Raw genomic sequence first — 55,691 nt, forward strand, 5'->3', positions numbered from 1 at the left:
GAATGGGCGAATCATATCGCCCTTAAGAGGTGTCCGGGATCATTAGGCCAGTTCAGCTTGCCGGCGATGAGGCCCTAGAGAACAACAAAAAGGGCGATGCCTCCCCGGCATCGCCCTTTTTTATTGCAGCTGTCCCTCAACCGTGCCAGACACCGACCAGAGCATCGAGCTCCGCTTCGGTGATCAGGCCCACTGGGTAACGTTCCGCCAGCAGTCGCCGTGGATCGGTCTTCCTGACCCGGGTTGGTCCGTTGTGTTTCAACCATTGCGCCAATACCTGAAGCGCTTCATGGCTCATGACTGTCGGGTGCGAAGCCAACTCACGTGCAGTATTCATTTCACACGTACTCCCCCAGAGGCGTGAGTTGAGCAAATTACTCAAGATTTGTGACAAATCCGTGGGAAACCACCGACCGCCCATCTCTTGTTACAACCTTTTAACCTTTGTAATTAATACAAAAGCTATGCCACGCGGGGGAGCCGCCCGTCGCCCGGGCATGAAAAAGCCCGTCCTGGGACGGGCTTTTTTTTGACGTCAAATCAACGCTTTAGCGGTGCGGGCTGCTGCTGGGTCAGGCAGTGGATATTGCCCCCGCCCAACAACAGTTCACGACCGGGCACCATGACCACTTCGTGATCCGGGAAGAGGCGCGCGAGAATCGCTCTAGCCTCGGCATCGGCCGGGTCATTGAAGCTTGGCGCGATGATCCCGCCGTTGACGATGAGGAAGTTCACATAGGACCCGGCAAGGCGCGAAGACGGGCTGCGCTCCTGGCTGCCAGCGACCATGTCAACGCCGTCGCACTCTTCCTGGGTGGCGTACATCGGCCCCGGAATCGGCATCTTGTGCACCACGAAGGTTCGCCCCTTGGCATCGCGCTGGCTTTCCAGCACCGCCATGGCCGCGCGGCAACGGGCGTAGTTGGGGTCGTTGGAATCATCGGTCCAGGCCAGTAACACTTCGCCCGGGCTGACGTAACAGCAGAAGTTGTCGACGTGGCCATCGGTTTCGTCGTTGTACAGGCCGTCCGGCAGCCAGACGATGGTCTCGACGGCGAGGTTTTCGCGGAGGATTTCCTCGATCTGCTCGCGGTTCAGGTGCGGGTTGCGGTTGGCGTTGAGCAGGCATTCCTCAGTGGTGATCAGGGTGCCTTCGCCGTCGACATGGATCGAGCCGCCTTCGAGCACGAAGCCCTCGGTGACATAGCGCGCGGTGCGCTCCAGGCCCATGATCTTGCCGGCCACCTGCTCGTCGCGGTTCCACGGTGCGTACAGGCCGCCGTTGAAGCCGCCCCAGGCGTTGAAGCCCCAATCGACGCCACGCACATCGCCGCTGTCATTGATGACGAAGGTCGGGCCGGTGTCACGCACCCAGGCGTCGTCGTTGCTCAGCTCGACCACACGGATGTTCGGTTGGTCGGCCAGGCGCGACACGGCGTTCTCGTACTGACCGGCAGAAACGCCGACCGTCACCGGCTGGAAGCGGGCGATGGCCTTGGCCACTGCGGTGTGTGCGGCCTGGGCCGGCTTGCCACCAAGGCGCCAGTTGTCCGGACGCTCCGGCCAGATCATCCAGACCTGGGTTTGCGGCGCCCATTCGGCGGGCATGTGGAAACCATCGGCGCGGGGAGTAGAGCTCAGAGTCTTCATGAGTCGAACCTTGGTGGATGTTCAAGTGAACGGATTTATATCCGATAAATATCGACAATGAAAGCCATGAAACAAAATCGTAACGCATAAAAAAGCCGGTTAAATCGATAAGAATCGAGTTAACCGGCTTCGATTCACGAGTTAGAGCTCTTCTGACAACACCTGGGCAATGCTGTCCACGAAGAAATCGACGCTTGCCCGCGTGGTGCACATCGGCGGCTTGATCTTGAGGATGTTCAGGTAGTCGCCGGTAGGCTGCATGAAGATCCCCAGGTCGCGCAGGCGATCGCAGAGGATCATGGTTTCCTCGGTGGCCGGCTCAAGGGTGTCCGGGTTGCGCACCAGCTCCAGGCCCAGGTAGAAGCCGGACCCGTGCACCGCCCCCGCCAGCGGATATTCATCGACCAATCGCTGCAGCCGCTCCTTGAAATAGCCACCCACCTCGCGGGCGTTCTCCCATAGCCCTTCCTCGGCCATCACATCGAGCACCGCCATGCCGATCCGGCAGCTCACCGGGCTGCCGCCTGCGGAGGAGAAGAAATAGCCCTCGGCTTCCAGCGCCTCGGCGATTGCCCGGGTGGTGATCACCGCACCCAGCGGATGACCGTTGCCCATGCCCTTGGCCATGGTGATGATGTCCGGCACCACGCCCTGCTCTTCGAAGCCCCAGAAGAAATCACCCATCCGCCCGTAGCCGACCTGCACCTCGTCGGCGATGCACACGCCGCCGCGCTCGCGCACCCTGGCGTAGACCTGTTGCAGGTAACCCGGCGGCAGCGGGATACCGCCAGCATTGCCATACACCGGCTCGCAGATAAAGCCCGCCAGCTGGCGCCCGGTAGCGTCCACCTCGGCCAGGGTGGCATCGACATCGCGGACATAGTCGGCGGTGCTGTCGACTCCGCGGTACTTGCCGCGATAGGTGTTCGGCGCAGTCACCGGATGCACCCACTGCGGCCGGCTGGTCAGGGCCTGAGGGTTGTCGGCGATCGAGGTGGACACCGCGTCGGCCGCCACCGACCAGCCGTGATAGGCCTCCAGCACGCTGAGCATGTCGCGCCCGCCGCTGGCGGCCCAGGCCAGGCGGATCGCCAGGTCGTTGGCCTCGGTGCCGCTGTTGACCAGGAACACCCGGTCCATGCCCTTGGGCGCCAGGGCCAGCAGGCGCTCGGAGAACTCGGCGATGGCCGCGTAGTGGAAGCGCGAGTTGGTATTGAGCAGCGACCATTGCCGCGCCGCCTCGCTGACCATGCGCGGATGGCCATGGCCCAGCACCGCGACGTTGTTGAGCATGTCCAGGTACGACCGCCCTTGCAGGTCGATCAGGTAGTTGCGCCAGCCGCGCTCGATCTGCGGCGGCTGCTGGTAATAGTGCTTCTGCGAGCGGGCGAAGCTGGCGTCGCGGCGCTCCAGCAGGGCCTGGGCATCGCCCAGTGGCGCTGCATCGCAGTCGAAGCCAAGCAGTGCGGCCGGCGAGGGGCAAACCACCTGCCAGGCCCTGGCCCGCGACGGCACGACGAACGCCGGCGGGCGCAAACCCGCTACCCGGCACAGTTGCACGGTAATGCTGCTGCCGCTGTGTCCCAGGGACTGGCCGGCCTCGACCACCTGTCCGTCGGCCAGTGCATCACCGCAGCCCCACAACCAGAGGCCGAGCGATGCGCCTTGCAGGCAACCGCTATTCGGCCCGGCCACCTGCCAGGTCCCGGCGAAGGGGGCCACCAGCGCGGTGCCGGGTTCGAGGTGCAACTCCACCTGCAAGGCGAAGGTGTCCGGCTCGCGGGGATTGTCGATATGGGTGCGGGACAGCCGGTACTGGCCATACAGCGAGGTCGCCGGTGCCGCCTGCTGCGCCAGCAATTGCTGGTCGATACCCGGCGCCTCCCAGTTGCCAGCGCTGAAGTGCTCGCTGAGCACGCCGAGATCGACCCGGTGCACCGCCTGCCCCTTCAGGCCTGGCAGCAGCGGCAGGCATTCACCCGCCTCGGCAATCGGCGGCTCCAGGCCCACCGCCTGGAAAATCGCCGCCTCCATCAGTTCGAAGGGCACGCTGTCGGCGACGTCGAAGATTTCCCACTCGTGGTCCAGGTTAGCGCGGCTGTACTCATTGCCCGGATCGACACTCAGTTGCTGCTCGCTGCTCAGCACCAGCACCGCAGCACGGGCGACGATCAGCGGCCAGAGCGCCTTGAGTTCGGCATCGGTCAGCGGGTTGATGGCGTGGTACGCGGCGACCGCCGGCAGGATGCGCAGCGGATCGCCCTCGGCGTGATGCAGCAGCGCCGCGCAGGTCACCGACAGGTCGGCAATCCGCCAGGTATGCAGCAGGTCGCCGAAATCGATCACCCCCTGCAACTGCCACTGGCGCTCGTCATCGCGTTGCCACACAGCGTTGTCGTCGGTGATATCCAGGTGCACCGCCTGCTTCGGCAGCTCGGCTTGCACCGCGGCCAGCGCCTGCTCCGCCCGGGCGGCAGCGGCCTGCACACGCTGCTTGCGCGGCCCCTCGGCGAGTACCGGAAGCAGATGGGCGATCAGCGGCTGGGCGTGCTGCGGGTCCCATTGCAGGGTGCGGGTCAGGCCAGGGTGGCTGAAATCGGCCAGGGCCTGGTCGACCCGCGCGCACAAGGCACCCAGCTCGGCGACCAGGCGCGCCGGCATGTGCTTGAGGCGGGTCAGGGTCTGCCCTTCTATATAGTCGAGCAGCCGGGCGCGTACACCCTGGCCATCGAAGTCCAGCGCCAGCAACTGCTCACCGTCCAGCGCCGCACGCACCGCCGGCACCGGCACCCCGCGCTCGCGCAGATGGCCCAGGGCGGCGTGCTGCGCCTCCAGTTCCACCGCCGAGTAATCACCATGGCAGACCTTCAGCACATAACGGCCCTGCTCGCTGTCGACGCGGAAGTTCAGGTCCTGCTGGCTACCCAGCGCCTGCAAGCCACCGTCCAGCCCATAGTGCTGATTGAGCAGGGCACGGGCCTGACGTTCGCTGAGGGTGGGGCAAGGCTGGCTTGCACGGTGGAGCAAAGTGCTGAGGGGCATGGCGGGGACCTCGGTTTTTTTGCGCTATATCGCCATCAGCACTGCCATTAAGCAAGTGCAGTGGTTAAAATTCCGCACATTTCGTCCAGTCTTTGTTGAATAAACCGTGACGAAACGGTTATCCAGCGCAATCTGCTTGCACCCGCACTCACCTGCACACAAGCTATGCGCCCTTTGCTCAATGTCAGTTATGGAAGAAAGGCAGCTCGACATGCGAATCCTCATCACCGGCGGAGCCGGGTTCATTGGCTCGGCGCTGGTTCGCCACCTGATCGACAACACCGAACACGAGGTGCTCAACCTCGACAAGCTGACTTACGCCGGCAACCTGGAGTCGTTGAACAGCATCGCGACCAACACCCGCTACGAGTTCGTCCAGGCCGACATCGTCGACCAGGCAACCGTCAGTGCTGTCCTTGAGCGCTTCAAGCCCCATGCGATCATGCACCTGGCTGCGGAATCCCACGTCGACCGTTCCATCGATGGTCCGTCGGACTTCATCCAGACCAATATCGTCGGCACCTACAGCCTGCTGGAAGCCGCCCGTGGCTACTGGTCGACACTGCCGGCCGGCGAGCGTGAAGCCTTCCGCTTCCACCATATTTCCACCGACGAAGTGTACGGCGACCTGCATGGCGTCGATGATCTGTTCACCGAAACCACCCCGTACGCGCCAAGCTCGCCCTACTCGGCAAGCAAGGCCGCGTCCGACCACCTGGTCCGCGCCTGGAACCGCACCTACGGCCTGCCGGTGCTGCTGACCAACTGCTCGAACAACTACGGGCCGTTCCACTTCCCGGAAAAACTCATCCCGCTGGTGATCCTCAACGCCCTGGCGGGCAAGCCGCTGCCGGTGTACGGCAACGGCCTGCAAGTGCGCGACTGGCTGTTCGTCGAAGACCACGCCCGCGCCCTGTTCAAGGTGGTGACCGAAGGTGTGGTAGGCGAGACCTACAACATCGGTGGCCACAACGAGCAGAAGAACATCGACGTAGTGCGCGGCATCTGCGCGCTGCTCGAAGAGCTGGCGCCACAGCGTCCGGAAGGCGTGGCCAACTACGCCGACCTGATCACCTACGTCAAGGACCGCCCTGGCCACGACCAGCGCTACGCCATCGACGCCAGCAAGATCGAACGTGAACTGGGCTGGGTGCCGGAGGAAACCTTCGAAACCGGTCTGCGCAAGACTGTCCAGTGGTATCTGGATAACCTGGAATGGTGCCGCCACGTGCAGGACGGTAGCTACCAAGGGCAACGCCTGGGCACCTCCGACTTCAAGGACCTGATTGCATGACCAAAGGCATTATCCTGGCGGGCGGCTCCGGCACCCGCCTGCACCCGATCACCCTCGGCGTTTCCAAGCAGCTGCTGCCGATCTACGACAAGCCGATGATCTACTACCCGGTCTCGGTGCTGATGCTCGCCGGCATCCGCGAGATCCTGCTGATCTCCACCCCGCAGGACCTGCCGCAGTACCGCCAGCTGCTGGGTGACGGCAGCCAGTTCGGCATCGAGATCAGCTACGCCGAGCAGCCTTCCCCGGACGGCCTGGCCCAGGCCTTCCTGATCGGCGAAGAGTTCATCGGCAACGACCCGGTGTGCCTGATCCTCGGCGACAACATCTTCCACGGCCAGGGCTTCAGCGAGCAGCTCAAGCGCGCGATCAAGCAGCCGTCGGGTGCCACCGTGTTCGGCTACTGGGTCAAGGACCCGGAGCGCTTCGGCGTGGTGGAATTCGACAAGGAAGGCCGCGCCCTGTCCATCGAAGAGAAACCGACCGAACCGAAGTCGCACTACGCCGTTACCGGCCTGTACTTCTACGATAACGACGTGGTCGAGATCGCCAAGAACGTCAAGCCATCGCCACGCGGCGAGCTGGAAATCACCGACGTCAACAACGCCTACCTCACCCGCGGCGACCTGCGCGTGGAGCGTTTCGGCCGCGGCTTCGCCTGGCTCGACACCGGTACCCACGACAGCCTGCTGGAAGCCTCGCAGTACGTGCAGACCATCGAGCACCGCCAGGGCCTGAAAGTCGCCTGCCTCGAAGAGATCGCCTACGACCACGGCTGGATCGACCGCGACCAGTTGCTGGCCCGCGCCAAGGCCTTCGGCAAGACCGGCTACGGCCAGTACCTGTTCACCCTGGCCGGTGAGCGTCAATGACCGGCAAGGCGCTGAAGATCCTCATCAGCGGCCAGCAGGGCCAGGTCTCCCGGGAACTGCAGGCACGTCTGGGTGACCTCGGTCACCTGCACGTCCTCGGCCGCGACCAGCTCGACCTCGCGCACCCCGAGCGCATCGCCGAGCAGGTCCGCGCCATCGCCCCCGACCTGATCATCAACGCCGCCGCACACACGGCGGTGGACCAGGCCGAAAGCGAGCCGGAGCTGGCCTTCGCGATCAATGCCAAGGCGCCAGGCATCTTCGCCGAAGAAGCCAAGCGCCTGGGCATCCCGCTGATCCACTACTCCACCGACTACGTCTTCGACGGCAGCAAGCAAGGCCGCTACACCGAGGACGACGCGACCAATCCCCTGGGTGTCTACGGCCAGAGCAAGCTGGCTGGCGAACAGGCGATCGCCGCGGTCGGCGGGCAGCACCTGATCCTGCGGACCAGCTGGGTGTACTCGACCCACGGGCGCAACTTCCTGCTGACCATGCAGCGCCTGCTGCAAGAGAAGCCGGAACTGCGCGTGGTCGCCGACCAGATCGGCGCGCCGACCTGGGCCGGTACCATCGCCGACAGCACCCGCCAGCTCATCGAGCGCTGGCAGGCTGGCCAGGCCGGCGCCTGGGGCGTCTACCACCTGACCGCGCAAGGTGAAACCTCGTGGTTCGGCTTCGCCCAGGCCATCGGCGAGCAGCTCAAGGCCCAGGGCAAGCCCTGCGCCAACCTGGTGCCGATCCCGTCCAGCGACTACCCGACGCCCGCCCAGCGGCCGTTGAACTCGCGCCTGGATTGCAGCCGCCTGCAACGCGAGTGGAACGTCAGCCAGCCCGACTGGCATCAGGCGCTGATCGACTGCCTGAAGTAGCGCATAATGCGCCAGATCTTTCTGGCGCATTTTCGCGATGACCATGACCCCCAGCCTTCCCCGTCGCCCCCGCTGGCGAAGCCTCGCCCTGCTGGCCCTGTGCCTGGCGCCGCTGCTCTGGCCGCTCAACCGCCTCGCCGAGCATTACTACCAGGACGAACTGGCCAGCCAGAACCGCCAGACCCTCGACCTCTACGTCGCCAACCTGCTCGGTACCCTGCACCGCTACGAAGCCCTGCCGCAGATCCTCGGCGACCTGCCGACCATCCGCGACGTGCTGGCCGATCCGCTGCGCCTGGAATACCTGACCAACGCCAACCGCCGGCTCAAGGAAATCAGCAGCCAGACCGGCGCCGAGGTCATCTACCTGATGGACGCCAAGGGCAACACCCTGGCCGCCTCCAACTGGGACAAGAAAGACAGCTTCATCGGCCGCAACTTCGCCTTCCGCCCGTATTTCAGCGACGCCACCGCCGGGCGCCTGGGGCGCTTCTTCGGCCAGGGCACCACCTCGGCCAAGCGCGGCTACTTCTTCGGCGCGCCGGTGTGGAACAACGGCCAGGTGATCGGCGTGCTAGTGGTCAAGGTCGACCTCGACCACACCGAAACCCTCTGGGGCAAAAGCCCGGAGCAACTGCTGCTGACCGACAGCAACGGCGTGGTGGTGCTGACCTCGCGCCCGGAATGGCGCTTCCGCGCGACCCGCCCGCTTAGCGATGAAGAGCGCCAGTCGATCACCGCGATCCAGCCCTACCCGACCCAGGAACCCAAGCCGCTCAACCTCAACCGCCAGGCCTGGCTGGTACAGACCCGCTCGATCCCGGAAACCGGCTGGGAAGTGAACATCCTCGCCCCGCGGGTGCTGGTGGATCGCTCGGTGAGCACGGTCATGGCCGTGGGCGGCGCCACCCTGCTGGTGGTGATGCTGCTGGTCGGCCTGGTGATGCAGCGCCGCCGCCACTACATGGACCGCATCGACTTCGAGGCCCGTGCCCGCCACGACCTGGAAAAGCGCGTGGCCGAGCGTACCGCCGACCTCGAAGGCCTCAACCGCCGCCTGAAGAGCGAAGTGCTGGAGCGCGAACAGGCCCAGCAGGAAGCCGCCCGCGCCCAGGACGAACTGGTCCAGGCCGGCAAGCTGTCGGTGCTCGGGACCATGTCGGCGAGCATCAGCCACGAGCTCAACCAGCCGCTGGCGGCGATCCGCAGCTACGCGGAAAACGCCGAGATCCTCCTCGACCACCAGCGCCTCGACGATGCCCGCGGCAACCTCAAGCTGATCAACGAACTGACCGGGCGCATGGCCTCGATCATCGCCCACCTGCGCGCCTTCGCCCGCCGTGACCGCCACGCCCCGGAAAGCGTGGCCCTGCAACCGGCGCTGGACGACGCCCTGGCCCTGCTGGCCAAGCGCCGGCGGGCGATGGCGGTGGAGCTGGTGCGCGACCTGCCGGAAGCCACGCTGTGGGTCCAGGCCGGGGAAACCCGCCTGCGCCAGGTGCTCGGCAACCTGCTGGCCAACGCCCTCGACGCCCTCACCGAAAAGGCCAACCCGCGCAAGCTCTGGCTGAGTGCCGAACGCCGCGATGACTACGTCTTCCTGACCATTCGCGACAACGGCCCCGGCTTTACCAGCCAGGCCATGGCCCACGCCCGCGAGCCGTTCTTCACCACCAAGACCCGCACCCAGGGCCTCGGCCTCGGCCTGGCCATCTGCGACACGCTGATGCGCGCCCTGGGCGGCGAACTGCTGCTGGCCAACCACCCGGAGGGCGGCGCCTTGCTGACCCTGCAACTGCGCGTGGCCAAGCCCGGTGCCAATCTTCAGACCTCGGAGGACTCCTCGGCATGACCGAGCCCCTGATCGACAGCCGCACCCAGGTGATCCTGGTCGACGACGACCCGCACCTGCGCCAGGCCCTCAGCCAGACCCTCGACCTCGCCGGCCTGCGCGTCCTGCCGCTGAGCGATGCCCAGGGCCTGGCCCAGCGCATCGAGGCCGACTGGCCGGGCGTGGTGGTCAGCGATATCCGCATGCCCGGCATCGACGGCCTGCAACTGCTGGAGCAACTGCACGGCCAGGACCCGGAGCTGCCGGTGCTGCTGATCACTGGCCACGGCGACGTGCCACTGGCCGTACAGGCCATGCGTGCCGGCGCCTATGACTTCCTGGAAAAACCCTTCGCCAGCGATGCCCTGCTCGACAGCGTGCGCCGCGCCCTGGCCCTGCGCCGCCTGGTGCTGGACAACCGCAGCCTGCGCCTGGCCCTGAGCGACCGCCAGGAATTGAGCGGGCGCCTGGTCGGCCACTCGCCGTCTATCCAGCGTCTGCGAGAACAGATCGGTGCCCTCGCCGGCACCCGTGCCGACGTGCTGATCCTCGGTGAGACCGGCGCCGGCAAGGAGGTGGTGGCCCGCGCCCTGCACGACCTGTCCAGCCGTCGCGACGGCCCGTTCGTGGCGATCAACGCCGGGGCCCTGGCCGAGTCGGTGGTGGAAAGCGAGCTGTTCGGCCATGAGCCCGGCGCCTTTACCGGCGCGCAGAAGCGCCGCATCGGCAAGTTCGAATTCGCCAATGGCGGCACGCTGTTCCTCGACGAGATCGAGAGCATGAGCCTGGATGTGCAGGTCAAGCTGCTGCGCATGCTCCAGGAGCGGGTGCTGGAACGCCTTGGCGGCAACCAGCAGATCCCCCTGGATATCCGCGTCATCGCCGCAACCAAGGAAGACCTGCGCCAGGCCGCCGACCAGGGCCGCTTCCGCGCCGACCTTTACTACCGCCTCAACGTCGCGCCGCTGCGCATCCCGCCGCTGCGCGACCGCGGTGACGACATCCTCGTGCTGTTCCAGCACTTCGCCGATGCCGCCAGTCAGCGCCACGGCCTGCCCGCCCACCAGCTGCAACCGGCACAGCGGGCGATGCTGCTGCGCCACGACTGGCCGGGCAACGTGCGCGAGTTGCAGAACGCCGCCGAGCGTTTCGCCCTCGGCCTGGAACTGGCCCTCGACGGCCACGGGCAAAACAGCGCCGCACCGCAGGACCTGCCGCCGGCCGACGGCAACCTCAGCGAACAGGTCGAGCATTTCGAGCGCTCGCTGATCGCCGCCGAGCTGGCCCGCCCGCATAGCTCCATGCGCAGCCTCGCCGAAGCCCTCGGCATCCCGCGCAAGACCCTGCACGACAAGCTGCGCAAGCACGGCCTGAGCTTCGCCGACAGCCATGCCGCCGATGATCCGGAGGAATCCCGCTGATGAGCAGCGACAGCCAATACCTGGAAAGCATCCTGCACCACGACATCCCGCTGACCCGCGACATGGACATGCGCGTGCTCGACTGGCAGCAGCAACGCCTGCGCCTGCGCCTGCCGCTGGAACCCAACGTCAACCACAAGAGCACCATGTTCGGCGGCAGCCTGTACTGCGGCGCGGTGCTGGCGGGTTGGGGCTGGCTGCACCTGGCGCTGCGCGAGGCGGGGATCGATGACGGACATATCGTCATCCAGGAAGGGGCGATCAGCTATCCGCTGCCGGTGACCGGCGCGGCCATCGCGGTATGCGCAGCGCCGGAGGAGAAGGTCTGGCAGCGCTTCATCAAGACCTACCAGCGCCATGGCCGGGCGCGACTGACGCTGCATACCGAGGTGTTCAATGAAGGTGCCGAAGCGCCCGCCGTGGCCTTCGACGGGCAGTACGTGCTACATCGCTGAGGCGAGATCCAGCAGCTTGCCGCGCCATGGCGCAGCGGCCGGCAGGGCGAGGAAGAACGGATTGAGCAGCGACTCGCGGGCGGGATAGACGAACGGCTGGCCATCCAGGCCCAGCACCTCGCCGCCCGCGCCTTCCAGCACACCTTGGGCAGCGGCGGTGTCCCACTGCGAGGTCGGCGCCAGGCGTGGATAGCAATCAGCGGCACCTTCAGCCAGCAGGCAGAACTTCAGGGAACTGCCGATATTGGCCAGTTCCAGTTCCCCCAGCGCTTCACCCAGGCCGGCCAGCAGGCGCTCCTGCTGCGGGCTGGAATGGCGGCGGCTGGCAACCACGGTAAACGACTCACCCGCCGGTGGTGCCAGACGCACCTGGATCGGCTGCTCGACGCCATCGGCTTCCGCACGCCACGCACCAACGCCCTGGCCGCCGTAATAGACCCGACCATTGACCGGCATCGCCACCACGCCGAACAGCACCTGGCCGTGCTCGATCAGGGCGATATTCACAGTGAATTCCTCGGTACCGGCGATGAATTCCTTGGTCCCGTCCAGCGGGTCCACCAGCCACCAGCGCTGCCAGGCCTGACGTTGTTCCAATGGAATATCGCAGTCTTCCTCCGACAGCACCGGGATCTCCGGCGCCAGCGCCTGCAAGCCCTCGGCGATGACCTTGTGCGCAGCCAGGTCGGCGGCAGTTACCGGGGAGTCGTCGGCCTTGGCGCTCACCGCCACGTTGGCGCGCCAGAACGGCAGGATGGCCTCGCCGGCACGACGCGCCAGCTCGACGACATGGGGCATCAGCTCGATGACGCTCATACCGTGAACACCCCGCGCTGGGTCAGCAGGTCGCGCACCAGGTACAGCGCCGCCAGCGCCCGGCCTTCGGAAAACTGCGGATGCTGGGCCAGCGCCGACAGCTCGCGCAGGTTGATGCTGTCGACGCGCATCGGCTCCGGCTCATCGCCCGGCAGGCTTTCTTCGTAGAGGTCGGTGGCCAGCACCACCTGGATCTTCTGGCTCATGTAGCCGGGGGACAGCGACAGCTCGGTGATGTGCTCCAGCTGACGGGCGCCGTAGCCGGCCTCTTCCTTCAACTCCCGGTTGGCGGCGGCCAGGACGTCCTCGCCCGGCTCGATCAGGCCCTTGGGCAGGGACAGCTCGTATTCGTCGGTACCGCCGCAGTATTCCTCCACCAGCACCGCGTGCTCGCTGTCGAGCATCGCCACGATCATCACCGCGCCATAACCGTTGCCCCGGCCGACCAGGCGTTCGTAGGTGCGCTCGGTGCCGTTGGAGAAGCGCAACTGCACGGCTTCGACACGGAACAGGCGGCTGCTGGCGACGATTTCGCTGGAAAGGACGGTGGGTTTCTGGCGCATGGGGGAGCGGCTCCTTGGCGGTAACGGAGTACTATAGCGCCCACCACGGCCCGACCGAACGAGAATCTTGCACATGCTTCCTCTCGCCTGGCGCGATATCGACACCGTCCTGCTGGACATGGACGGCACTCTCCTCGACCTGCACTACGACAACCACTTCTGGCTGGAGCTGCTGCCCCAGCGCTACGCTGAGCACCACGGCATCAGCCGGGCCATGGCGGAGCTTGAGATCCAGCCGCTGTTCGAGCGCCATGCCGGCTCGTTGAACTGGTACTGCCTGGATTTCTGGAGCGCCGAGCTAAAGCTGCCGATCCGCGAACTGAAGCGGCAAAGCGCCGAGCTGATCGCCCTGCGACCGGATGCCGACACCTTTCTCGCCGCGCTGCAACGGGCCGGCAAGCGGGTGATCCTGATCACCAATGCGCACCGTGATTCGCTGTCGCTGAAGCTGGAGCGGGTGGCGCTGGCGGCGTATTTCGAGCGGATGATCAGCTCGCACGACTACGGCTTCCCCAAGGAGAACCCGCAGTTCTGGAGCGCCCTGCAGGCCGACACCGGTTTCGACCCGGCGCGCAGCCTGTTCATCGACGACACCCTGGCGATCCTGCGCAGCGCCCGCGACTTTGGCGTCGCCCATCTGCTCGCCGTGCGCCAGCCGGACAGCCGCCAGCCTGCGCGCGATACCGAGGAATTCGCGGCGCAGGAGGACTACCGGGCGTTACTGGAAGGACTGTGACCCTGCGGTTGTGGCTACTGGCCCTATCGCTGGCAAGCCAGCTCCCACAGGTCCGGCACATGCAGTACCTGTGGGAGCTGGCTTGCCAGCGATGAGGCCGGGCCATGCAACACAAGGGCTGCGGTTCAGTCCGGAATCCGCAGCGACTGCCCCGGATAGATCTTGTCCGGATGGCTCAGCATCGGTTTGTTGGCCTCGAAGATCTTGTTGTACTGGTTGGCATTACCATAGACCGCCAGCGAGATGGCGCTGAGCGTGTCCCCCTTCTTCACCACCACGAACCGCGCTGCGGCGACGACCGGCCCGGTCACCGTGATCTGGTCATCCACCGACGCCACCCCGGCGATATTGCCCAGCGCGAGAAGAATCTTCTCTTTCTCCTCCTGACTGCCCACCTCGCCGGTGACCGTAACCTTGTCGCCCTCCACCGTGGCCTGCACATTGGGGTTGCCGAGCCCCACCTTGGCCACGTGCTCCTTGAGCTGCTCCGCGGCATTGGCATTGCCGGGCGTCAGCAGATCGATGAGTTTTTCCCCCGCTTCTTTCACGAAACTGAACAGACTCATAGCGCTCTCCCTGATTAAGGAATCTCGGAGCCCACAGTCTAGGTCAGGTTAGAATGCCCCGCCCGCCAGCCCCCGAGACGACGATGGACATCAAACAGCTGAAATTCCTCATCGCCCTGGACGAAACCCGCCACTTCGGCCAGGCCGCCGCACTGTGCCACGTGACCCAGCCGACCCTGTCGATGCGCCTGCGCAACCTGGAGCGTGAGCTGGGCCTGGAGCTGGTCAATCGCGGTCAGCGCTTCGAAGGCTTTACTGCCCAGGGCGAGCGGGTGCTGGCCTGGGCGCGCTCGGTACTGGCCGCCTACGACGGCCTGCAGGCCGAGGCCGCCGCCTGCCGCGGGCATCTGGCCGGGACCCTGCGCCTGGGCATGGTGCCGCTGTCCAGCTTCGACCCGCTGCCACTGCTGCAACGCCTGCACCGCCAGCACCCGGAGCTGGCCTTCGAACTCAGCGCCCTGAGTTCCGAGCAAATCCTCGAACAGCTCACCAGCAATCGCCTCGACCTCGGCCTGTCATACCTGGAGCGCCTCGACCAGGAGCGCTTCGAAGCCCTGCCGCTGGGCGAGTCGCCCATGGGCCTGCTGTACGACCCGGCGCACTTCCACTTCGACGACGCCCCGCTGCACTGGGAAGCCCTGGCCGAACTGCCGCTGGGCCTGCTCACCGCCGGCATGCACTTCCGCCAGTCGGTGGACCACAACTTCCACAGCCGCGGCATCACCCCGCGCCTGTTGTTGCAGACCGATGCCGTCCATCAGTTGGTCCAGGCCGTGCACGGCGGCCTGTGCTGCGCGGTGATGCCGCTAGGCAGCGGCCTTGAGGCGGTGACCGGCGGCCTGCGCCTGCACCCCATCGAACAGGCCAGCACCCTCGCCCCGCTGGGCCTGATCATGCGCCGCACGGCACCGCGCTCGGCGCTGGCCGAAGCCTGCATCGCCGAATACCGGAAATTGCTCGACGAACAGTGATCGACGGCCTCTATCAAGGCATCGGCACAAGCGATTAGACGATACCCGAGCACAGGCCTAGGCTTAGAAGTCGAATTAGCCTTGCCGGTATTCCAATAAATGAGCAGCAAGCCTCCGGTTTGCGCGGCCTCCACAAGCCTGGAAGCCCCTGCCGCCAGCGTGCGTTACGAGTACAGCGAACTCGAAGACCAGTCCCCCGCCAGCGCCGACCTCGCCGAGGAAGTGGCCCTGGCCATCGCCTACAACGGCATCAGCCAGGCGGTGATGCTGGTCAGTCCCACCGATCTCGACGATTTCGTGGTGGGGTTCAGCATCGGTAGCGGCATCGTCGACAGCGACGACGACATCTACGACATCAAGCTTTCCGGTAGCGGTTCGGCCCTGCACGCCCAGGTGGAAATCGCCAGCCGGGCGTTCTGGAACCTCAAGACCCAGCGCCGCCAACTGGCCGGCACCAGCGGCTGCGGCCTGTGCGGCGTGGAAGCCGTGGAACAGGCCCTGCCCGACCTCAAGGTGCTGCCCGGCGCGCCGCTGCCGCCCGCTGAATGGCTGGTCGGCCTGCGCCAGCGCATCGGCGAGTTCCAGCCCCTTGGCCAGCACTGCGGCGCGGTCCACGCGGCGGCGTTCATGGACGCCAGCGGCAAGCTGCTGCTGGGCCGCGAGGATATCGGCCGGCACAACGCCCTCGACAAGCTGATCGGTGCCCTGGTCCGCCAGCGCATCGACACTCAAGGCGGCCTGGCCGTGGTCACCAGCCGCTGCAGCCTGGAGCTGATCCAGAAAGTCCTGCGCGCCGGCATCCAGACCCTGGTCAGCCTGTCGTCACCTACCGGCCTGGCCCTGCAATGGGCCCGGCGCCACAACCTGAACCTCATCCACCTGCCGCAGCACAGTGCACCAAGGGTCTACAGCCCTGCACGGGAGAATCGATCGTGAGCCTGCATCATCAAGCCGACCAGAAACCCGTTCCGCGCTACAAACCGTACAACGGCGCCGCCGGCGGCTGGGGTGCGCTGCGCAGCGTGGTCCAGGCGTGGGTCGGCAGCGACAACGCCCTGAAGAACATCCGCGCCCTGCTCAAGACCAACCAGAACGGCGGTTTCGACTGTCCTGGTTGCGCCTGGGGCGACTCGCCGGAACACGGCATGGTCAAGTTCTGCGAGAACGGCGCCAAGGCGGTGAACTGGGAAGCGACCAAGCGCCGTGTCGACCCGACCTTCTTCGCCCGCCACAGCGTCACCTCGCTGCTCGGCCAGAGCGACTACTGGCTGGAATACCAGGGCCGGCTGACCGACCCGATGGTCTATGACCCGGTCGGCGACCGCTACCGGCCGATCGCCTGGGACGATGCCTTCGCCCTGATCGCCCGTCACCTGAACGCGCTGGAAAGTCCGGACCAGGCCGAGTTCTACACCTCGGGCCGGGCCAGCAACGAAGCCGCCTACCTCTATCAGCTGTTCGTCCGCGCCTTTGGCACCAACAACTTCCCGGACTGCTCGAACATGTGCCACGAGGCCAGCGGCGTGGCCTTGAGCCAGAGCGTCGGGGTCGGCAAGGGCACGGTCACCTTCGATGACTTCGAGCACGCCGACGCCATCTTCGTCTGGGGCCAGAACCCCGGCACCAACCACCCGCGCATGCTCGAACCGCTGCGCGAGGCGGTGGAGCGCGGCGCCCAGGTGGTGTGCATCAACCCGCTCAAGGAGCGCGGCCTGGAGCGTTTCCAGCACCCGCAGCACCCGATCGAGATGCTCACCAACGGCGACAAGCCGACCAACACCGCATTCTTCCGCCCGGCCCTGGGCGGCGACATGGCGATGATGCGCGGCATGGCCAAGTTCCTCCTGCAGTGGGAACGCGAGGCGCTGGCCAAGGGTGAGGAGCCGATCTTCGACCACGCCTTCATCGCCGAGCACACCGCCACCGTCGACGACTACCTGGCGGTGGTCGACGCCACCACCTGGGAGCAGATCGAAAACCAATCCGGCCTGACCCTGGGCGAGATCGAACTGGCTGCGCGGATGTACGTGAAGGCGAAGAACGTCATCATGTGCTGGGCCATGGGCATCACCCAGCACCGCCACTCGGTGCCGACCATCCAGGAAATCGCCAACCTCATGCTGCTGCGCGGCAACCTCGGCGTGCCGGGTTCCGGCCTGTGCCCGGTGCGCGGCCACAGCAACGTGCAGGGCGACCGCACCATGGGCATCAACGAGCGTCCGCCGGTAGCACTGCTGGATTCCCTGGAGCGCCGTTTCGGCTTCCCGGTGCCACGGCACAACGGCCACAACACCGTCGAGGCGATCCACGCCATGCTCGAAGGCCGGGCCAAGGTGTTCATCGGTCTGGGCGGCAACTTCGCCCAGGCCACCCCGGACACCGACCGCACCGCCCAGGCCATGCGCAACTGCGACCTGACCGTGCACATCAGCACCAAGCTCAACCGCAGCCACCTGATCCACGGCAAGGAAGCGCTGATCCTGCCGTGCTTCGGCCGCACCGATATCGACCAGCAGGGCGAAGGCCCGCAGGCGGTCACGGTGGAAGACTCGTTCAGCATGGTCCACGCCTCCAACGGCCAGCTCAAACCGCTGTCGCAGCAAATGCGTTCGGAGCCGGCGATCATTGCCGGTATCGCTGCGGCGACCGTCGGCAACCGGCCGGTGGACTGGAACTGGCTGATCGCCGACTACGACCGCATCCGCGACCTGATCGCCGACACCATTCCCGGTTTCGACCAGTTCAACGAGCGCCTGAAACACCCAGGCGGCTTCTACCTGGGCAACAACGCGGCGCAGCGGGTGTGGAAAACCGCCAGCGGCAAGGCCAACTTCAAGGCCAACCGCCTGCCGGACGACCTGATCCACGAAGGCGTGCGCGCCACTGGCAAGCTGCCGGACCTGATCATGCAATCGATGCGTTCCCATGATCAGTACAACACCACCATCTACGGCCTCGACGACCGTTATCGCGGGGTTCGCGGGCAGCGCAACGTACTGTTCGCCAACGAAGCCGACATCATCCGCCTGGGCTTCAACCCGGGGGACAAGGCCGACATCGTATCGCTGTGGGGTGATGGGCTGGAGCGGCGGGTGACCGGGTTTACCTTGCTGGCGTTCGATATCCCGGCGGGGCAGGCGGCGGCCTATTATCCGGAAGTGAACCCGTTGGTGCCGCTGGAGAGTGTCGGCGATGGCAGCCATACGCCGACGTCGAAGTTCGTCGCGATCCAGTTGAAGCCGGCCAGTTTCGAGGCCCGGATCATCTAGGTTGTTGCTTAGGGCCTCATCGCCGGCAACGCCGGCTCCCACAGGTATCGCGAACACCGCTGAACCTTGTGGGAGCCGGCGTTGCCGGCGATGAGGCCATCAAATCCACCACACAACCCTCAGAACGGCACATCCCCAAGGATCGTCGCCCGATGCATCACCCGCCGTTGCGGCCGGTAATCATCCACCGCGTAATGCTGGGTTACCCGGTTATCCCAGAACGCCACATCCCCCGCCTGCCAGCGCCAGCGAATGGTGAACTCCGGCCGCGTGGCATGGGCGAATAGCAGCTTCAAGATCGCCTCGCTTTCCTGCTCACTCAGCTCATTGATCCGCGTGGTGAAACCATCGCTGACGAACAGCGCCTTGCGCCCGCTCACCGGGTGCGTCCGTATCACCGGGTGCGAGATCGGTGGATTGGCCTTGCGCGTGGCTTCCCAGCGCGCCAGGTCTTCGGCGGTGCTGCCAAAGCGTTCCAGCGGGAATGACTTGGTGAAGTCATGGGTCGCAGTCAGCCCGTCGAGCAGGCGCTTCAGCGGCTCGGACAGGGCCTCGTAAGCCGCGATGCCACTGGCCCACAAGGTATCCCCACCAAACTCAGGCACCTGCTTGGCCGCCAGCACCGCGCCCAGCGCCGGGGTCGGCAGGAAGGTCACGTCGGTGTGCCAGATGGCGTTGTCGCGCACGTCGGTGACGGCGGTGTCGAGTATCAACACCTGTGGGGTGTCCGGTACGTTGGGGTAGATCGGGTGGATATGCAGGTCACCGAAGCGCGCGGCGAAATCCGCCTGCTGGCGCGGGGTGATCGACTGCTCGCGGAAGAACAGCACCTGGTGCGCGAGCAGGGCCTGCTCGATGGCATCGCGGGTGGTGGCGTCGATCTCGCGGCTGAGATCCACGCCAGTGATTTGCGCGCCGAGCGCCGGGCTCAGCGGGGTAATGATCAGGCTCATGTCTGTCTCACTAGAAAGTCGTTCAGTGGCTCTGGCCGTGCCACGGCACCAGCTTGCGTTGCAGGGCGCGCAGGCCCATTTCCAGGGCGAAGGCGATCAGGGCGATGACCAGGATGCCCAGCACCACCACATCGGTGACCAGGAACTGCGCCGCCGACTGGACCATGAAGCCCAGACCGCTGGTGGCCGCGATCAGCTCGGCGGCGACCAGGGTCGACCAGCCCACGCCCAGGCCGATGCGCACGCCGGTGAGGATGTCCGGCAAGGCGCTGGGCAGGATCACATGGCGGATCAGCTGCGCCTTGCTCGCTCCCAGCGACTGCGCCGCGCGCAGCTTGGCCGGGTCGACGGTGCGCACACCGGTGGCGGTGGCAATGGCGATCGGGGCGAAGATCGCCAGGTAGATCAGCAACACCTTGGACAGCTCGCCAATACCGCACCAGATCACGATCAGCGGCAGGTAGGCCAGCGGCGGGATCGGCCGGTAGAACTCGATCAGCGGGTCGAGAATGCCGCGGGCAATGCGGTTGTGGCCGATGGCAATGCCGATCGGGATCGCGGTGAGGATCGCCGCGCCCAAGGCCAGGCCGATACGGCTCAGGCTGGCACCCAGGTGCTGCCACAGCGTGGAATCCATATAGCCTTGGGTCAGCAGTACCCAGGCCTTGCTCAGCACGGCTTCCGGCGACGGCAGGAACAACGGTTCGATCCACTCCGCTGCGGTCACCAGCCACCACAGCAGCAACAGGCTGGCGAGGGTCAGGCCGCTGATCCAGCGGGTGCTCAAGGTACGTCGCACCCGTGGCGCGGCGACTGTAGGTTTGGCCGTTACCGGCAGTTCGAGGCTGCTCATGCGAACTCCCTGCGTTGCGAGAAGACCCGCGCCAGCACATGCTCGCGGGTTTCGATAAAGCGTGGATCGGACTTGATCGAGCGTGCCGATTCACCCGCCGCGTAGCGCTGGCCGAAGTCCAGGTGCAGACGCTCCACCACCCGACCGGGGTTGGGCGCCAGCAGGATCAGGTCGGTAGCGAGGAAGACCGCTTCCTCGATGTCGTGGGTAATCAGGAACACCGGCTTGGCCGTGCGCTGCCAGACCTGCAGCAGCAGTTCCTGCATCTGTTCGCGGGTGAAGGCATCGAGGGCGCCGAATGGCTCGTCCATCAGCAGCACCCGTGGGTCGGCGGCCAGCGCGCGGGCCAGGCCGACGCGCTGCTTCTGCCCGCCGGACAGTTGCCAGATGCGCCGTTCGGCGAAGTCGGCGAGATCGACCAAGGCAAGCATTTCCCGCGCCTTCTGCTCGCGCTGGGCACGGGGTACGCCGGCCAGTTCGAGACCGAAGGCGACGTTGGCCAGCACGTCCTGCCAGGGCAGCAGGGCATCGTCCTGGAACACCACGCCGCGCTCGGCGCCGGGGCCTTGCACCGGCACCCCGTCGAGGGTGATGCGTCCGGCGCTCGGGCTGACGAAGCCGGCGATCAGGTTGAGCAGCGAGGTCTTGCCGCTGCCGGAAGGGCCGAGGGCCACCAGCAATTGCTGGGGGCCAAGGCTCAGTGAGATATCGGACAGCACCGGTTCGGCGGCGCCGGGGTACTGTGCGCTGATGCGCTCCAGTTGCAGCAGGGCCATGACGACTCCGTGACTCAGTTGGTGATGAACTGCGCGCTGACGTACGGCGAATAGTCCGGCAGCACGGCCTCGACCTTGCCTTGTTCCTTGAGGAATTTGGCGGTGTCGGTGATGGCCTGGGTGGTCGGTGCGCCGAGGGCGGCGACCTGGTCACCGGCCAGCGGGAACACGTTGCCCTGCAGCAGACCCGGGATATCGCCGGCCTTGGCGCCGGACAGCTTGACCAGCTTGTCGACGTTGGCCTTGTCCGCCAGCCAGGCTTGCGGGTCCTTGCGGTAGTCGGCGTAGGCGTCGAGGGTCACCTTGGCGAAGGCCTTGACCACTTCGGGGTGCTTGGCGGCGAAGTCCTTGCGCACGATCCAGGCGTCGAAGGTCGGCGCGCCTTTCTTCGCCAGTTCGCCGGAGGTGATCAGCACCTTGCCATTTTCCTTGGCCACGCCCAGCGCCGGGTCCCAGACGTAGGTGGCGTCGATATCGCCGCGCTTCCAGGCGGCGGTAATGGCCGGTGGCGCGAGGTTGAGGATCTGCACTTTCGACGGGTCGATGTTCCACTGCTTCAGCGCCGCCAGCAGGCTGTAGTGGCCGGTGGAAACGAAAGGCACGGCGACTTTCTTGCCGACCAGGTCCTGGGGCGAAGTGATCCCGGCGCCGTCGCGGGCGACCAGGGCTTCGGCGGCGCCGATCTGGGTGGCGATCAGGAAGGTTTCCACCGGCAGCTTGCGGCTGGCGGCGGCGGCCAGCGGGCTGGAGCCGAGGTAGCCGATCTGCACGTCGCCGGAGGCCACGGCGGTGATCACGTCGGCGCCGTTATCGAATTTGCGCCAGTCGATGCTGGCCTTGCTGGCCTGCTCGTAACGGCCATCGACCTGAGCCACCTTGGCCGGGTCGACGGTGGTCTGGTAGGCGACGGTCAGGTCGGCAGCCTGCACGAACATGGCGGCACCGGCCAGGGTCAGGGCAGAAAACAGGCGCAACGGGGCGAAGAAGGTCATGACAGGACTCCTGGCGGGCGGGTTCGGTGGTGAGTGGTTGAAAGACTAATTGATCTAAGAAATTAAAAATAAATAACTTTTTAGAATTAGCTTAGGAGACAAATATTGATGGTGCTCTTGAGGGCCATATCGCTGGCAAGCCAGCTCCCACAAGGATTGTGAACACCGACCCTGTGGGAGCTGGCTTGCCAGCGATAGGGCCATTAAGAGCACCACAACTGTTGAACCTGTGTTGCCAGGGCAACAATCCGCTTTCTATCCATATTCCCAATCGTTAGTTCAAATAATTTTTATACACGATTACGGTATATGCACCGGACCACCGGACCCCAAGCACTTTCCCCGAAGATGAGGTCAGGTATGTCCAATCTCGCCACCACCACCGTCCATAGCGATCTGGACACGGCACCGCTGCTGCTCCCCGCCAAGGTCCTGCGCAGCGATGCCGAGGCCATCCAGGCCGCCCACGAGCTGGCCGCCATCGCCCGCCCCCAGGCCGGCAAGCGCGACCAGCAACGCAAGCTGCCCTGGGCCGAAGTCGAGCAGTTCACCCGCAGCGGCCTGGGCAGCATCAGCATTCCTCGTGAATACGGCGGACCAGGCCTGTCATTCAGCGCCCTGGCCGAAGTGTTCCGCGTCATCAGCGCCGCCGATCCGGCGCTGGGGCAGATTCCGCAGAACCAGGTCGGCATCCTCCAGCTGATCCGCGGCGCCGCCAGCGAACAGCAGAAAGAAGTGCTGTTCCAGTCCGTGCTGGACGGCTGGCGCATCGGCAATGCCGGGCCCGAGCGCGGCACGAAAAACACCCTGGAACTGAAGGCACGCATCACCCGCCAGGGCGACGGCTACGTGATCAGCGGCCAGAAGTTCTATTCCACCGGCGCCCTGTTCGCCCACTGGGTGGCAGTCAAGGCGCTCAACGACGAGGGCCGCCAGGTGATGGCCTTCGTCCGCCGTGGCAGCCCGGGGCTGCGCATCGTCGACGACTGGTCCGGCTTCGGCCAGCGCACCACCGCCAGCGGCACCGTGCTGCTCAATGAAGTGCCGGTTGAGGCCGAGCTGGTCATCGAAAACTGGCGCATCGGCGACACCCCGAACATCCAGGGCGCCGTGTCCCAGCTGATCCAGGCCGCCATCGACGCGGGCATCGCCGAAGCGGCCATCGACGACACCATCGCCTTCGTCCGCGAACGCGCCCGGCCGTGGATCGATGCCGGGGTCGAACGGGCCGGCGACGACCCTTACGTGATCGCCGATATCGGCCGCCTCAAGCTCGAACTGCACGCCACCAATGCCCTGCTGGCCAAGGCCGCCAGGGTGCTGGACGAGGTCAACGCCGCGCCGGTGACCGTCGAATCCGCCGCCCGCGCTTCCATCGCCGTGGCCGAGGCCAAGGTACTGAGCACCGAGATTTCCCTGCTCGCCAGCGAGAAGCTGCTGGAGCTGTCCGGCAGCCGCGCCACCCTCGCCGAATTCAACCTCGACCGCCACTGGCGCAACGCCCGGGTGCACACCCTGCACGACCCGGTGCGCTGGAAATACCACGCAGTCGGCGCCTACCACCTCAACGGCACCCTGCCCGCCCGGCATTCCTGGATTTGACCAGACCACTGGAGCCCCTTCGATGAGCCACGTATCCCTTCCGCACTACAACGTGCCCGTGATCGCCGACGACGCCCAGGCTTTGGCCGTCGCCGAACAGATTGCCGGGCAACTGCAACAGGACAGCATCCTGCGCGACCGCGAACGGCGCCTGCCCCATGCCGAACTGGAGCTGTTCTCGCGCTCCGGCCTGTGGGGCATCAGCGTGCCGAAAGCCTATGGCGGCGCCGGTGTGTCCAGCGTCACCCTGGCAAAAGTCATCGCCCGTATCGCCCAGGCCGACAGCTCCCTGGGGCAGATTCCACAGAACCATTTCTACGCCCTCGAAGTGCTGCGGGTGAACGGCAGCGAAGCGCAGAAACAGCGCCTCTACGCCGAGGTGCTGGCCGGCGTGCGCTTCGGCAATGCGCTGGCCGAACTGGGCACCAAGACCGCCCACGACCGCACCACCCGCCTGACCCGCGACGGCGAAGCTTTCCGTATCAACGGCCGCAAGTTCTACGCGACCGGTGCCATCTACGCCCAGCGCATCCCGACCTCGGTGGGCGATGAAAACGGCGCGCAGCAACTGGCCTTCGTCCCCGCCGACAGCGCCGGCCTGAAGGTCATCGACGACTGGAGCGGCTTCGGCCAGCGCACCACCGGCAGCGGTTCGGTGGTGTTCGATAACGTGCGGGTCGATGCCGAGGATGTGGTGCCGTTCCAGAGCGCCTTCGAGCGGCCAACCCCGGTCGGCCCGCTGGCGCAGATTCTTCATGCCGCCATCGACACCGGCATCGCTCGCGCTGCCTACGAGGACGCCCTGCACTTCGTGCGCACCCGCACCCGGCCGTGGATCGACTCCGGCAACGACAAGGCCAGCGAAGACCCGCTGACCCTGAAATCCGTCGGCCACCTGGCGATCCGTCTGCATGCCGCCGAAGCCCTGCTGGAGCGCGCCGGCGAGTTCCTCGACCGCGCCCAGGCCGAACCCGACGCCGGGAGCGTCGCCGCCGCCTCCATCGCCGTGGCCGAGGCCCGCGCCATCAGCACCGAGATCTCCCTGGCCGCCGGCAGCACCCTGTTCGAACTGGCCGGCAGCCAGGCCACCCTCGCCGAGCACGGCCTCGACCGCCACTGGCGCAACGCCCGCACCCACACCCTGCACGATCCGGTGCGCTGGAAGTACCACGCCATCGGCGACTACTACCTGAACGACCGCAACCCACCGCTGCGGGGGACCATCTGATGGCGAAGAAGAAGATCCTCCTCAACGCCTTCAACATGAACTGCGTCGGGCATATCAACCATGGCCTGTGGACCCATCCACGGGATACGTCGAGCCAGTACAAGACCATCGAGTACTGGACCGAACTGGCGAAGCTGCTGGAGCGCGGGCTGTTCGACGGCCTGTTCCTCGCCGATATCGTCGGCGTCTACGACGTCTACCAGCAGTCGGTGGACGTGCCGCTGAAGGAGTCGATCCAGTTGCCGGTCAACGACCCGCTGCTGCTGGTCTCGGCCATGGCCGCGGTGACGCAGAACCTCGGCTTCGGCCTCACCGCCAACCTCACCTACGAGCCGCCCTACCTGTTCGCCCGGCGTCTTTCCACCCTCGACCACCTGAGCCGTGGCCGGGTCGGCTGGAACATCGTCACCGGCTACCTGGACAGCGCCGCCAAGGCCATGGGCCTGGACGCCCAGCCCGAGCACGACCGTCGCTACGACCAGGCCGACGAGTACCTGGAAGTGCTGTACAAGCTGCTCGAAGGCAGCTGGGAAAACGATGCGGTGATCGAGGATCGCCAGCAGCGCATCTACGCCCGCCCGGACAAGGTGCACAAGGTTCGCCACCACGGCGAGTTCTACAAGGTCGAGGGCTATCACCTCAGCGAGCCGTCGCCGCAGCGCACCCCGGTGCTGTTCCAGGCTGGCGCCTCGGAGCGCGGCCTGGCCTTCGCCGGGCAGCACGCCGAATGCGTGTTCATCAGTGGCCAGACCCGCGCCGCCACCCGCGCCCAGGTCGACAAGGTGCGTGCCGCCGCCCTCGCCGCCGGGCGTGATGCCGAGGCGATCAAGGTGTTCATGGGCATCACTGTGATCGTCGCGCCGACCGAGGAACAGGCCCGCGCCAAGCACGCCGAATACCTGCGCCATGCCAGCGCCGAAGCCGGCGTCGCGCACTTCTCCAGCTCCACCGGTATCGACTTCTCCGCCTACGAGCTGGACGAACCGATCCAGTACGTGAAGAGCAACGCCATCCAGTCGGCCACCAAGAACCTGCAAAGCAACGACTGGACCCGCCGTCGCCTGCTCGACCAGCACGCCCTCGGCGGGCGCTACATCACCCTGGTCGGCTCGCCGCAGCAGGTGGCCGACGAACTTGAAGGCTGGATCGCCGACACCGGCCTGGACGGTTTCAACCTGGCCCGCACCGTCACCCCGGAAAGCTACGAAGACTTCATCGACCTGGTCATCCCCGAGCTGCAACAACGCGGCTCGTACAAGACCGCCTACGACACCGGCAGCCTGCGCCAGAAGCTGTTCCCGCAGGGCACTGCCCACCTGCCCGCCGACCATCCCGGCGCCGGCTACCGCCAGCACACCCAGACCGCACAACACCACGGAGCGCTCCAGCATGCTTAAGACCCTTATCGGCCGCCCCGTCGCGGCCCTCGCCCTGTCCCTCGGCCTGATCGGCGCCAGCCATGCCGCTGAGGCCCTCAAGGTCGGCACCACCGCCGCCTTCGCCGTACCGTTGGAAGCAGCGGTGAGCGAGGCGAAGAAACAGGGACTGGATGTCGAGCTGATCGAATTCAGCGACTGGATCGCGCCCAACGTCAGCCTCAATGCCGGGGACATCGACGTGAACTACTTCCAGCACATCCCCTTCCTGGAGAACGCCAAGGCCGCCGGCGGCTTCGACCTGGTGCCCTACGCGCCGGGGATCATCAACAACGTCGGCCTGTACTCGAAGAAGTACAAAAGCTTCGACGAACTGCCGCAAGGCGCCACCGTGGCCATCGCCAACGACCCGATCAACAGCGGGCGCGGCCTGCAATTGCTGGCGAAAGCCGGTTTGATCACCCTCAAGCCGGGCGTTGGCTACAAGGCCACCGAAGAAGACATCATCGCCAACCCGAAGAAGATCAAGATCCTTCAGGTCGAGGCCGTGCAACTGGTGCGCGCCTACGATGACGCCGACCTGGTCCAGGGCTACCCGCACTACATCCGCCTGGCCAAGACCTTCGATGCCGAGTCGGCGCTGCTGTTCGACGGCATCGACCACAAGGAATACGTGATCCAGTTCGTGATCAAACCGAAGAGCAAGGACGACCCGCGCCTGGCCAAATTCATCGATATCTACCAGCACTCGCCGGTAGTCCGCGCGGCCCTCGACAAGGCCCACGGCAAGCTCTACCAGCCGGGCTGGGAGAGCTGAGATGAGCAGCGCCAACGCCCACGTTGCGCGGGATGCGCCGCCCCTCGGGACACCGCGCCCGAGTCCGCACCGGGCACTGCACCCGGAACTGAACAGCGCCCATGTGCGCTTCGTCGGCCTGCACAAGACCTACCCGGGGCAGGACGCCCCGGCCCTGGCCGATATCGACCTGAACATCCAGCACGGCGAGATCTTCGGCATCATCGGCCGCAGCGGCGCCGGCAAGTCGTCGCTGATCCGCACCATCAACCGCCTGGAACAACCCAGCGGCGGACGGGTGCTGATCGACCAGGTGGATATCGCCGAGTACGACGAGGACAAGCTGGTGGCGCTGCGTCGGCGCATCGGCATGATCTTCCAGCACTTCAACCTGATGTCGGCCAAGACCGTGTGGCAAAACGTCGAGCTGCCGCTGAAGGTGGCCGGGGTGCCCAAGGCCGAACGGCGGCGCAAGGTGGAGGCGCTGCTGGAACTGGTCGGCTTGCAGGAAAAGCATCACGTCTATCCGGCACAACTGTCCGGCGGGCAGAAGCAGCGTGTCGGCATCGCCCGCGCGCTGGTGCATGACCCGGCGATCCTGCTGTGCGACGAAGCCACCTCGGCGCTGGACCCGGAGACCACCGAATCGATTCTCGGCCTGCTGCGCGATATCAACCAGCGGCTGGGCCTGACCATCGTCCTCATCACTCACGAGATGGCGGTGATCCGCGATATCTGCCAGCGCGTGGTGGTATTGGAGCGCGGGCGCATCGTCGAGCAGGGCGAGGTGTGGCAGGTGTTTGGTGATCCGCAGCATGAGGTCAGCAAGACCCTGCTCGCGCCGTTGCAGCCGGCCTTGCCGCCGTCGTTGCTGGATCGTTTGCTGCCGACCGCTCCGGATTCACGGGCGGCGCTGGTACTGCGCTTGCGGGTCAGCGGGCAGGATCGCGAGGCGCCGGATCTGTCGGCGCTGTTTTCCGCGCTGGGCGGCAAGGTCAGCCTGTTGCAGGGCGGTATCGAACCGATCCAGGAGCGGGCGCTGGGGCAACTGGTGATCTCGGTGGCCGGTTCGATCCATGCCCATGAGGTGATTATCGAGCGTGCCCGAGGCTGGGCAGCGCAGGTGGAGGTGCTGGGCTATGTGGTTTGATCGCTTGTTGCAGGGGGTGATCGACACCCTGCTGATGGTCGGCGTGTCATCGCTGATCGCCTTGCTGGTGGGGATTCCGCTGGCAGTGATTTTGGTCACCAGCGGCAAGGGCGGGATCTTCGAAGCGCCGAACGTGAACCGGGTCCTGGGTGCCTTCGTCAACCTGTTCCGCTCGATTCCGTTCCTGATTTTGATGGTCGCGCTGATTCCCTTTACCCGGCTGATCGTCGGTACCACTTATGGCGTGTGGGCGGCGGTGGTACCACTGACCATCGCCGCCACGCCGTTCTTTGCGCGGATTGCCGAGGTGAGCTTGCGCGAAGTGGATCACGGCCTGATCGAAGCAGCCCAGGCCATGGGCTGCCGGCGCTGGCATATCGTCTGGCATGTGCTGTTGCCGGAAGCGCTGCCGGGGATCGTCGGCGGCTTCACCATCACCCTGGTGACCATGATCAACTCCTCGGCCATGGCCGGCGCGATTGGCGCGGGTGGATTGGGGGACATTGCCTATCGGTATGGGTATCAGCGCTTCGACAGCCAGATCATGCTCACGGTGATCGTCATGCTGGTGGTGCTGGTGGCGTTGATCCAGGTGAGTGGGGATAGGTTGGCGCGGCGGTTGAACAAGCGTTGATCTTTCGGGCGCTATCGCTGGCAAGCCAGCTCCCACAGTGACCGAGTGCACCGCCGAACCTGTGGGAGCTGGCTTGCCAGCGATGGGGCCTACAGCCACACAGCATCCCAATGGGGATAATCACCGGCCTTCCTGACCAGGCCGGCCCTGATCGGGTTGGCCACTATGTAGCGGGCGACAGCCTGGATATCTTCTTCCCGTCGCAGCGCCCGGTCATGAAACCCCTGCTGCCACAGGCGACCCTGCCTGCCACAAGCCTTGTTCACGAGCACAGTGCTGCGGGATTTAAAACGGCGCATCAGGGTCTTCAAGGTCACATGCCTCAGCTCGATCAACCAGTGAAGGTGATCGGGCATCAGCACCCAGGCCAGGGAAGTCACCGAACCCTCCTGTTCTGCCAATCGAAGCTGATCTATGACTCGGCGGGCCAGGTTGAAGTGGCTGAAAATGGGAACTCGCTGCTCGGTGGCAGTGGTCAGCACATACAGCCTGCCGGGCTCTGAAAACCGGCCGCGGCGCAGGCGATGGGAAGAGGGACGATCCATGTCTGACTCCTTGAACGTGGAAAACTCAAGGTAGCTTCGGGTCATGGAGCACGAGGTGAGGCATTGATTCCTATTGTGTCTGTCCTGGCCCTATCGCTGGCAAGCCAGCTCCCACAGTGACCGAGTGCACCGCTGCCCCTGTGGGAGCTGGCTTGCCAGCGATTGGGCCCTCAGCCTTCCTGCGGCTCCTTGATCCTGTACCAGGCCACATACAACGCCGGCAGGAACAGCAAGGTCAGCAAGGTCGCGACGATGATCCCGCCGATCATGGCGTAGGCCATCGGCCCCCAGAACACTTCCCGGGCGATCGGGATCATGCCCAGGCTGGCCGCCGCGGCGGTGAGCAGGATCGGCCGGCGCCGGTGGTTGGTGGCTTCCACCACGGCATCCCAGGGCGCATAGCCCTGCGCTTCGTATTCGTCGATCTGGGTCACCAGGATCACCGAGTTGCGGATGATGATGCCGATCAGCGCGAGAATCCCGAGAATCGCCACAAAGCCCATCGGCGTGCCCGTCGGCACCAGCGCCAGGACCACGCCGATCAGCCCCAGCGGGGCGACGCTGGCGACCAGGAACAGCTTCTGCACGCTGTGCAGCTGGATCATCAGGAAGGTCGCCATCAGGAACAGCATCAGCGGAATGACCTTGGCAATCGGCCCCTGGGCCTTGCCGCTCTCTTCCACCGTACCGCCAGTGGCCACCTCGTACCCGGTGGGCAGCTTGCCGGCGAATTCGTCGATCTTCGGCTGCAGCTGCTTGACCAGATCGGTGGGCTGAATCTCATCGCGCACCGAGGCCTTGATGGTGATGGTCGGCTTGCGATCACGCCGCCACACCAGCGGCTGCTCCAGCTCGTAACGCACCGTGGCAAAGGCCAGCAGCGGGATCGAAACCCCGCTGGGCGTGACGATCTGCAGGTTCTGCAGGGTCTGCGGCGATCCCCGTTCGCTGTCCTCGGCCCGGGCCACCACATCGACCAGGTAGATGTTGTCGTGCACCTCGGTCACCGGCGCACCGCTGACGATGCTGTTCATGATGTTCGCCACATCTTCCGACGACAGCCCGAGCTGGCGCGCCTTGTCCTGGGCGATGTCGATGCGCAGCACCTTACCCGGCTCGTTCCAGTCGTAGATCATCTCGCCGATGTGCGGGTTGCTGTCGAGCAGGGTGGCCAGGTCGATGGCGTGCCTGCGCACCTGGTCGATGTCCTTGCCGCTGACCCGGTACTGGATCGGCCGCCCCACCGGCGGGCCCATTTCCAGGCCCTGGACGTTGCTGCCAATGCCGACGAAGTCGTCACGCAGGCGCTTCTGCAGCCGCACCTTGAGCGCCTCACGGGACTCCAGGCCCTTGCTCACCACCACCAGCTGGGCGTAGTAGGGGTTTTGCAGTTGCTGGTCCAGCGGCAGGTAGAAACGCACCGCGCCCTGGCCGATGTAGGTGCTCCAGTGGTCGATGTCCGGGTCGTCCTTGAGGCTGGCTTCGAAGCGATCGACCACCTTGCGGGTTTCCTCGATCGAGGCGTTCTGCGGCAGGTTGATATCCACCAGCAGCTCCGGCCGGTCGGAGTTGGGGAAGAACTGGTTCTGCACGAAGCGCATGCAGAAGATCGCCAGGGCAAACAGCACCACGGTGCCGACGATGGTCAGCCAGCGGTGGCGCATGCACCACAGCAGGCCGCCGTGGAAGGCGTTGCCGAGACGCCCGGGCTTTTCCTCGTGCTTCTTCAGCGAGGTGCTGAGCAGGTGCACGCCGAGTACCGGGGCGAACAGCACGGCGACGATCCACGAGACGATCAGCGCCACGGCGATCACCGCAAACAGGGTAAAGGTGTACTCCCCCGCCGAACTGGCGTTGAGGCCGATGGGCACGAAGCCGGCCACGGTCACCAGGGTCCCGGTGAGCATCGGGAAGGCGGTGGAGGTGTAGGCGAAGGTCGCCGCCTGCTCCTTGCTATCGCCCATTTCCAGGCGGGTAACCATCACCTCGACGGTGATCATGGCGTCGTCCACCAGCAGGCCGAGGGCGATGATCAGCGCGCCGAGGGAGATCCGCTGCATGGTGATGCCGCTGTACTCCATGAACACGAAGACCATCGCCAGCACCAGCGGGATCGAGCAGGCCACCACCAGGCCAGCGCGCATGCCGAGGCTGACGAAGCTCACCAGCAGCACGATCACCACCGCCTCGAACAGCGCACTGGTGAAACCGCCGACCGCCTCCTTCACCACCACCGCCTGGTCGGACACGGTGAACACACCCACGCCCACCGGCAGTTCGGTGATGACCTGGTCCATCTTCTCCTGCAACAACTGGCCGAACACCTGCATGTTGCCGCCGGCCTTCATGCCGATCGCCAGGCCGATGGCGTCGTGGCCGTTGTAGCGGAACAGCACCTTGGGCGGGTCGGCATAGCCGCGCTGGATATCGGCGATATCGGCCAGGCGGTAGAAGCGGTCGTCGAGCCGCAGGTTGACCTCGGCCAGGTCCTTCTGCGAGGCGAACTGCCCGCTGGTGCGCACCGAGATCCGTTCCGGCCCGGCCTCGATCACCCCCGCCGGAGTCACCGCGTTCTGCGCCTGCAGGGCCTGCACCACCTGGCGCTGGTCGATGCCCAGGGCCGCCAGCTTGCGGGTGGAGAAGTTCAGGTAGATCACTTCGTCCTGGGTACCGATCATTTCGACCTTGCCCAGGTTCGGCACGTCGCGGATTTCCGCGCGCACCTGTTCCACATAATCACGCAGCTCGCGCAGGCTCAGGCCGTCGGCGGTGAAGGCGTAGATCGAGCCGAACACATCGCCGAACTCGTCGTTGAAGCCCGGCCCCTGGATGCCCTGGGGAAATTCGCCGCGGATGTCCTGGACCTTCTTGCGCACCTGGTACCAGATCTGCGGGATGTCGGCGGCCTTGGTGGTGTCGCGCAGGTACACGTAGACCGTGGACTCGCCGGGCCGGGTGTAGCTTTTCACGTAGTCGAGGGAGTCGAGCTCTTCGAGCTTCTTCTCGATGCGGTCGGTGACCTGGAGCAGGGTTTCTTCCTGGGTCGCGCCGGGCCAGCGGGTCTGGATCACCATGGTCTTGATGGTGAAGGACGGGTCTTCCTCACGCCCGAGATTGAGGTAGGAGAACACCCCCATCAGCAGCGCGACGAACATCAGGTACCAGACGAACGATTGGTGGCGCAGGGCCCATTCGGAGAGGTTGAAGCTTCCTTTCATGGGGTTTCCTCATCGACCACGACCTTCTGCCCCGGCTTGAGGCTGTTGACCCCGGCAGTGACCACCCTTTCGCCGGGCTGCACACCCGAGGCCAGCAGGACCGAGCCCTGCCTGCGCTGGAGCACCTGCACCTCACGCGGATTGACCACCTTCTGCCGGGTATCGACGATCCACACCCGGGTCTTGCCGTCCACGTCCTGCAGGGCGCTGGCCGGGATTTCGCTGCGCGGGGCGACCGCCGAGCTGAGAGTGACGCTGATCGAGGTGCCCAGGCGGAAGCCCTCCGGGGTCTCGTCCAGGGTCAGGCGGACGCGCCGGGTACGGGTGCTGGCATCGGCCTGGGGTTCGATCTCGCGGATCACGGCGCGGCTGCGGATGCTGCTGTCGAGCTGGGCCATCACGATGAATTCGACGCCCTTGGACAGCTCGTCGGCCAGCGCCGTCGGCAGGTCGATCACCGCCTCCTTGACGTCCGGCCGCGCCAGGGTGACCACCGCCTGCCCGACCGCCACGGTCTGCCCCGCCTCGGCCTTCCAGTCGGTGACCACCGCCGCGTGATCGGTGCGCAGCTCGGCATAACCGAGCTGGTCCCTGGCCTGCTGCAGCGCAGCCTTGGCCTGTTCGAGGCTGGCACCGGTGGTTTTCAGGTCGGTCTGGGCGACATCGAGTTGCGCCTGGGCGCCGACGCCACGGTCGTAGAGTTGTTGCTGGCGGCGGGCATTGGCCTGGGCATTGATCCATTGCGCCTCGACCCTGGCCAGATCGCCCTCGGCGGCACGCAACTGGTTGCGCTGGTCGGTGGGATCGAGGCTGGCCAGCACGTCCCCAGGTTGCACGGTGGCGCCGACATCGACCCAGCGCCGCGAAATGCGCCCGCCAACGCGGAAACCCAGGGTGCTTTCATAGCGGGCCTGGATGGTCCCGGCGAAACGTCCAAGGTCGAGCGAGTCCTGGGTGCGGACCGGGACCGAGAGCACCGGGCGGACCGGCTCCGGCTTGTCCTTGTCGCTCCCGCAGGCGGCCAGCAACAGACACCCCACCAGCATCAGCGACCTGTTCATTGCTGCAACCCCGCCTTGGTGTTATCGGCAATCTCCACCAGCATGCCGGGGTGCAGCAACTGGCCGCCGAGGACCACCACCGACTGGCCGCTTTCCAGGCCATCGCTGACCACCACCTTGCCGGTCAGGTAGCGGCCGACCGTGACCTTGTGCAGTTGCACCTTGTTGTCCTGCCCCACCAGCCACACCGCCGGCTCGCTCAGGTCCTTGGTCAGGGCCGACCAGGGCAGTTCTACCCCCGGCTTGCCTTTGGCGTTGCCGGTGGCGCTGACCGCCGAGCCCAGGTCCATGCCCGCCGGCACCTTGTCCAGGGCCACCTTGACCTGCACCGTGCCGCTTTGCGCCGACACCGTCGGGGTGATTTCCCGTACCCGGCCGGTGGTCTGCACCTTTGGATCGTCGATCAGGCTGACGGTGATCGACTTCTCGCTGTCCGGCGCCAGCAGCAGCGACTCATAGACGTTGAACACCGCATCGCGCCCGCCATCCCGGGCCAGGCTGAAGATCGGCACCGTGGCCTGGACCACCTGGCCGACCTCGGCCTGCCGCTCGGTGATGACCCCGGCAGCGTCCGCCACCAGTTCGGTGTAGCCGAGTTGTTCGTTGGCATTGGCCAGTTGCGCCTCGGCGGCCTTCAGCGCGCTCTGGCTGCTGCGCAGGGCGGCCTGGGCCGAGTCGTATTCGCTCTGGCTGGTGTAGCCCTTGGGCAGGAGTTTCTGCTGGCGCACGAAGGCCGCCGCGCTCTGCGTGACCCGCGCCCGCGCCGCCAGCACTTCGGCCCTGGCCGAGTCGACATTGGTCTGCAGGTCCTTGGGATCGAGGCGCGCCAGCACCTGGTTGGCCTTGACGTGATCGCCGACATCGACGCTACGGGAAATGATCTTGCCGCCCACGCGGAACGACAGGTCGCTGTGGACCTGGGCCTGCACGTCACCGGTCAGGGTCACCTGGGCGGCGAAATCGCCCGGCTCGACCTTCTGCACCGCCACCCGTGGCCGCTGCGGCTGCTCGGCGGGCTTTTCGCCACAGCCGCCCAGCAGCAGGACCGCGCACAGGATCCAACAAGAACGCGACAGCATCATGCGGGCTCCTTTGCATGGGCCGGTTCAGGGAGGGAACGTGATCGAAGCGTGTGTCAGCTTAGATCAGGGGTCTGGATACTGCCCGCACGCCAGAAGAGAAGGCTCCTGCGCCGGGCCGATATGCCTCAGTCACCTGACGCAGGTGGTTGGTTCAATTGGAGTTATCGCCTTGGAGGCGAGGCCCGGGATTTGGATTTGCGGATATCCGCCCCGGTCTTCCTGGCCCGGGCATCCACGCTGGCCCCTGACCATAGGGCGCCGGCCAGGTTGAATGCCTGCCCCACCTGCCCCCCAGGTCCCGCGACGGCCGCCCATTCCCTGGCGGCCTTGAAGTGGGCCGTGGTGTTGGAGATGTCCCCGGTCTCCACGGCCTTGGAGAGGTTCACGTATTTCTCGGCGTGCGCCACGCTCAGCGAGGTATCACCGTGGCTGCTCAGGTTTGCGTTGGTCGAACGCAACGCCGTTGTGAACGACGACGGGTTTTCTATCCCGGCCACCTCGTTCTCGATGATCGCGCGGGCTCGCGATGAGGGCTCGCCACTGAAGGAATTCCGCCGGAATAGCGACTTGTGCGAGACCCCCACGAAGTCGCGGACCTTGTCGAACAAACCACCGACCAGCACGCTGCCCAGCGCCACCCCGCCAAGCACCATGACCAGCGTGCCGACGTCGAACGAGTTGCCGTTGCTACCCTCTTTGCCCGAACCCGCGAGGGACATCACCACGCCACCGACCAGGTCGGGAACAGCCGACAACAGGTTGAGCATCACGAAATGCCCGGTCGGATCCCGTCCGTTCACCGGGTCGCCCAGGCAATAGGCATAGGCATTCAGACCGCCACGGGCGAACGGGCTCCAGCTATCCGGAGCGTTGAAGCGCATCAGTACCGGGTTGTAGCCGCGGTAGCCGTTGCCCAGCAGGTAATGCCCGGTGCACACCTCGATCAGTTCGCCATTGAACCCGCAACGTCCAGGACGGTGCAGGGGGTTGGCTGCGTTGGGTTCTGCCGGACGAGACGGTTGCATGGTCGGCACCTGCGGCTAGCAGAGAACATGGGCTTCAGGATAAAGCCCTGCGGGCCCGCCGCGAACCTGACAGAACTATCAGGCTCGATGAACGGCAGGCCCCGGTCGCTCAACTCAACCCTGCCACTTGCCGCCTTCGACGATCACGCTTTCCGGCTTGGTGTCGTCGCTCAGTTCCTTGCGCACGTACTGGTCATACAGCTTGAGCAGGTACTTCTGCTCGCCCAGGCGCGCCAGTTCGGCGTTGACCCAGTCACGCAGCTCGATATTGCCCTTCTTCACCGCCGGGGCGATCGGCGCTTCTTCGCCGAGCAGTTCCGGCAGCACGCGGTAGCCCGGGTTCTGCTTGGACCAGCTGAACAGGATCAGGTTGTCCTGGGCATAGGCATCGCCACGGCCGTTGGCCAGGGCCTGCAGGGACTCGCTGTTCTTCTCGAACTTGAGCAGCTTCCAGTCCGGGTGGTTCTTGGTCAGCCAGATGTCGGCGGTGGTACCGGTGGTGACGATGGTGGTCTTGTCGGCCAGGTCGTCGAGCTTCTGCACGCTGCTGCCGTCAGCCACCAGCGCCTGCACGGCGACCCGCAGGTTGGGGTTGGTGAACTCCACCGCTTCCTTGCGCTCCGGGGTGACGGTCATGTTGGCCAGGATCAGGTCGACCTTGTCGCTCTGCAGGAAGGGAATGCGGCTGGCCGGCTCGACGGCGACGAACTCCACCTTGTTCTCGTCGCCCAGCAGCGACTTGGCGAAGGCGCGGCCGATATCGGTATCGAAGCCGACATAGCGCCCGCTTTCATCGACGAAGCCGAACGGCGGCTTGTCGGTGAAGACGCCGACGATCAGCTTGTCGCGGGCCTTGATGGTTTCCAGGTAGCTGGTGGCCGGGGCCGGCGTGGCAGCTGCGGATTTCGGCGCTTCGGCGGCCTTTTCGCAGCCGGCCAGCAGGGCCAGGCCGAATAGGGAAAGCAGCAGTTTCGAGGTCTTGGCAGTTTTCATATCAGTTCCTTTTGAGGTCTCTCGGGCAGGCTTTCTACGTAGGAGAATTTCTCCAGGAACTGCTGCGCGCGTGCGGTTTGCGGGTTCGTAAAGAAGCTCTCTGGGGTGCGCTGTTCAAGGATCCTGCCGGCGTCCATGAACACGATGCGGTCGGCCACCGCACGGGCGAAGGCCATTTCGTGGGTGACGATGAGCAGGGTCATGCCGTCGCGGGCCAGGCCCTGGATCACCTGCAACACTTCCTTGACCATTTCCGGGTCGAGGGCGGCGGTGACTTCGTCGAACAGCATCACCCGCGGGTTCATGCACAGCGAGCGGACGATGGCGATGCGTTGCTGCTGGCCGCCGGAGAGCTGGCGCGGGTAGGCGTCGCGCTTGTCCAGCAGGCCGACCCGGGCCAGCAGCGCCTCGGCCTGGGCCACCGCTTCGCCGCGCTGGCGCTTCTGCACCTTGAGCGGGCCGAGCAGCAGGTTGTCGAGCACGGTCATGTGGCCGAACAGGTGATAGCTCTGGAACACCATGCCGACCTGCTGGCGGACCTGGCGCCAGTCGGTGCTGGTATCCAGCAGCTCGCGGCCGTCCAGCTTGAGGCTGCCGGAGTGGGCGCTTTCCAGGCCGTTGAGGCAGCGCAGCAGGGTGCTTTTGCCGCAGCCGCTGGGGCCGAGGATCACCACCACTTCGCCGGTCTGCACCGACAGATCGACGTCCTTGAGCACCTGCTGCTCGCCGAAGAATTTGTTGAAACCCTTGAACTCGATCAATGCGCTCATGCGTGTGTCCAGCGCCGCTCAAGGGCGCGGGAGGCGACCGAGAGCGGGTAACAGATAAAGAAGAAAAACAGGAACAGCGCGCCATAGATCAGCACCGACTCGTAGGTGCGCTCGATGATCTGCTGGCCGACCTTGATCACGTCCACCACGCCGATCAGCACCGCCAGCGAGCTGGTCTTGATGATCCGCGTGTAGACGTTGATGGTCGGTGGGGTCATGCGTTTCAGGGCCTGGGGCAGCAGCACGTAGCCGTAGAGCTGCCAGCCGGACAGGCCGATCGACAGCCCCGCCTCGCGTTGCCCGCGCGGCAGCGACTGCAACGCCCCGCGTACCACCTCGCCCACCTCGCTGGCGCCCCACAGCGCCAGCACCAGCACCGCGCACCAGAAGCTCGGCAGGCTGAGGCCAAGGAAGATCGGCAGGCCGAAGAACAGCAGGTACAACCAGACCAGCACCGGGATGGCGCGGAACAGCTCCAGGTAGATGCGCAGCGCCAGGTTCACGCTGCGCTTGCCGAGGGTCGCCAGCACACCGTAGAGCACGCCGCCGAGGGTTGCGAAAAGGATCCCCAGGCCGGAGATCGCCAGGGTCTGCGCGGCGCCCTTGCCCAGTTGCGGCAGGGACACCAGCAGCAGTTCAAGACCCGAACTGGCCATGTTGCAGCCTCCGTTCCAGGCGGCTCAGCAGCAGCGACAGGGGCAGGAACAGCAATACGCAGATCAGCGTCATCACCGCGAGCATCTCGTAGGTCTTGTAGTACAGGGCGATGTAGCTCTTGGTGGTGTAGAGAATCTCCGGCACCGCCACCGCCGAGACCACGGTGGTTTCCTTGAGCAGGAAAATGAAGTTGGCGAACAGCGCCGGCAGGCTCAGCAGGCCGGCCTGGGGCAGGATCACATGGCGCAGCAACTGGCCCTCGGACAGGCCGATGGAGCGCCCGGATTCCAGTTGCGCTGCCGGCACCGCCTCCACGCCCGCACGCAGGACTTCGGTGAGGTAGGCACCGCCGAGGAAGGTCATGGTGATGATCGCCGCAGCGAAGCCGGAGATTTTCACTCCCAGCGACGGCAAGGCGAAGTAGACGAAGAACAGCTGGATCAGCAGCGGCGTGTTGCGGGCCAGCTCGACGTAAAGGCTGACCAGGCGGTGCAACACGGGAGTGCGGTAAAGCAGGATGGGGGCGTTGACCAGCGCTACCAGAAGGGAGGTGGCGATGGCGATCAGGCCGACCTGCAAGGTCACGCCGACGGCCTTGAGAAAGGCCGGCAAGGTGCCGAGGATGAATGCGAAATCGAAACTCATGAAAGGGGTCTTTCCCTGACCGGCCCGAGGGTAAGCGGGCGGCTGCTGACTGAAGAGCGAGGCGGGTAAGCCTCATTGGGGAAAGACTCTAAAGGTATAAAAATAAATATTTAAATACCGTTATTGCATATTGATATCACCCAATTCATGGGTGCCAAAGCATCGCTGGCAAGCCAGCTCCCACAAGGTCAGCACAATGCCTGAGGCCGGTGCAGTACCTGTGGGAGCTGGCTTGCCAGCGATAGGGCCATCAACGGCCCTGGAGATCTACAGCCGAAATCAGAACGCCGGCAGCACCGCGCCGCTGTACTTCTTCTCGATGAAGGCTTTCACCTCAGGCGAAGTCAGGGCCTTGGCCAGCTTCTGGATGGCGTCGCTGTCCTTGTTGTCCGGACGGGCCACCAGGAAGTTCACGTAAGGCGAGTCGCTGCCTTCGATCACCAGCGCGTCCTTGGCCGGGTTCAGGCCGGCTTCCAGGGCGTAGTTGGTGTTGATCATGTCCAGGTCGACCTGGTCCAGCACACGCGGCAGCATGGCCGATTCCAGCTCGCGGAACTTCAGTTTTTTCGGGTTCTCGGCGATGTCCTTCGGAGTCGCCAGGGCGTTCTTCGGATCCTTCAGGGTGATCAGGCCGGCCTTCTGCAGCAGCAGGAGCGCGCGACCGCTGTTGCTACCCTCGTTCGGGATGGCGACGGTGGCGCCTTCCTTCAGTTCGGCCAGGGTCTTGACCTTCTTCGAGTAGCCACCGAACGGCTCGACGTGCACGCCGATCACGGTTTCCAGGTGGGTGCCCTTGCCTTCGTTGAAGTTCTTCAGGTACGGCAGGGTCTGGAAGTAGTTGGCGTCCAGACGCTTCTGGTCAACCTGCACGTTGGGCTGCACGTAGTCGGTGAAGACCTTGATTTCCAGGTCCACGCCTTCCTTGGCCAGGGTTGGCTTGATCAGCTCGAGGATCTCGGCATGGGGAACCGGGGTAGCGGCAACCACCAGCTTCTCGGCCGCATGGGCGAAACCGGCAACCGACAGAGCGGCGGCCAGAGCGGTGGTCAACAGAGCCTTTTTCATGTGCAGTCCTTATTGGTATTCCGCGCCTCGTGGGCGGCGATAAGTGTTGGTTGGCCGGGCCCGTGTTGCCCGGCGTGAGGCGGACGATACCGAGATTTTTTATTCCGTAACAATATCTTTTGATTAGCTTCTTATAGCTTTTGGTTAAAACTCCCTGATGCACAGAGCGCAACGCTCTAGCTTGCGGCTTGCGTGACGCGCAACAGCGTCTGCTCCAGCAGCTTGCGCAGGGCCCGGCGCTCCTGCTCGTCTCCCAGCTCGACAAGACGGTCGAGGCGTTGGGCCAGGGCGTGCAGTGGCGTCGGCAGGTTCAGATGCTCCGGCAGGATCTCGTCGCCGCTGCCCTGGAGCAGGGCGAAGTGGATAACGTTCTCCAGCTCGCGGGTATTGCCCGGCCAGTCGTGCAGTTCCAGCACGCGCTGCGCTTCCTCGCTGAGCAGCGGCACCGGGCGATTGAGCTTGGGGCTGTAGATGCCGACGAAATACTCGGCCAGCGGCAGGATATCGCCGACCCGCTCGCGCAGTGCCGGCAGTTCCAGGCGGCCTTCGTGCAGGTAGTCGTAGAGGCGCGGATGGAAGTGCCCCGCCGCCACCGCCTCGGCCAGATCGATGCTCGATGCGGCGACCAGGCGCACATCCACCGGGTGCGGCTGCTGCGCGCCGACGCGGTACACCTCGTGGTTTTCCAGGGCGGCCAGCAGCTTGACCTGGATCGGCAGCGGCAGGTCGGCGATTTCATCGAGGTAGAGCGTCCCGCCGTTGGCCGAGCCGAACCAGCCGGCGCGGCTGCTGGCGCTGCCGCTATGGGCGCCGGCGGCATAGCCGAACAGCTCGGCGTCGGCGTAGGTTGGGCTGATCGCCCCGCAGTTGACCGAGACGAACAGGCCGCCACGGTCGCTGGCGCGGTGGATCTGCCGGGCCAGCAACTCCTTGCCGGTGCCGCTTTCGCCGCGGATCAGCACCGGCAGGGCCAGGGGTGCGAGGATTTCCAGTTCCTCGCGCAACTGGCGCGAACGCGGATCGACGAACACCAGCGCCTTGGCGCGGATGCTCAGCGGGCTTTTGTCGAGTTCGGGGAAGGTCAGCAGTGGCTGGCCGAAGGTGTCTTGTGCGGTCATGGCAAAGCTCCCGCCCGGACTCCTGGCCCGGGCGTTGCGAAAGGCAGTAAAGGAAAGGCGGTGCGGGATCAGGCGCGGCGCAGGGCGCCCTGTTCCATTCGGCTCTGCAGGCGGTACAGGTAGGCGAAGCCCTGTTCCCAGCGCTGGTGGCCGGACTTGACGTTGATATGCCCGGCCCCGCCCAGCACCCCGGCCTCGGCGCCCCAGGCGCGGGCCAGTTGCATGGCACGCGGCGCGCTCACTGCCGGGTCGTTGTCGGAGGTGACCACCTGGCTGGGGAACGGTAGCTGGGCCATGGGAATCGGCGCGAAATTGCGCAGGGCCGGCGAGCAGGCTGGCCGCTCCACATCCGCCGGCGCCACCAGCAACGCCCCGCGCACCCGCCGACGCAAGGCCGGGCTGGCCTGGTCGGCCCAATGGGCGACGGTGATGCAACCCAGGCTATGGGCTATCAGGATTACCGGAGCATCGTCGGCGGCAATCGCCTCTTCCAGCGCCGCGACCCAATCCCCGCGCTTCGGCGTCAGCCAGTCGGCCTGCTCGACACGGGCGCTGTTGGGCAGCGTCTTGTGCCAATGGCTCTGCCAGTGCTCGTCTGGCGAACCCTGCCAGCCCGGCACAATCAGGTAACGGATCGACTCGTTGCGCATGGGGAATTGCCTCCTGCTGCGGTTGCGTGCATGGCGGCAAGTATTGGCGCTGGGGTTATATTCGTAAAGGAATAAGAAGCTATTTATTAATAACCAAAATCAAAACAGGACCGGCGTGCGGTCCTGTTCGGCGGTTACTCGCCGGGGTACTTCCAGCCGGCGGATTCCTGGCCTTCGATCACTGCGTCCACCAGGCCCTTGGCGGCCTCGACGGCGTGCATGGTCAGTCAGGGGAAGGTGCTGGTGGCGGACTCGTTGCCAATGGACTGCTGGGAGGATTCGTAGGCGCAGCGCAGGAACATCGAGGCATGGACCAGGGCGCTGTGGGGGTCGATATCGGCGTTGACGGAAAACAGTGGGGGGTGGCTGTTGGTGCAGTTGCCGAAGGTGCGGGTGCAGGTTGGGGATAGGGGTGGGTCGGGGACGAGTTTTTTCATCGGAAACTCCAGTGATGGTTGGGACCGACACCCGATCGTTTCCACACGAGTTGGGTGGCAGCTGTACGCGGGGTGGAAAACCAGGTCACTGGAAAACCCGGCAGACCCGAAGGTCTCCCGCGCACAGCCGCCATAGAGGCTGTCTTCCAAGTGATTTCCCATGGGGTTTCCACACCCCGCTCGCCAGTTTCAGCGAACGAAGAAGGTTAGAGGGTGGGGTTTCCATGGGCAAGGAAGACAGAACCGACAGATCGCGTAGGTTACGTCCTAGGATTTTCATCTTCCACAAACTTTGTGTTTGCAGGTGTCTGGACTGGGCCCTACACCCTGGGCCTACCTTGGTCCCTGTGGGAGCTGGCAAGCCAGCATAGGGGGCCATTTTGTATTTCGGCTCAATTTTCTGCGCAGAAAATCAAGCAAAATCCAAACCTAAAGAATTTCCTGGCGGGGTTCTGTTGGGGCCGTGATGGACAGTACGACCTGTCACAAAAACCAAAGCCCCAAGGCTTTCGCGCTTGGGGCTTGAACCGAGCATCCATATCGGTTTGTCTTCAAACACTCGTGACCGCTCTAACGTAGGCATCCATGAACCACTCGGGGATTTCCTCCTGGTGGAACTGCAGATCAGTACCGCTGGTAATCTCCGCCAGCAACACGGACTGTGCACCTGAGTTGTCGAAAACATAGGCTCGGTCTGAAGCCGCGACCGCCGAGGGCAGCAGTGCCAGAGAGCGGTAATACCGCTCGACAATTTTCTCTCTTGCGACGTTGTGGCCACCATCGTCGACCCGGTTCGCAACCCGGTTGATGTTGACGTCAGGAGATACTGTCGCGACGAAATACAGGTAGGTTCGATAGCCTTTGGCTTGAGCCTGCTGCATGAACTCAACCTTGTCCTTGAAGGACATCACCGTTTCGAATGTGAAGCTGACGTTCTGCTCCAGCAATCTGTGCCTGATGAAATCCGAAATCACGGACGCATAGTAAGAGTTCAACTGAACCGAACGAAAATCGACACGCTGACCGTCCAGGTCTATCGATTTGGCCTTCTCTTGCAATCCGGCCTTCTGAAACAACGAATGTTTCGTGAAGAACCCTTGCATATCCTCCAGCGTCGTCACGATGCCGAACTGACCAAGATCGACAAAGCCGGACGCTCTGGCTTCCTTTTCGATCTCGTCCGCATTGATATAAATGCCAATGAGATTGGCAGGGATCTGCTCTTTTATCGTGCTTTTGCCGGAGCCATTTGGACCAGCAAACACGCGTAACCTAGGCACTGACTCGACGAACCTTGAGTACTTCGCCTACCGTCACTTTGTGTCGTGGCTTGGCCTCGCCAACGACCCGGACGCTACCGTCAGCTTTCGACTCGACGATGTGGGTACCTTCCACTTTCACTACGGTGTGCCCAGATGCCAAGGCCCGAATGAAGGCGGCATGAGTAGCACCTGCCGCAATATCCGGAATCTGGGCTTCTAGATTCTGGATGGCCTCTTCGGAAAGAACCTTCGTTCCAGTTTCCGCCATGATTGCCTCCCACGCTCGCAGCGCTCAATACAGAGAGTTCGATGACTCAATCATCGTCAGTGTGCTTTCTGACTGTAATCACTGCAAGCCATGGACTGCTTCGACACAAAAAAAGCCAGCCCCTGCCACAGGACCGGCCCCAAGTTTGCCTGAGTTGCGTGTTGCTCAGCGGGCGGTGATCACCGACAGCTTGGTAATCCCCGCACGTTCGATCGAGGCCATGGCTCGCGCCACTTCCCCATAGTTCACTCCATCGTCCGCCTGCAGTTGCACCCGAACCTCCGGGTCCTTGGCCTTGGCCGCCTGCAGGTTGGTTTCCAGCAAGTCCGGCTGGATTTCATCCTTGTTGATAAACAGCTTCCCTGCCCCGTCGATGCTGACCACCAACGGATCCTTTTGCTCTACCGGGGCCACGGCCTCGGTCTTGGGTAGATTGATCGGGATGGCGTTGGTCAGCAGCGGCGCGGTGACGATGAACACCACCAGCAGCACCAGCATCACATCCACCAGCGGCGTTACGTTGATCTCGCTGAGAACCTCGTCGCTGTCCTGGGTCGAGAAGGCCATGTCACACCGCCTCTTTCACTGGCTGGCCAGACGAGGCGTGGGCCTTGTGCAGCGCAGGGTGGGCGATGACGCGGAAGGCACTCTTCTGCGCGAGGCTGTAGAAGTCGTGGGCGAAGTCGTCGAGGTCGGCAGCGGTGAGCTTGAGGCGACGCAGGAAGTAGTTGTAGACCAGCACCGCCGGCACCGCGACGGCGATACCCACGCCAGTGGCGACCAGCGCCGCACCGATCGGGCCGGCCACGGTTTCCAGGCTCGCCGAGCCGGCCGCGCTGATGCCCTTGAGCGCTTCCATGATGCCCCACACGGTGCCGAACAGACCGATGAAGGGCGAGGTGCTGCCGATACTGGCGACCACGGCCAGGCCGGTTTCCAGCGAGCGGCGCTCACGCACGATCTGCTGGCGCAGGGCGCGCTCCAGGCGGTCCTGGTGGTTGATCGAGTGGCTCAGGTCGGTGGCCTGGCCCGGCTCGGCGACGGCGATGGCGGCATAGCCGGCCTGGGCGACACGGGCGGCGGAGCCTGGCTGGGAGTGCGCCAGGTCGGCGGCGGAGTCGAGGCTGGACGCGGCCCAGAACTGCTTGTGGAAGCGCTTGTCCTGGTTCTTCAGGCGGACGAACTGCACGGTCTTGACCAGGGCCAGGCCCCAGGTGACCACGGAGAAGCCGACCAGCAGCCAGATCACCGCGCTTTCGATGGATTCAAGGGGGGAAGCCAATAAGCTCATGATGTGTTCTCTCTGTCGTTGCGCGAATTTGGGTTAGCGAATCTTGAAATCGATGGGCACGCTCACCCAGCCTTCCTGGGGTACATCGCCCTGCTTGGCCGGCACGAAGCTCCAGCGCTTGACCGCAGCCAGCGCGGCGTCATCGAGTTGCTGGCGACCACTGCTCTGCTGGATCTGGATCTCGCCGGGCTTGCCCGTGGCGAGCACCTTGACCCGCAACAGCACCGTGCCTTCCCAGCCGCGACGCTGGGCCAGCGACGGGTATTCCGGCGCCGGGTTCTTCAGGTACGCCGCGTTGGCCGAGGCCGGGGTCACCGGGGCGGGCTTGGGCGGCGGCGGCGCGGGTGGCGCTGGCGTCGGCGGTGTCGGGGCCGGCGGTTGCTCGACCGGTTTCGGCTCGGGCTTGGGCGTCGGCTTGGGCACGGGCTTCGGCTTGGGTTTCGGTACCGGCTTGGGCGGCGGCGGCTTCACGGCCAGCTCGTCCTCGACCGGCGGTGGCGGCTCCACCACTGGCGGCGGGGGCTCGACCACGGGTGGCGGCGGCTCGACCACCGGCGGTGCCGGCTGGGAAAACTCGATGGTCATCGGTGGAATTTCCGGCGGCACCACCGGCAGTACCGGGGTCGGCGCCTGGCTGATCCAGTACGCGGCGGCGCCATGCAGGACCAGGGCAAACACCCCCAGCAGGACTTTCTCGCGACGGTTCAGAGCACTGCGCGGCGTGCGCTGCAAGCGCTGTTGCCCAAGCGGCGAACGGTGCGGCCGGCCGAGATCGACCAGTTCGCCCGGCGTCGGGCGCCACAGCACATCAACGGCACTGGCGGCGGTCTGGACATTACCCATTGATCAACTCCTGGGGGTTCGGTGCATTCCATCGAAGGCGCTTGTGGGTGGCCTTCGCTTGACCGAATGATCCGGGCCAGAGGCTTATCTCTGAAAGTAATCTTTAAAGTTATGGATAGAATTTTAAGGAATATGTTTTTTGACTGCATCGCTACAGCCCACGTTTTTCAAGGGCTGCAGCGATAGGGGCAATTCGCCATGCCTTCGCTGCATTGAAAATATTCCCCAAAGGCATGGGAAATCGGCGCTTTTGCTGACTGAAATCATATGCATTTCAGTTATTTATTTATGTTTTTACATATGTTTACCGAATAAGCGATTGCCTTTATAAGGTGACGCCATGCACATAGACCTTCGCCAACTCCGCCATCTCATCGCCCTTGCCGAGCACCGCAGCTTCGTTGCGGCTGCCGGTGCGGTGAACCTGTCCCAATCCGCTTTCAGCCGCAGCATCCAGGCACTGGAGCAGAGCGTCGGCTGCCAGTTGGTGGACCGCACCAGCAAGGAACTGGCGCCAACCCGCCAGGGCCTGGTGGTGCTGGAGCATGCGCGGCGGCTGGTCAGCGGTGCCTATCAGCTGAGCAACGAGATTCGCCAGTTCAATGACCTGGAGGCCGGCGAGCTGCGTTTCGGCTGCGTGCCGGCATTGGCCGGTGGCCTGGTGCCCCGGGCGATGGCCGGGTTTATCGGGCGCTATCCGCGGGCGCGGGTGCTGTTCAGGGCTGATTGCAGCTTGCTGGACGAGGCGTTCGAGTTCTTCATCGCGGATTGCCGGGCGTTCGAAGGCGATTCGGCGTATCGCGTGCAGAAGCTGAGGGCGCGGAACTGGCAGTTGACCTGCCGCGCCGGGCATCCATTGGCGCTGCAGGACAGTGTCGGCATCGACGAACTGTCCGCCTGGCCGCTGGCGATTCCCGGTGGTGAACCGAGCCTGGCCGAGCTGCCGGCCACTCTTGAATGCGCCGATAGCCAGGGCCTGCGGGCGCTGGTGCTGGGGTCGAATGCCCTGGGGGTCAGCCACGGGGATGCCGGGCTGGTGCGGCTGAAGGTCGAGGGCTGGGAGGTCGGTGAGGCCCGCTATGGCATCGTCAGCCGGGCGCGGCAGCGCTTGTCGCCGTTGGCCGAGGCCATGGTGGAGCAGGTGCTGGAGGTGGATCAGGCGGGGGATGGGATGGATCTGGGGTTGGTGGCGGTCTGATGATTATTCAGTGAATTCAAGGGCCTCATCGCTGGCAAGCCAGCTCCCACAGGTTCCGTGTGCACCGCAGATCCTGTGGGAGCTGGCTTGCCAGCGATAGGGCCCTCAAGGCCTCAGATATTCTCGACCTTCTGCCAAACCTTCGGCTTGAAGAACAAGGTCTCCCCGCGAGCCAGCCCGGTCAGGCTGTCATGGTCCTTGACCACTTCCGCCTCGATCAGCTCGCTCTGCCCTTCCACCTTCAGGGTCACCCGGGTGGTGGCGCCCAGCGGACGGATATCGCGCACTTCAGCCACGTGATGCCCTTCCATCTCATGCCGCGACAGCGACACTTCGTGCGGACGGAACAGTACGTGATGGTTGTCGCTCAGGTGCAGGCGGTTGGAGTCGCCGAGGAAGTGGTAGACGAAATCACTGGCCGGATTCTCGTAGACCTCGCCCGGCGAACCGATCTGCTCGATCACGCCCTTGTTCATCACCACGATGCGGTCGGCCACTTCCATGGCTTCTTCCTGGTCGTGGGTCACGAACACGGAGGTCAGGTTGATGTCCTCGTGCAGCCGCGCCAGCCAGCGGCGCAGCTCTTTACGCACCTTGGCATCCAGCGCACCGAACGGCTCGTCGAGCAGCAGCACCTTGGGCTCCACCGCCAGGGCACGGGCCAGGGCAATACGCTGGCGCTGGCCGCCGGACAACTGCTCCGGATAACGATCCGACAGCCAGTCGAGCTGGACCATGTTCAGCAGTTCATGGACCTTCTCGGCAATCTTGCTCTCGCTCGGGCGCTCGCCCTTGGGCTTCATGCGCAGGCCGAAGGCGACGTTGTCGAACACGCTCATATGGCGGAACAGGGCGTAGTGCTGGAACACGAAACCGACGTTGCGATCACGCACGTCGTGGCCGGACACGTCCTCGCCGTGGAACACGATATTCCCGCTGTCCGGGGTTTCCAGGCCGGCGATGATGCGCAGCAGGGTGGTCTTGCCGCAGCCGGACGGGCCGAGCAGGGCCACCAGCTCGCCGCTGTTGATATCCAGGTTGATGTTGTCCAGGGCCTGGAAGCTGTTGAAGCGCTTGCTGACGTTACGAACTTCGATCGACATGAATTATTCCTCCGCCGCACTGTGGCGCAGACGGTTAATGCGGTTCTCGCTCCACTGCTTGAGCAGCAGGATGAAGAGCGCCAGGATCAGCAGCAGGCTGGCTACGCTGAACGCCGCGACATGGTTGTATTCGTTGTAGAGGATCTCGACATGCAGCGGCAGGGTGTTGGTCACGCCGCGGATGTGGCCGGACACCACCGACACCGCGCCGAACTCGCCCATCGCCCGCGCGGTACACAGCACCACGCCGTAGATCAGGCCCCATTTGATGTTCGGCAGGGTCACGTGCCAGAACATCTGCCAGCCGTTGGCGCCGAGCAGGCGCGCGGCCTCCTCTTCCTGGGTGCCCTGCTCCTGCATCAGCGGGATCAGTTCACGGGCGACGAAGGGCACGGTGACGAAGATGGTCGCCAGCACGATGCCCGGCAGGGCGAAGACGATCTGGATGTCGTGGTCCTGCAGCCACGGGCCGAAGAAGCCCTGGGCGCCGAACATCAGCACGTAGACCAGACCGGCGATCACCGGCGACACCGAGAACGGCAGGTCGATCAGGGTCACCAGGATGCTCTTGCCGCGGAAGTCGTACTTGCTCACGCACCAGGCCGCGCTGACGCCGAACACCAGGTTCAGCGGCACCGAGATGGCCACGGCGATCAGGGTCAACTTGAGTGCGGACAGGGCATCAGCTTCGAAGATCGCTTCGAAGAAGGTGCCAACCCCCATCTTCAGGCCCTGAGACACCACGATCACCAGCGGCAACAGCAGGAACAGGGCAAAGATCAGCCAGCCCAGGCCGATCAGGATGCGCCGGGCAGTGGCGCTGCCACGGCGCGCGGCATTGGCCGAAGCGGCCGCGCCAATTGCGGATGCAGACATGCTCAGGCCTCCTTCAAGGGGTTTCGATGCGCCGCTGCAGCAGATTGATCAGCAGCAGCAGGATGAAGGAAACCACCAGCATCAACACGCCGATGGCGGTGGCGCCGGTGTAGTCGTACTGGTCGAGCTTGACCATGATCAGCAGCGGCAGGATCTCGGTCTTCATCGGCATGTTGCCGGCGATGAAGATCACCGAACCGTACTCGCCGACGCCACGGGCGAAGGCCAGGGCAAAACCGGTGAGCCAGGCCGGCAGCAGCGCCGGCAGCAGCACGTAGCGGAACACCTGCAGCGGCTTGGCGCCGAGACAGGCGGCGGCCTCCTCGACCTCGCGCGGGATATCAGCCAGTACCGGCTGCACCGTGCGCACCACGAACGGCAGGGTGACGAAGGTCAGGGCCAGGGTGATGCCGAGCGGGGTGTAGGCGATCTTGAAACCGAGGTCGGTGGCGAACTGGCCGACCCAGCCCGCAGGCGCGTACAGGGCGGTCAGGGCGATACCGGCAACGGCGGTGGGCAGGGCGAACGGCAGGTCGATCATCGCATCGATGATCTTGCGTCCGGGGAAGGTGTAGCGCACCAGCACCCAGGCCAGCAGGGTACCGATCAGGCCGTTGATGATGGCGGCGAAGAGAGCGGTGCCGAAACTCAGCTTCAATGCGGCGAGGACTCGCGGTGCACTGACGATGTTCCAGAACTGGTCCCAGGTGAGTTGGGAGGCGTGAACGAACATGGCCCCCAGCGGTATGAGCACAATCAGGCTGAGGTACACCAAGGTGTAGCCCAGCGTCAGCCCGAAGCCGGGTATGACGGGGGATATACGACGTGACATAAAGGTCCTTGGTCTAGCTGGTTTTCACACTGCGTATTCGGGGGCTGCTTTGCAGCCCATCGCAGTGGTGCGGCATACCGACAAGCCAGCTCCTACAGGTCATATAGGAGCTGGCTTGTCGGTATGCCGCACCACTGCGAAGGACCGCAAAGCGGTCCCAGGATCACTGCGCCGAATAGATCTGGTCGAACACGCCGCCATCGTTGAAGAACTTGGGTTGGGCAGTCTTCCAGCCACCGAAGTCTTTGTCGATAGTTACCAGGTCCAGTTTCGGGAACTGGTTGACGTACTGGGCAGCGACCTTCTCGTCACGCGGACGGTAGAAGTTGTCGGCAGCGATCTTCTGGCCGACCGGGCTGTACAGGTACTTGAGGTATTCCTCGGCGATCTGCTCGTTGCCCTTCTTCGCGGCGTTCTTGTCGACCACGGCCACCGGTGGCTCGGCGAGGATCGACAGCGAAGGCACGACGATTTCGAACTTGTCGCTGCCGCCGTCTTCCTTCAGTGCCAGGAAGGCTTCGTTTTCCCAGGCCAGCAGGACGTCGCCCTGGCCGTTGTTGACGAAGGTGATGGTCGAGCCACGGGCACCGGTGTCCAGGACCGGAACGTGCTTGAACAGCTCCTTCACGTATTCCTGGGCCTTGGCTTCGCTGCCACCGGCTTTCAGGCCGTAGGCCCAGGCGGCGAGGAAGTTCCAGCGGGCGCCGCCGGAGGTTTTCGGGTTCGGGGTGATGACGGAGACGTCCTTCTTGATCAGGTCGCCCCAGTCCTTGATGCCTTTCGGGTTGCCCTTGCGCACCAGGAACACGATGGTCGAGGTGTACGGGGTGCTGGCGTCCGGCAGGCGGGTCTGCCAGTTCTCCGGCAGGGTCTTGCCGAGCTTGGCCACTTCGTCGATGTCACCGGCCAGGGCCAGGGTCACCACGTCGGCGCGCAGGCCGTCGATCACTGCACGGGCCTGTTTGCCCGAGCCGCCGTGGGATTGCTGGATCTTCACCTTGTCGCTGGGGTTGGCCTGCTGCCAGTGCTTGATGAACTCGGCGTTGTACTGCTGATACAACTCGCGGGTTGGGTCGTAGGACACGTTCAGCAGTTCGTAGTCCTTGGCGATGGCGGAACCGGCAAATACAGCACTGGCGAGCGCGGCCAGGGCATAACGGCGGATAGACATGGTGAAGCTCCCGATTGGCTTTTTTCTAATGTGGTGGAACCGGTGCGGCGAGCCTCAGCTCGGCTTGTTGCCCGAGTTCTGCAGGCGGAATTTTTCCTTGCGTTCGATCTGTACGACCTGGGCGTTGTGCACGGTGATCTCCACCGCACCGAAGCGCAGGTCGCGCAAGGCGCTCTGGATTTCACGCAGAATGGTGGCTTCGTCCTGACCGTCAACGCTGCGAAGAGATGCGCTCATGCTCGTGCTCCTGAAAATGAGGGGGCCCTGGAGCAGCATGTAGGAAGGTGACTGCGCCTGGTGTGGGAGCAATCTTAGGGAAGGCTGAATATTCTTAAAAATACTATTTAAGAATTTTTATATAACTGAATTATCTGTCGCGCTTGGGGGCCCTATCGCTGGCAAGCCAGCTCCCACAGGTCCGGTGCATGCAGTACCTGTGGGAGCTGGCTTGCCAGCGATTAGGCCCTGATTACCAACGCAATTCCTGCGCCGGCACCGGACGCCCATACCAGTAGCCCTGGCCCATGTCGCATTGGTGCTCCAGCAGGAAGCGCGCCTGCTCGGACTGCTCGATGCCCTCGGCATGGATCTGCATGCCCATGCTCCGCGCCAGGGCGATGATCACCCGGACGATCGCCACGTCATCGTCATCATTGGGCAGACCGGCAACAAAGCCCTGGTCGATCTTCAGCTTCTGCACCGGCAGGCGCTTGAGCCGCAGCAACGACGAGTAGCCGGTGCCGAAGTCGTCGATGGCCAGGCGCAGGCCCAGCTCGCGCAGGCGGTGGAGTTGCTCCAGCGCCACTTCCGGGTCGTCCATCACCGCGCTTTCGGTGACCTCCACTTCCAGCCGCGAGGGCTCAAGCCCGGTGTCGTCGAGCACCTGGGCGACCTGCTTGTACATCTCGCGGTGGGCGAACAGCCGGCTGGAGACGTTGCAGGCGACGAAGTCGAGCGTCCGCCCGTCGCCGAGCCAGCGCACCATCTGCTGGCAGGCCTGGCGCATGACCCACATGTCGATATCGGCAATCAGCCCGGTACGCTCGGCGATGGGGATGAACTCCCCCGGCGAGACCATGCCCCGCTGCGGGTGCTGCCAGCGCACCAGAGCCTCGGCGCCGATCATCTTGCCGCTGAACAGGTCGTGCACCGGCTGGTAGTAGACCTGCAACTCGCCCTGCTCCAGCGCCCGGCGCAGTTCGCTGGCGGTCTCCACGCGCTGCTGGGCGTGGGCAGTGAGTTCTTCGGTGTACAGCGCATAGCACGAGCGGCCATTGCCCTTGGCCTTGAACAGCGCCGCGTCGGCATTGCGCAGCAGTTGCTCGGCACTTTGCGCATCACCGGGGAACAGGCTGATACCGATGCTGACGCTGCTGAACAGGCGGTGGTTGTCCAGCTCGTAGGGTTCTTTCAGGACGTTGACGATCAACTGCGCCAGGTCCGCCGCCTGCGCCACTTGCGAGCAGTTTTCGCTGAGGATGGCGAATTCGTCGCCGCCCAGCCGGGCCAGGGTCACGCCGGGGTCGATCACCAGCTTGAGGCGGTCGGCCACGGCCTTGAGCAACTGGTCGCCGATGTTGTGGCCAAGGCTGTCGTTGATGCTCTGGAAATGGTCGAGGTCGAGCAGCAGCAAGGCACAGCCGCGCTTGTTGGCCTGCGCGGCAGTCAGGGCCTGGGCGGCGCGGTCGTTGAACAGCAGGCGGTTGGGCAGCTTGGTCAGGGGGTCGTGGTGGACCAGGTAGGCCAGTTCGCTCTCGGTGTGCTTGATCGCGCTGATGTCGCTGAACACCGCGACGTAGTGGGTCAACCGCCCGCCGTCGTCATGGATGGCGCAGATGGTCTGCCATTGCGGGTACACCTCGCCGCTCTTGCGCCGGTTCCAGACTTCGCCGCTCCATTCGCCCTTGTCGTGCAGGGCCTGGTACATGTTCTGGTAGAACACCTGGTCGTGGCGCCCGGACTTGAACTTGTTCGGCCGCTGGCCGATGACCTCGTCCTTCTGGTAGCCGGTGATGTTCATGAAGGCGCGGTTGACGTGGACGATGATGCCGTCGGCATTGCTCACCAGCACGCCTTCCAGGGTGCTGTCGAATACCGCTGCAGCCATGCGCAGGCGCTCGCGGTCGTCACGGCGCAGGCGGGCGCCGACGCCAATGAAGTTGAGCAGGCGCACCCGCGAGACAAAGATCAGGAAAGCACTGCAACTCGCCCAGACGACGACATTGACCCACTGCCAGCGTGCCAGTTGGGCCGGATCATCGAAAACACTGGTTAATATTTGATCAGATAACACCAGCCATAACAGCGACAGCACAAAGTACAGCGCGGCCATGCGCAAGGCGTCTCGTGCGGAAACAGACATAGGGTCTCGGATGCCCACATCAAAAGATGGGGCATTATAGGGACACTTTTCCCGGTTGACCTCCTATCTAAAAGGCCGACTGGTTTTATTTGACATCGTGGTAATAATGTCGATCGCTGTTAATCCGCTCTGAGAGGGCACTTTCACCCATGTGGTATTACGGTTTACTCGACCTGTCGGCCTGGCAACTGCTGGCGGTCACCCTGCTGATGACCCACGTGACCATCGTCGCGGTCACGGTCTACCTGCATCGCTACTCGGCGCACCGCTCCCTGGAGCTGAATGCCGGGCTCAAGCACTTCTTCCGCTTCTGGCTGTGGCTGACCACGGCGCAGAACACCCGCGAGTGGACGGCCATCCACCGCAAGCACCACGCCAAGTGCGAAACCGAGGACGATCCCCACAGCCCGGTGATCAAGGGCCTGTCCACCGTGCTGCGGCGCGGCGCCGAGCTGTACCGCGCCGAGGCGCAGAACCCGGAGACCCTGCGCATCTACGGCAAGAACTGCCCCGAGGACTGGATCGAGCGCAATGTCTATTCGCGCTACAAGCTCGGCGGTATCGCCCTGATGGCGGTGATCGACCTGCTGCTGTTCGGCACCATCGGCATCACCATCTGGGCGGTGCAGATGATGTGGATTCCGTTCTGGGCCGCCGGCGTGGTCAACGGCCTCGGCCATGCGGTGGGCTACCGCAACTTCGAATGCCGCGACGCCGCCACCAACCTGGTGCCCTGGGGCATCGTGATCGGCGGTGAAGAGCTGCACAACAATCACCACACCTACCCCAACTCGGCCAAGCTCTCGGTCAAGCGCTGGGAGTTCGACATGGGCTGGGCCTGGATCAAGCTGTTCACCTGGCTGCGCCTGGCCAAGGTGCAACGGGTCGCGCCGATCGCCCACCGGGTCGCCGGCAAAGGCCAACTGGACATGGACACCGCCATGGCGATCCTCAACAACCGCTTCCAGATCATGGCCCAGTACCGCAAGTTGGTGATCGGCCCGCTGGTCAAGCAGGAGCTGGCCAGGGTCGACGACTCGGTGCGCCACCAGTTCCGCCGCGCCAAGCGCCTGCTGTCGCGGGAGACCAGCCTGCTGGAGGAGCGCCATCACCAGCGCATCCAGACCATGCTGGAGCACAGCCACGCGCTGAAGGTGATCTACGAGAAGCGCCTGGCCCTGCAACAGATCTGGGCCCGTACCAGCGCCAACGGCCACGACATGCTCGCGGCGATCAAGGACTGGGTCCACGAGGCCGAAGCCAGCGGTATCCACTCGCTGCGTGAATTCGCCGCCCAGCTCAAGACCTACTCGCTGCGCCCTGCCCTGGCCTGACGGCCACTGATCGGAGCGCCCTGCAATGGGGCGCTCCGCCTGGAACTTCCCCCCTCGATCAAGCTCTTACAAGATATGTCGCCCGCCTGGCGGGCCGGGCCGTGGCCACACTCCTGCGCCTTACTAGAAGTACTGCGAACATGGTCAAGAACACCCCGCCGTCCCCGCCTTTCAATGCGCCTCCCGAGGCTGCCCAGACACTCCTGGCCCTGATGCACGCCCAAGGCGAAGTGGCGCGCCTGAGCGAGCGCGAGCAGCTGTTCAGCTCGCTGCTGGACAGCGTCAACGCCGTGCTCTGGGCCTTCGACTGGGAGACGCGCCAGGTGCTCTACGTCAGTCCGGCCTACGAGCGCATCTTCGGCCGCTCTGCCAGCCTGCTGCTGGCCGACTACAACCAGTGGCGCGACGCGATCTACCCCGATGACCTCGACTACGCCGAGCGCACCCTGGCCGATGTGCTGGTCAAGGGCGCGGTGGAGGATCGCGAGTACCGCATCATCGCCGCCGACGGCCAGGTGCGCTGGCTCAGCGACAAGTGCTTTATCAACCATCAGGGCGAGGGCCAGCGGGTGATCGTGGTCGGCATGGCCGAGGACATCACCGAGAAGAAGCAGCTCGAAGGCGAGTTGCAGCGCCTGGCCACCACCGACGTGCTGACCCAGAGCAGTAACCGCCGGCACTTCTTCGAATGCGCCGAACAGGCCTTCGACAAGGCCCGGCTGGAGGGTGCGCCGCTGTGCTTCCTGTTGCTGGATATCGATGACTTCAAGCAGGTCAACGACACCTACGGGCATCCCGAGGGCGACCAGGTGTTGCAGCGCATCGCCGACAGCGGCAAGGCGGCGCTACGGCGCGGCGATCTGTTCGGGCGGATCGGCGGCGAGGAATTCGCGGCGGTGTTCCCCGGGTGTCCGCCGGAGATGGCGATGCAGGTGGCGCTCAGGTTGCAACGCGAGGTCCAGCGCCTGAGCTTCAGCCATGAAGGGCAGACCTATGGCATCACCGTCAGCCAGGGGCTGACCGGCATGACCGAAGGGGATGGCGTACTCGACGACCTGTTCGCCCGGGCCGATGCGGCGATGTATCAGGCCAAGCGGCAGGGGAAGAATCAGATCGTGCTGGGGTAACGATGTTGGCCTTTCGGGCCTCATCGCCGGCAACGCCGGC

Annotated in this window: 53 protein-coding genes; 19 read left to right on the forward strand and 34 right to left on the reverse strand. The window is 64.7% G+C overall.

The features are described from left to right. Positions 1-136: 136 nt before the first annotated feature. The 3 genes from ACODSK_RS13860 to ACODSK_RS13870 all read right to left on the reverse strand — a co-directional run bounded on the left by ACODSK_RS13860 (position 137) and on the right by ACODSK_RS13870 (position 4,692). The gene (locus ACODSK_RS13860; protein WP_489016794.1) at positions 137-337 is read right to left on the reverse strand and encodes a hypothetical protein; all 201 of its coding nucleotides are present in this window, start codon (positions 335-337) and stop codon (positions 137-139) included. Between the two features lie 203 nt (positions 338-540). Then, positions 541-1,650: an agmatine deiminase gene (aguA, locus tag ACODSK_RS13865; protein ID WP_489016796.1), complete on the reverse strand. Its 1,110-nt coding sequence runs from the start codon at positions 1,648-1,650 to the stop codon at positions 541-543. A 141-nt stretch (positions 1,651-1,791) separates the two neighbouring features. Continuing rightward, on the reverse strand, positions 1,792-4,692 hold the full coding sequence (locus tag ACODSK_RS13870; protein WP_489016797.1) for an aminotransferase: 2,901 nt from the start codon (positions 4,690-4,692) through the stop codon (positions 1,792-1,794). A gap of 211 nt (positions 4,693-4,903) precedes the next feature. On the opposite strand from ACODSK_RS13870, the gene rfbB reads away from it, so the two are divergent. Genes rfbB through ACODSK_RS13900 form a run of 6 tightly spaced genes read left to right on the forward strand, consistent with a single transcriptional unit; the run spans position 4,904 to position 11,437 of the window. Further along, positions 4,904-5,986, forward strand: coding sequence for a dTDP-glucose 4,6-dehydratase (gene rfbB, locus ACODSK_RS13875; protein ID WP_489016799.1), 1,083 nt, complete (start codon positions 4,904-4,906; stop codon positions 5,984-5,986). After that, complete coding sequence (gene rfbA / locus ACODSK_RS13880) at positions 5,983-6,858, forward strand: glucose-1-phosphate thymidylyltransferase RfbA (protein WP_489016800.1); 876 nt, start codon at positions 5,983-5,985, stop codon at positions 6,856-6,858. The genes rfbB and rfbA overlap by 4 nt, the downstream gene beginning before the upstream one ends. Then, positions 6,855-7,730, forward strand: coding sequence for a dTDP-4-dehydrorhamnose reductase (rfbD, locus tag ACODSK_RS13885; RefSeq protein ID WP_489016801.1), 876 nt, complete (start codon positions 6,855-6,857; stop codon positions 7,728-7,730). Before rfbA ends, rfbD begins: the two co-directional genes overlap by 4 nt. A 37-nt stretch (positions 7,731-7,767) precedes the next feature. Continuing rightward, a complete protein-coding gene (locus ACODSK_RS13890; protein ID WP_489016802.1) occupies positions 7,768-9,582 on the forward strand; it encodes a sensor histidine kinase in 1,815 nt (604 codons plus the stop codon). Further along, positions 9,579-10,982, forward strand: coding sequence for a sigma-54-dependent transcriptional regulator (locus ACODSK_RS13895; protein WP_489016804.1), 1,404 nt, complete (start codon positions 9,579-9,581; stop codon positions 10,980-10,982). The genes ACODSK_RS13890 and ACODSK_RS13895 overlap by 4 nt, the downstream gene beginning before the upstream one ends. Then, positions 10,982-11,437, forward strand: coding sequence for a thioesterase domain-containing protein (locus tag ACODSK_RS13900; protein WP_489016805.1), 456 nt, complete (start codon positions 10,982-10,984; stop codon positions 11,435-11,437). Before ACODSK_RS13895 ends, ACODSK_RS13900 begins: the two co-directional genes overlap by 1 nt. Here the strand turns inward: ACODSK_RS13900 and cysQ are convergent. Further along, complete coding sequence (gene cysQ / locus ACODSK_RS13905; protein ID WP_489016807.1) at positions 11,426-12,253, reverse strand: 3'(2'),5'-bisphosphate nucleotidase CysQ; 828 nt, start codon at positions 12,251-12,253, stop codon at positions 11,426-11,428. The two genes, ACODSK_RS13900 and cysQ, sit on opposite strands and share 12 nt — an antisense overlap. After that, a complete protein-coding gene (nudE, locus tag ACODSK_RS13910; protein WP_489016809.1) occupies positions 12,250-12,816 on the reverse strand; it encodes an ADP compounds hydrolase NudE in 567 nt (188 codons plus the stop codon). The genes cysQ and nudE overlap by 4 nt, the downstream gene beginning before the upstream one ends. 73 nt (positions 12,817-12,889) lie before the next feature. On the opposite strand from nudE, the gene yrfG reads away from it, so the two are divergent. Further along, entirely contained in the window at positions 12,890-13,552 is a 663-nt protein-coding gene (gene yrfG / locus ACODSK_RS13915) for a GMP/IMP nucleotidase (protein WP_489016810.1), read from the forward strand. A 125-nt stretch (positions 13,553-13,677) separates the two neighbouring features. Here yrfG and lysM read toward each other — a convergent pair whose 3' ends face one another. Further along, complete coding sequence (lysM, locus tag ACODSK_RS13920; protein WP_489016812.1) at positions 13,678-14,118, reverse strand: peptidoglycan-binding protein LysM; 441 nt, start codon at positions 14,116-14,118, stop codon at positions 13,678-13,680. Positions 14,119-14,201: 83 nt separating this feature from the next. Between lysM and ACODSK_RS13925 the strand changes: the two genes are divergently transcribed. From ACODSK_RS13925 to ACODSK_RS13935, 3 genes are all read left to right on the forward strand, one after another. Beyond that, positions 14,202-15,089, forward strand: a complete 888-nt coding sequence (locus ACODSK_RS13925; protein ID WP_489016814.1) for a LysR family transcriptional regulator — start codon at positions 14,202-14,204, stop codon at positions 15,087-15,089. A gap of 99 nt (positions 15,090-15,188) precedes the next feature. Further along, a complete protein-coding gene (gene fdhD, locus ACODSK_RS13930) occupies positions 15,189-16,025 on the forward strand; it encodes a formate dehydrogenase accessory sulfurtransferase FdhD (RefSeq protein ID WP_489016816.1) in 837 nt (278 codons plus the stop codon). Then, complete coding sequence (locus ACODSK_RS13935) at positions 16,022-18,358, forward strand: FdhF/YdeP family oxidoreductase (RefSeq protein ID WP_489016818.1); 2,337 nt, start codon at positions 16,022-16,024, stop codon at positions 18,356-18,358. Before fdhD ends, ACODSK_RS13935 begins: the two co-directional genes overlap by 4 nt. Before the next feature lie 119 nt (positions 18,359-18,477). On the opposite strand, the gene tauD is transcribed toward ACODSK_RS13935, so the two are convergent. The 4 genes from tauD to tauA are packed head-to-tail and all read right to left on the reverse strand — an operon-like array spanning position 18,478 to position 21,932. Beyond that, positions 18,478-19,311, reverse strand: a complete 834-nt coding sequence (gene tauD, locus ACODSK_RS13940; protein WP_489016820.1) for a taurine dioxygenase — start codon at positions 19,309-19,311, stop codon at positions 18,478-18,480. A gap of 22 nt (positions 19,312-19,333) precedes the next feature. Then, positions 19,334-20,164, reverse strand: coding sequence for a taurine ABC transporter permease TauC (tauC, locus tag ACODSK_RS13945; protein ID WP_489016822.1), 831 nt, complete (start codon positions 20,162-20,164; stop codon positions 19,334-19,336). Beyond that, positions 20,161-20,940 carry a taurine ABC transporter ATP-binding subunit gene (tauB, locus tag ACODSK_RS13950; RefSeq protein ID WP_489016824.1) on the reverse strand — a complete coding sequence of 260 codons (780 nt, stop codon included), beginning with the start codon at positions 20,938-20,940 and terminating at the stop codon, positions 20,161-20,163. The genes tauC and tauB overlap by 4 nt, the downstream gene beginning before the upstream one ends. A 14-nt stretch (positions 20,941-20,954) precedes the next feature. Continuing rightward, the gene (gene tauA, locus ACODSK_RS13955) at positions 20,955-21,932 is read right to left on the reverse strand and encodes a taurine ABC transporter substrate-binding protein (protein ID WP_489016826.1); all 978 of its coding nucleotides are present in this window, start codon (positions 21,930-21,932) and stop codon (positions 20,955-20,957) included. 360 nt (positions 21,933-22,292) lie between these two features. Here tauA and ACODSK_RS13960 point away from each other — a divergent pair, with 360 nt between their 5' ends. From ACODSK_RS13960 to ACODSK_RS13985, 6 genes are read left to right on the forward strand one after another with little or no spacing between them, the layout of a single operon-like run. Then, on the forward strand, positions 22,293-23,534 hold the full coding sequence (locus ACODSK_RS13960; RefSeq protein WP_489016828.1) for an SfnB family sulfur acquisition oxidoreductase: 1,242 nt from the start codon (positions 22,293-22,295) through the stop codon (positions 23,532-23,534). A gap of 22 nt (positions 23,535-23,556) precedes the next feature. After that, positions 23,557-24,762, forward strand: coding sequence for an SfnB family sulfur acquisition oxidoreductase (locus ACODSK_RS13965; RefSeq protein ID WP_489016830.1), 1,206 nt, complete (start codon positions 23,557-23,559; stop codon positions 24,760-24,762). Next, positions 24,762-26,159 carry an LLM class flavin-dependent oxidoreductase gene (locus ACODSK_RS13970; RefSeq protein ID WP_489016832.1) on the forward strand — a complete coding sequence of 466 codons (1,398 nt, stop codon included), beginning with the start codon at positions 24,762-24,764 and terminating at the stop codon, positions 26,157-26,159. Before ACODSK_RS13965 ends, ACODSK_RS13970 begins: the two co-directional genes overlap by 1 nt. After that, positions 26,152-26,955: a MetQ/NlpA family ABC transporter substrate-binding protein gene (locus tag ACODSK_RS13975; RefSeq protein WP_489016834.1), complete on the forward strand. Its 804-nt coding sequence runs from the start codon at positions 26,152-26,154 to the stop codon at positions 26,953-26,955. Before ACODSK_RS13970 ends, ACODSK_RS13975 begins: the two co-directional genes overlap by 8 nt. Before the next feature lies 1 nt (position 26,956). Further along, positions 26,957-28,084, forward strand: coding sequence for a methionine ABC transporter ATP-binding protein (locus tag ACODSK_RS13980; protein ID WP_489016836.1), 1,128 nt, complete (start codon positions 26,957-26,959; stop codon positions 28,082-28,084). Next, positions 28,074-28,718: a methionine ABC transporter permease gene (locus tag ACODSK_RS13985; RefSeq protein WP_484577847.1), complete on the forward strand. Its 645-nt coding sequence runs from the start codon at positions 28,074-28,076 to the stop codon at positions 28,716-28,718. Before ACODSK_RS13980 ends, ACODSK_RS13985 begins: the two co-directional genes overlap by 11 nt. 89 nt (positions 28,719-28,807) lie before the next feature. Here ACODSK_RS13985 and ACODSK_RS13990 read toward each other — a convergent pair whose 3' ends face one another. The 18 genes from ACODSK_RS13990 to ACODSK_RS14075 all read right to left on the reverse strand — a co-directional run bounded on the left by ACODSK_RS13990 (position 28,808) and on the right by ACODSK_RS14075 (position 45,648). Then, positions 28,808-29,263, reverse strand: a complete 456-nt coding sequence (locus ACODSK_RS13990) for an REP-associated tyrosine transposase (RefSeq protein WP_489016838.1) — start codon at positions 29,261-29,263, stop codon at positions 28,808-28,810. A gap of 170 nt (positions 29,264-29,433) precedes the next feature. Then, complete coding sequence (locus ACODSK_RS13995; protein WP_489016840.1) at positions 29,434-32,481, reverse strand: efflux RND transporter permease subunit; 3,048 nt, start codon at positions 32,479-32,481, stop codon at positions 29,434-29,436. Beyond that, positions 32,478-33,542: an efflux RND transporter periplasmic adaptor subunit gene (locus ACODSK_RS14000; protein WP_489016842.1), complete on the reverse strand. Its 1,065-nt coding sequence runs from the start codon at positions 33,540-33,542 to the stop codon at positions 32,478-32,480. The genes ACODSK_RS13995 and ACODSK_RS14000 overlap by 4 nt, the downstream gene beginning before the upstream one ends. Beyond that, a complete protein-coding gene (locus tag ACODSK_RS14005; protein WP_489016844.1) occupies positions 33,539-34,624 on the reverse strand; it encodes an efflux RND transporter periplasmic adaptor subunit in 1,086 nt (361 codons plus the stop codon). The genes ACODSK_RS14000 and ACODSK_RS14005 overlap by 4 nt, the downstream gene beginning before the upstream one ends. Before the next feature lie 161 nt (positions 34,625-34,785). Continuing rightward, positions 34,786-35,649: an RHS repeat-associated core domain-containing protein gene (locus tag ACODSK_RS14010; RefSeq protein ID WP_489016846.1), complete on the reverse strand. Its 864-nt coding sequence runs from the start codon at positions 35,647-35,649 to the stop codon at positions 34,786-34,788. A 114-nt stretch (positions 35,650-35,763) separates the two neighbouring features. After that, entirely contained in the window at positions 35,764-36,642 is an 879-nt protein-coding gene (locus ACODSK_RS14015) for a transporter substrate-binding domain-containing protein (RefSeq protein ID WP_489016848.1), read from the reverse strand. Next, a complete protein-coding gene (locus tag ACODSK_RS14020; protein ID WP_489016850.1) occupies positions 36,639-37,412 on the reverse strand; it encodes an amino acid ABC transporter ATP-binding protein in 774 nt (257 codons plus the stop codon). The genes ACODSK_RS14015 and ACODSK_RS14020 overlap by 4 nt, the downstream gene beginning before the upstream one ends. Next, on the reverse strand, positions 37,409-38,068 hold the full coding sequence (locus tag ACODSK_RS14025; RefSeq protein ID WP_489016852.1) for an amino acid ABC transporter permease: 660 nt from the start codon (positions 38,066-38,068) through the stop codon (positions 37,409-37,411). The genes ACODSK_RS14020 and ACODSK_RS14025 overlap by 4 nt, the downstream gene beginning before the upstream one ends. Continuing rightward, entirely contained in the window at positions 38,049-38,714 is a 666-nt protein-coding gene (locus tag ACODSK_RS14030) for an amino acid ABC transporter permease (protein ID WP_489016854.1), read from the reverse strand. The genes ACODSK_RS14025 and ACODSK_RS14030 overlap by 20 nt, the downstream gene beginning before the upstream one ends. Before the next feature lie 279 nt (positions 38,715-38,993). After that, entirely contained in the window at positions 38,994-39,779 is a 786-nt protein-coding gene (locus ACODSK_RS14035; RefSeq protein ID WP_489016856.1) for a MetQ/NlpA family ABC transporter substrate-binding protein, read from the reverse strand. 176 nt (positions 39,780-39,955) lie between these two features. Further along, positions 39,956-40,897 (reverse strand): sigma 54-interacting transcriptional regulator, encoded by a 942-nt coding sequence (locus ACODSK_RS14040; protein WP_489016857.1) that lies wholly within the window; start codon positions 40,895-40,897, stop codon positions 39,956-39,958. Positions 40,898-40,965: 68 nt separating this feature from the next. Further along, positions 40,966-41,547: an alpha/beta hydrolase gene (locus ACODSK_RS14045; RefSeq protein ID WP_489016859.1), complete on the reverse strand. Its 582-nt coding sequence runs from the start codon at positions 41,545-41,547 to the stop codon at positions 40,966-40,968. Positions 41,548-41,774: 227 nt separating this feature from the next. Further along, entirely contained in the window at positions 41,775-41,984 is a 210-nt protein-coding gene (locus tag ACODSK_RS14050; protein WP_489016861.1) for a DUF3077 domain-containing protein, read from the reverse strand. Positions 41,985-42,535: 551 nt separating this feature from the next. Next, on the reverse strand, positions 42,536-43,249 hold the full coding sequence (locus ACODSK_RS14055; RefSeq protein ID WP_489016863.1) for an ATPase: 714 nt from the start codon (positions 43,247-43,249) through the stop codon (positions 42,536-42,538). A 7-nt stretch (positions 43,250-43,256) separates the two neighbouring features. After that, positions 43,257-43,514, reverse strand: a complete 258-nt coding sequence (locus ACODSK_RS14060; protein ID WP_489016865.1) for a hypothetical protein — start codon at positions 43,512-43,514, stop codon at positions 43,257-43,259. Positions 43,515-43,679: 165 nt separating this feature from the next. Further along, complete coding sequence (locus tag ACODSK_RS14065) at positions 43,680-44,081, reverse strand: ExbD/TolR family protein (RefSeq protein WP_009041659.1); 402 nt, start codon at positions 44,079-44,081, stop codon at positions 43,680-43,682. Position 44,082: 1 nt separating this feature from the next. Further along, entirely contained in the window at positions 44,083-44,805 is a 723-nt protein-coding gene (locus ACODSK_RS14070) for a MotA/TolQ/ExbB proton channel family protein (RefSeq protein WP_489016867.1), read from the reverse strand. A gap of 33 nt (positions 44,806-44,838) precedes the next feature. Beyond that, positions 44,839-45,648 carry an energy transducer TonB gene (locus ACODSK_RS14075; RefSeq protein WP_489016869.1) on the reverse strand — a complete coding sequence of 270 codons (810 nt, stop codon included), beginning with the start codon at positions 45,646-45,648 and terminating at the stop codon, positions 44,839-44,841. Positions 45,649-45,988: 340 nt separating this feature from the next. On the opposite strand from ACODSK_RS14075, the gene ACODSK_RS14080 reads away from it, so the two are divergent. Beyond that, positions 45,989-46,846 carry a LysR family transcriptional regulator gene (locus ACODSK_RS14080; RefSeq protein ID WP_489016871.1) on the forward strand — a complete coding sequence of 286 codons (858 nt, stop codon included), beginning with the start codon at positions 45,989-45,991 and terminating at the stop codon, positions 46,844-46,846. 113 nt (positions 46,847-46,959) lie between these two features. Here the strand turns inward: ACODSK_RS14080 and ACODSK_RS14085 are convergent, their stop codons facing one another. The 6 genes from ACODSK_RS14085 to dibA form a co-directional block, all read right to left on the reverse strand. Next, the gene (locus tag ACODSK_RS14085) at positions 46,960-47,949 is read right to left on the reverse strand and encodes a sulfate/molybdate ABC transporter ATP-binding protein (protein WP_489016873.1); all 990 of its coding nucleotides are present in this window, start codon (positions 47,947-47,949) and stop codon (positions 46,960-46,962) included. 3 nt (positions 47,950-47,952) lie between these two features. Continuing rightward, the gene (gene cysW, locus ACODSK_RS14090; protein ID WP_075805982.1) at positions 47,953-48,825 is read right to left on the reverse strand and encodes a sulfate ABC transporter permease subunit CysW; all 873 of its coding nucleotides are present in this window, start codon (positions 48,823-48,825) and stop codon (positions 47,953-47,955) included. Positions 48,826-48,838: 13 nt separating this feature from the next. After that, on the reverse strand, positions 48,839-49,657 hold the full coding sequence (cysT, locus tag ACODSK_RS14095) for a sulfate ABC transporter permease subunit CysT (RefSeq protein ID WP_489016875.1): 819 nt from the start codon (positions 49,655-49,657) through the stop codon (positions 48,839-48,841). 163 nt (positions 49,658-49,820) lie between these two features. Continuing rightward, the gene (locus ACODSK_RS14100) at positions 49,821-50,828 is read right to left on the reverse strand and encodes a sulfate ABC transporter substrate-binding protein (RefSeq protein ID WP_489016877.1); all 1,008 of its coding nucleotides are present in this window, start codon (positions 50,826-50,828) and stop codon (positions 49,821-49,823) included. A 54-nt stretch (positions 50,829-50,882) separates the two neighbouring features. Continuing rightward, positions 50,883-51,065, reverse strand: a complete 183-nt coding sequence (gene oscA / locus ACODSK_RS14105; RefSeq protein ID WP_009400195.1) for a sulfur starvation response protein OscA — start codon at positions 51,063-51,065, stop codon at positions 50,883-50,885. Between the two features lie 232 nt (positions 51,066-51,297). Continuing rightward, entirely contained in the window at positions 51,298-53,190 is a 1,893-nt protein-coding gene (gene dibA / locus ACODSK_RS14110; protein ID WP_489016879.1) for a phosphodiesterase DibA, read from the reverse strand. Positions 53,191-53,339: 149 nt separating this feature from the next. On the opposite strand from dibA, the gene desA reads away from it, so the two are divergent. Both desA and ACODSK_RS14120 read left to right on the forward strand, forming a co-directional pair. Continuing rightward, entirely contained in the window at positions 53,340-54,524 is a 1,185-nt protein-coding gene (gene desA / locus ACODSK_RS14115) for a delta-9 fatty acid desaturase DesA (protein WP_489016880.1), read from the forward strand. 140 nt (positions 54,525-54,664) lie between these two features. Beyond that, positions 54,665-55,651: a GGDEF domain-containing protein gene (locus ACODSK_RS14120; protein ID WP_489016882.1), complete on the forward strand. Its 987-nt coding sequence runs from the start codon at positions 54,665-54,667 to the stop codon at positions 55,649-55,651. Positions 55,652-55,691 lie beyond the last annotated feature (40 nt).

The organism is Pseudomonas sp. FG98 (genome assembly GCF_057808595.1).

What these genes read in the sequence shown, in the direction of transcription:
- ACODSK_RS14035 (WP_489016856.1), bottom strand. Translation starts at nt 39,779, where the DNA reads ATGAAAAAGGCTCTGTTGACCACCGCTCTGGCCGCCGCTCTGTCGGTT.
- ACODSK_RS14000 (WP_489016842.1), bottom strand. Translation starts at nt 33,542, where the DNA reads ATGAACAGGTCGCTGATGCTGGTGGGGTGTCTGTTGCTGGCCGCCTGC.
- ACODSK_RS13900 (WP_489016805.1), top strand. Translation starts at nt 10,982, where the DNA reads ATGAGCAGCGACAGCCAATACCTGGAAAGCATCCTGCACCACGACATC.
- cysW (WP_075805982.1), bottom strand. Translation starts at nt 48,825, where the DNA reads ATGTCTGCATCCGCAATTGGCGCGGCCGCTTCGGCCAATGCCGCGCGC.
- ACODSK_RS14070 (WP_489016867.1), bottom strand. Translation starts at nt 44,805, where the DNA reads ATGAGCTTATTGGCTTCCCCCCTTGAATCCATCGAAAGCGCGGTGATC.
- ACODSK_RS13925 (WP_489016814.1), top strand. Translation starts at nt 14,202, where the DNA reads ATGGACATCAAACAGCTGAAATTCCTCATCGCCCTGGACGAAACCCGC.
- ACODSK_RS14075 (WP_489016869.1), bottom strand. Translation starts at nt 45,648, where the DNA reads ATGGGTAATGTCCAGACCGCCGCCAGTGCCGTTGATGTGCTGTGGCGC.
- ACODSK_RS13985 (WP_484577847.1), top strand. Translation starts at nt 28,074, where the DNA reads ATGTGGTTTGATCGCTTGTTGCAGGGGGTGATCGACACCCTGCTGATG.
- cysQ (WP_489016807.1), bottom strand. Translation starts at nt 12,253, where the DNA reads ATGAGCGTCATCGAGCTGATGCCCCATGTCGTCGAGCTGGCGCGTCGT.
- ACODSK_RS13975 (WP_489016834.1), top strand. Translation starts at nt 26,152, where the DNA reads ATGCTTAAGACCCTTATCGGCCGCCCCGTCGCGGCCCTCGCCCTGTCC.
- yrfG (WP_489016810.1), top strand. Translation starts at nt 12,890, where the DNA reads ATGCTTCCTCTCGCCTGGCGCGATATCGACACCGTCCTGCTGGACATG.
- ACODSK_RS14005 (WP_489016844.1), bottom strand. Translation starts at nt 34,624, where the DNA reads ATGATGCTGTCGCGTTCTTGTTGGATCCTGTGCGCGGTCCTGCTGCTG.
- ACODSK_RS14020 (WP_489016850.1), bottom strand. Translation starts at nt 37,412, where the DNA reads ATGAGCGCATTGATCGAGTTCAAGGGTTTCAACAAATTCTTCGGCGAG.
- ACODSK_RS14045 (WP_489016859.1), bottom strand. Translation starts at nt 41,547, where the DNA reads ATGCGCAACGAGTCGATCCGTTACCTGATTGTGCCGGGCTGGCAGGGT.
- oscA (WP_009400195.1), bottom strand. Translation starts at nt 51,065, where the DNA reads ATGAGCGCATCTCTTCGCAGCGTTGACGGTCAGGACGAAGCCACCATT.
- ACODSK_RS14085 (WP_489016873.1), bottom strand. Translation starts at nt 47,949, where the DNA reads ATGTCGATCGAAGTTCGTAACGTCAGCAAGCGCTTCAACAGCTTCCAG.
- ACODSK_RS13965 (WP_489016830.1), top strand. Translation starts at nt 23,557, where the DNA reads ATGAGCCACGTATCCCTTCCGCACTACAACGTGCCCGTGATCGCCGAC.
- cysT (WP_489016875.1), bottom strand. Translation starts at nt 49,657, where the DNA reads ATGTCACGTCGTATATCCCCCGTCATACCCGGCTTCGGGCTGACGCTG.
- tauC (WP_489016822.1), bottom strand. Translation starts at nt 20,164, where the DNA reads ATGAGCAGCCTCGAACTGCCGGTAACGGCCAAACCTACAGTCGCCGCG.
- desA (WP_489016880.1), top strand. Translation starts at nt 53,340, where the DNA reads ATGTGGTATTACGGTTTACTCGACCTGTCGGCCTGGCAACTGCTGGCG.
- ACODSK_RS13960 (WP_489016828.1), top strand. Translation starts at nt 22,293, where the DNA reads ATGTCCAATCTCGCCACCACCACCGTCCATAGCGATCTGGACACGGCA.
- fdhD (WP_489016816.1), top strand. Translation starts at nt 15,189, where the DNA reads ATGAGCAGCAAGCCTCCGGTTTGCGCGGCCTCCACAAGCCTGGAAGCC.
- ACODSK_RS14065 (WP_009041659.1), bottom strand. Translation starts at nt 44,081, where the DNA reads ATGGCCTTCTCGACCCAGGACAGCGACGAGGTTCTCAGCGAGATCAAC.
- rfbA (WP_489016800.1), top strand. Translation starts at nt 5,983, where the DNA reads ATGACCAAAGGCATTATCCTGGCGGGCGGCTCCGGCACCCGCCTGCAC.
- aguA (WP_489016796.1), bottom strand. Translation starts at nt 1,650, where the DNA reads ATGAAGACTCTGAGCTCTACTCCCCGCGCCGATGGTTTCCACATGCCC.
- ACODSK_RS13870 (WP_489016797.1), bottom strand. Translation starts at nt 4,692, where the DNA reads ATGCCCCTCAGCACTTTGCTCCACCGTGCAAGCCAGCCTTGCCCCACC.
- dibA (WP_489016879.1), bottom strand. Translation starts at nt 53,190, where the DNA reads ATGTCTGTTTCCGCACGAGACGCCTTGCGCATGGCCGCGCTGTACTTT.
- ACODSK_RS14025 (WP_489016852.1), bottom strand. Translation starts at nt 38,068, where the DNA reads ATGGCCAGTTCGGGTCTTGAACTGCTGCTGGTGTCCCTGCCGCAACTG.
- ACODSK_RS14060 (WP_489016865.1), bottom strand. Translation starts at nt 43,514, where the DNA reads ATGGCGGAAACTGGAACGAAGGTTCTTTCCGAAGAGGCCATCCAGAAT.
- tauD (WP_489016820.1), bottom strand. Translation starts at nt 19,311, where the DNA reads ATGAGCCTGATCATTACCCCGCTGAGCCCGGCGCTCGGCGCGCAAATC.
- ACODSK_RS13995 (WP_489016840.1), bottom strand. Translation starts at nt 32,481, where the DNA reads ATGAAAGGAAGCTTCAACCTCTCCGAATGGGCCCTGCGCCACCAATCG.
- ACODSK_RS13890 (WP_489016802.1), top strand. Translation starts at nt 7,768, where the DNA reads ATGACCATGACCCCCAGCCTTCCCCGTCGCCCCCGCTGGCGAAGCCTC.
- ACODSK_RS13990 (WP_489016838.1), bottom strand. Translation starts at nt 29,263, where the DNA reads ATGGATCGTCCCTCTTCCCATCGCCTGCGCCGCGGCCGGTTTTCAGAG.
- ACODSK_RS14030 (WP_489016854.1), bottom strand. Translation starts at nt 38,714, where the DNA reads ATGAGTTTCGATTTCGCATTCATCCTCGGCACCTTGCCGGCCTTTCTC.
- ACODSK_RS13980 (WP_489016836.1), top strand. Translation starts at nt 26,957, where the DNA reads ATGAGCAGCGCCAACGCCCACGTTGCGCGGGATGCGCCGCCCCTCGGG.
- ACODSK_RS14015 (WP_489016848.1), bottom strand. Translation starts at nt 36,642, where the DNA reads ATGAAAACTGCCAAGACCTCGAAACTGCTGCTTTCCCTATTCGGCCTG.
- ACODSK_RS14040 (WP_489016857.1), bottom strand. Translation starts at nt 40,897, where the DNA reads ATGACCGCACAAGACACCTTCGGCCAGCCACTGCTGACCTTCCCCGAA.
- rfbD (WP_489016801.1), top strand. Translation starts at nt 6,855, where the DNA reads ATGACCGGCAAGGCGCTGAAGATCCTCATCAGCGGCCAGCAGGGCCAG.
- ACODSK_RS13970 (WP_489016832.1), top strand. Translation starts at nt 24,762, where the DNA reads ATGGCGAAGAAGAAGATCCTCCTCAACGCCTTCAACATGAACTGCGTC.
- ACODSK_RS14120 (WP_489016882.1), top strand. Translation starts at nt 54,665, where the DNA reads ATGGTCAAGAACACCCCGCCGTCCCCGCCTTTCAATGCGCCTCCCGAG.
- ACODSK_RS14050 (WP_489016861.1), bottom strand. Translation starts at nt 41,984, where the DNA reads ATGAAAAAACTCGTCCCCGACCCACCCCTATCCCCAACCTGCACCCGC.
- lysM (WP_489016812.1), bottom strand. Translation starts at nt 14,118, where the DNA reads ATGAGTCTGTTCAGTTTCGTGAAAGAAGCGGGGGAAAAACTCATCGAT.
- ACODSK_RS14100 (WP_489016877.1), bottom strand. Translation starts at nt 50,828, where the DNA reads ATGTCTATCCGCCGTTATGCCCTGGCCGCGCTCGCCAGTGCTGTATTT.
- rfbB (WP_489016799.1), top strand. Translation starts at nt 4,904, where the DNA reads ATGCGAATCCTCATCACCGGCGGAGCCGGGTTCATTGGCTCGGCGCTG.
- ACODSK_RS14010 (WP_489016846.1), bottom strand. Translation starts at nt 35,649, where the DNA reads ATGCAACCGTCTCGTCCGGCAGAACCCAACGCAGCCAACCCCCTGCAC.
- ACODSK_RS13860 (WP_489016794.1), bottom strand. Translation starts at nt 337, where the DNA reads ATGAATACTGCACGTGAGTTGGCTTCGCACCCGACAGTCATGAGCCAT.
- tauB (WP_489016824.1), bottom strand. Translation starts at nt 20,940, where the DNA reads ATGGCCCTGCTGCAACTGGAGCGCATCAGCGCACAGTACCCCGGCGCC.
- tauA (WP_489016826.1), bottom strand. Translation starts at nt 21,932, where the DNA reads ATGACCTTCTTCGCCCCGTTGCGCCTGTTTTCTGCCCTGACCCTGGCC.
- ACODSK_RS14080 (WP_489016871.1), top strand. Translation starts at nt 45,989, where the DNA reads ATGCACATAGACCTTCGCCAACTCCGCCATCTCATCGCCCTTGCCGAG.
- nudE (WP_489016809.1), bottom strand. Translation starts at nt 12,816, where the DNA reads ATGCGCCAGAAACCCACCGTCCTTTCCAGCGAAATCGTCGCCAGCAGC.
- ACODSK_RS13895 (WP_489016804.1), top strand. Translation starts at nt 9,579, where the DNA reads ATGACCGAGCCCCTGATCGACAGCCGCACCCAGGTGATCCTGGTCGAC.